The organism is Salinimicrobium maris (genome assembly GCF_049680855.1).
In the GTDB taxonomy this organism is placed as follows: domain Bacteria; phylum Bacteroidota; class Bacteroidia; order Flavobacteriales; family Flavobacteriaceae; genus Salinimicrobium.
In genome coordinates this window covers 574,391-632,061 of record NZ_JBMPGS010000001.1, presented here as the reverse complement: position 1 = coordinate 632,061, position 57,671 = coordinate 574,391, and the positions used below count along the sequence as shown (strand labels likewise).

The 57,671-nt window shown below is 41.3% G+C and carries 35 protein-coding genes and 1 tRNA gene (2 of these 36 running past the window's edge); 25 read left to right on the top strand and 11 right to left on the bottom strand.

Annotated elements, in window-relative coordinates; all coding sequences use genetic code 11:
- Positions 1 to 1,291 carry the 3' portion of a S41 family peptidase gene (locus ACOV1Q_RS02990; protein WP_424492953.1) on the top strand. It extends 314 nt beyond the left edge of the window, so the window shows 1,291 of its 1,605 coding nt (coding positions 315-1,605); its start codon lies beyond the left edge, outside the window; it ends in the stop codon at positions 1,289 to 1,291.
- 100 nt (positions 1,292 to 1,391) lie between these two features.
- On the opposite strand, the gene ACOV1Q_RS02985 is transcribed toward ACOV1Q_RS02990, so the two are convergent.
- Genes ACOV1Q_RS02985 through ACOV1Q_RS02975 form a run of 3 tightly spaced genes read right to left on the bottom strand, consistent with a single transcriptional unit; the run spans position 1,392 to position 2,767 of the window.
- Positions 1,392 to 1,997, bottom strand: coding sequence for an FAD-dependent oxidoreductase (locus tag ACOV1Q_RS02985; protein ID WP_424492952.1), 606 nt, complete (start codon positions 1,995 to 1,997; stop codon positions 1,392 to 1,394).
- Positions 1,998 to 2,195 (bottom strand): hypothetical protein, encoded by a 198-nt coding sequence (locus tag ACOV1Q_RS02980; protein ID WP_424492951.1) that lies wholly within the window; start codon positions 2,193 to 2,195, stop codon positions 1,998 to 2,000.
- Positions 2,192 to 2,767 (bottom strand): MarC family protein, encoded by a 576-nt coding sequence (locus ACOV1Q_RS02975; RefSeq protein ID WP_424492950.1) that lies wholly within the window; start codon positions 2,765 to 2,767, stop codon positions 2,192 to 2,194. Before ACOV1Q_RS02975 ends, ACOV1Q_RS02980 begins: the two co-directional genes overlap by 4 nt.
- Before the next feature lie 131 nt (positions 2,768 to 2,898).
- On the opposite strand from ACOV1Q_RS02975, the gene ACOV1Q_RS02970 reads away from it, so the two are divergent.
- From ACOV1Q_RS02970 to ACOV1Q_RS02935, 8 genes are all read left to right on the top strand, one after another.
- The gene (locus ACOV1Q_RS02970) at positions 2,899 to 3,468 is read left to right on the top strand and encodes a DUF3109 family protein (RefSeq protein WP_424492949.1); all 570 of its coding nucleotides are present in this window, start codon (positions 2,899 to 2,901) and stop codon (positions 3,466 to 3,468) included.
- A 254-nt stretch (positions 3,469 to 3,722) separates the two neighbouring features.
- Positions 3,723 to 4,544: a DUF4412 domain-containing protein gene (locus tag ACOV1Q_RS02965; RefSeq protein ID WP_424492948.1), complete on the top strand. Its 822-nt coding sequence runs from the start codon at positions 3,723 to 3,725 to the stop codon at positions 4,542 to 4,544.
- Between the two features lie 39 nt (positions 4,545 to 4,583).
- A complete protein-coding gene (locus ACOV1Q_RS02960; RefSeq protein WP_424492947.1) occupies positions 4,584 to 4,940 on the top strand; it encodes a DUF4870 domain-containing protein in 357 nt (118 codons plus the stop codon).
- 205 nt (positions 4,941 to 5,145) lie between these two features.
- Entirely contained in the window at positions 5,146 to 6,225 is a 1,080-nt protein-coding gene (locus ACOV1Q_RS02955) for a Gfo/Idh/MocA family protein (protein ID WP_424492946.1), read from the top strand.
- Between the two features lie 311 nt (positions 6,226 to 6,536).
- A complete protein-coding gene (locus ACOV1Q_RS02950) occupies positions 6,537 to 7,514 on the top strand; it encodes a ribonucleotide-diphosphate reductase subunit beta (RefSeq protein WP_424492945.1) in 978 nt (325 codons plus the stop codon).
- Between the two features lie 155 nt (positions 7,515 to 7,669).
- Positions 7,670 to 10,126, top strand: a complete 2,457-nt coding sequence (locus ACOV1Q_RS02945) for a ribonucleoside-diphosphate reductase subunit alpha (RefSeq protein ID WP_424492944.1) — start codon at positions 7,670 to 7,672, stop codon at positions 10,124 to 10,126.
- A 164-nt stretch (positions 10,127 to 10,290) separates the two neighbouring features.
- Positions 10,291 to 11,634 (top strand): deoxyguanosinetriphosphate triphosphohydrolase, encoded by a 1,344-nt coding sequence (locus ACOV1Q_RS02940; RefSeq protein ID WP_424493387.1) that lies wholly within the window; start codon positions 10,291 to 10,293, stop codon positions 11,632 to 11,634.
- A 60-nt stretch (positions 11,635 to 11,694) separates the two neighbouring features.
- Complete coding sequence (locus ACOV1Q_RS02935; RefSeq protein ID WP_424492943.1) at positions 11,695 to 14,496, top strand: T9SS type A sorting domain-containing protein; 2,802 nt, start codon at positions 11,695 to 11,697, stop codon at positions 14,494 to 14,496.
- A gap of 45 nt (positions 14,497 to 14,541) precedes the next feature.
- On the opposite strand, the gene ACOV1Q_RS02930 is transcribed toward ACOV1Q_RS02935, so the two are convergent.
- On the bottom strand, positions 14,542 to 15,513 hold the full coding sequence (locus ACOV1Q_RS02930) for a DUF3078 domain-containing protein (protein ID WP_424492942.1): 972 nt from the start codon (positions 15,511 to 15,513) through the stop codon (positions 14,542 to 14,544).
- Positions 15,514 to 15,536: 23 nt separating this feature from the next.
- Entirely contained in the window at positions 15,537 to 17,330 is a 1,794-nt protein-coding gene (locus tag ACOV1Q_RS02925; protein ID WP_424493386.1) for a 1-deoxy-D-xylulose-5-phosphate synthase, read from the bottom strand.
- A 38-nt stretch (positions 17,331 to 17,368) separates the two neighbouring features.
- Between ACOV1Q_RS02925 and ACOV1Q_RS02920 the strand changes: the two genes are divergently transcribed.
- The 4 genes from ACOV1Q_RS02920 (at position 17,369) to ACOV1Q_RS02905 (ending at position 23,927) form a co-directional block, all read left to right on the top strand.
- Positions 17,369 to 17,818 carry a nucleoside deaminase gene (locus ACOV1Q_RS02920; protein ID WP_424492941.1) on the top strand — a complete coding sequence of 150 codons (450 nt, stop codon included), beginning with the start codon at positions 17,369 to 17,371 and terminating at the stop codon, positions 17,816 to 17,818.
- Positions 17,819 to 18,085: 267 nt separating this feature from the next.
- Entirely contained in the window at positions 18,086 to 21,637 is a 3,552-nt protein-coding gene (locus ACOV1Q_RS02915; protein WP_424492940.1) for a bifunctional metallophosphoesterase/BamA family protein, read from the top strand.
- Positions 21,638 to 21,776: 139 nt separating this feature from the next.
- Entirely contained in the window at positions 21,777 to 22,553 is a 777-nt protein-coding gene (locus tag ACOV1Q_RS02910) for an SDR family NAD(P)-dependent oxidoreductase (protein WP_424492939.1), read from the top strand.
- 15 nt (positions 22,554 to 22,568) lie between these two features.
- Positions 22,569 to 23,927, top strand: coding sequence for a mercuric reductase (locus ACOV1Q_RS02905; RefSeq protein ID WP_424492938.1), 1,359 nt, complete (start codon positions 22,569 to 22,571; stop codon positions 23,925 to 23,927).
- 77 nt (positions 23,928 to 24,004) lie between these two features.
- On the opposite strand, the gene ACOV1Q_RS02900 is transcribed toward ACOV1Q_RS02905, so the two are convergent.
- From ACOV1Q_RS02900 to ACOV1Q_RS02885, 4 genes are all read right to left on the bottom strand, one after another.
- Positions 24,005 to 24,532, bottom strand: coding sequence for a lipid-binding SYLF domain-containing protein (locus ACOV1Q_RS02900; protein ID WP_424492937.1), 528 nt, complete (start codon positions 24,530 to 24,532; stop codon positions 24,005 to 24,007).
- A 62-nt stretch (positions 24,533 to 24,594) separates the two neighbouring features.
- Positions 24,595 to 25,164 (bottom strand): lipid-binding SYLF domain-containing protein, encoded by a 570-nt coding sequence (locus ACOV1Q_RS02895; RefSeq protein WP_424492936.1) that lies wholly within the window; start codon positions 25,162 to 25,164, stop codon positions 24,595 to 24,597.
- Positions 25,165 to 25,340: 176 nt separating this feature from the next.
- A complete protein-coding gene (locus ACOV1Q_RS02890) occupies positions 25,341 to 26,240 on the bottom strand; it encodes a carbohydrate kinase family protein (RefSeq protein WP_424492935.1) in 900 nt (299 codons plus the stop codon).
- A gap of 74 nt (positions 26,241 to 26,314) precedes the next feature.
- Complete coding sequence (locus tag ACOV1Q_RS02885; RefSeq protein ID WP_424492934.1) at positions 26,315 to 27,655, bottom strand: sugar porter family MFS transporter; 1,341 nt, start codon at positions 27,653 to 27,655, stop codon at positions 26,315 to 26,317.
- A gap of 304 nt (positions 27,656 to 27,959) precedes the next feature.
- Between ACOV1Q_RS02885 and ACOV1Q_RS02880 the strand changes: the two genes are divergently transcribed.
- Both ACOV1Q_RS02880 and ACOV1Q_RS02875 read left to right on the top strand, forming a co-directional pair.
- Entirely contained in the window at positions 27,960 to 29,168 is a 1,209-nt protein-coding gene (locus ACOV1Q_RS02880) for a PepSY-associated TM helix domain-containing protein (RefSeq protein ID WP_424492933.1), read from the top strand.
- Between the two features lie 19 nt (positions 29,169 to 29,187).
- Entirely contained in the window at positions 29,188 to 29,907 is a 720-nt protein-coding gene (locus ACOV1Q_RS02875; protein WP_424492932.1) for a hypothetical protein, read from the top strand.
- Positions 29,908 to 30,007: 100 nt separating this feature from the next.
- Here ACOV1Q_RS02875 and ACOV1Q_RS02870 read toward each other — a convergent pair whose 3' ends face one another.
- Complete coding sequence (locus tag ACOV1Q_RS02870; RefSeq protein ID WP_424492931.1) at positions 30,008 to 31,270, bottom strand: DUF418 domain-containing protein; 1,263 nt, start codon at positions 31,268 to 31,270, stop codon at positions 30,008 to 30,010.
- 587 nt (positions 31,271 to 31,857) lie between these two features.
- On the opposite strand from ACOV1Q_RS02870, the gene ACOV1Q_RS02865 reads away from it, so the two are divergent.
- Together ACOV1Q_RS02865 and ACOV1Q_RS02860 are read left to right on the top strand one after the other, a co-directional pair.
- The gene (locus tag ACOV1Q_RS02865; RefSeq protein WP_424492930.1) at positions 31,858 to 41,097 is read left to right on the top strand and encodes an MBG domain-containing protein; all 9,240 of its coding nucleotides are present in this window, start codon (positions 31,858 to 31,860) and stop codon (positions 41,095 to 41,097) included.
- A 50-nt stretch (positions 41,098 to 41,147) separates the two neighbouring features.
- Positions 41,148 to 42,035: an outer membrane beta-barrel protein gene (locus ACOV1Q_RS02860; RefSeq protein WP_424492929.1), complete on the top strand. Its 888-nt coding sequence runs from the start codon at positions 41,148 to 41,150 to the stop codon at positions 42,033 to 42,035.
- Between the two features lie 81 nt (positions 42,036 to 42,116).
- Here ACOV1Q_RS02860 and ACOV1Q_RS02855 read toward each other — a convergent pair.
- Positions 42,117 to 42,188 (bottom strand) — tRNA-Arg (locus ACOV1Q_RS02855).
- A gap of 140 nt (positions 42,189 to 42,328) precedes the next feature.
- On the opposite strand from ACOV1Q_RS02855, the gene ACOV1Q_RS02850 reads away from it, so the two are divergent.
- The 8 genes from ACOV1Q_RS02850 to ACOV1Q_RS02815 all read left to right on the top strand — a co-directional run.
- Positions 42,329 to 43,021 carry a DUF2490 domain-containing protein gene (locus ACOV1Q_RS02850; RefSeq protein WP_424492928.1) on the top strand — a complete coding sequence of 231 codons (693 nt, stop codon included), beginning with the start codon at positions 42,329 to 42,331 and terminating at the stop codon, positions 43,019 to 43,021.
- A gap of 167 nt (positions 43,022 to 43,188) precedes the next feature.
- Positions 43,189 to 45,972, top strand: a complete 2,784-nt coding sequence (locus ACOV1Q_RS02845; RefSeq protein WP_424492927.1) for a triple tyrosine motif-containing protein — start codon at positions 43,189 to 43,191, stop codon at positions 45,970 to 45,972.
- Between the two features lie 337 nt (positions 45,973 to 46,309).
- Positions 46,310 to 49,417, top strand: coding sequence for a SusC/RagA family TonB-linked outer membrane protein (locus ACOV1Q_RS02840; protein WP_424492926.1), 3,108 nt, complete (start codon positions 46,310 to 46,312; stop codon positions 49,415 to 49,417).
- 27 nt (positions 49,418 to 49,444) lie between these two features.
- On the top strand, positions 49,445 to 50,980 hold the full coding sequence (locus ACOV1Q_RS02835; RefSeq protein WP_424492925.1) for a RagB/SusD family nutrient uptake outer membrane protein: 1,536 nt from the start codon (positions 49,445 to 49,447) through the stop codon (positions 50,978 to 50,980).
- A gap of 29 nt (positions 50,981 to 51,009) precedes the next feature.
- Entirely contained in the window at positions 51,010 to 53,061 is a 2,052-nt protein-coding gene (locus ACOV1Q_RS02830) for a PKD domain-containing protein (RefSeq protein WP_424492924.1), read from the top strand.
- Between the two features lie 11 nt (positions 53,062 to 53,072).
- Entirely contained in the window at positions 53,073 to 54,725 is a 1,653-nt protein-coding gene (locus tag ACOV1Q_RS02825; RefSeq protein WP_424492923.1) for a family 16 glycosylhydrolase, read from the top strand.
- Between the two features lie 65 nt (positions 54,726 to 54,790).
- Complete coding sequence (gene bglX / locus ACOV1Q_RS02820; RefSeq protein WP_424492922.1) at positions 54,791 to 57,067, top strand: beta-glucosidase BglX; 2,277 nt, start codon at positions 54,791 to 54,793, stop codon at positions 57,065 to 57,067.
- Positions 57,068 to 57,070: 3 nt separating this feature from the next.
- On the top strand, positions 57,071 to 57,671 hold the 5' portion of the coding sequence (locus ACOV1Q_RS02815; RefSeq protein WP_424492921.1) for a glycoside hydrolase family 16 protein. It continues 176 nt past the right edge of the window; the window shows 601 of its 777 coding nt (coding positions 1-601); its start codon is at positions 57,071 to 57,073; the stop codon falls past the right edge of the window.

Here is a 57,671-nt window from a genome sequence, read left to right as displayed (position 1 = left end):
AGTTAGTTTTTACAACATCAATGACACGATTGCGGTCATCCAGGCTCTCGAAGGTGGTCCCAGCGAAAAAGCAGGCATACGTGGTGGCGATCGTATTCTTTACGCCAACGGCACTCCCTTGTTCAACAAGAATGTTAGTGAAGATTCCCTTACTTCTCATTTAAAAGGGGAAGAAAACAGCACCGTAGAATTAAAAGTCCTTCGAAAAGGAATACCTCAATTACTTCAATTTGATATCCGGAGAGGAAAAGTACCGCTTAAGAGTGTAGATGCCGCATATATGTTATCCGAATCCCTTGGTTACATCAAGGTAAACAGGTTTGCAGAATCCACTTATGAAGAATTCAGGGAGAGTCTTATCGCCTTGAAAAAATTGGGCGCCACCCAAATTGCGCTCGATCTTCGGAACAATCCTGGAGGATATCTTGGAGAAGCCACAAAAATGGTGGACGAATTTCTTAAAGATGATCAGCTCATTCTTCTCACCAAGAACCGGAAAGGCACTATGGAAAAGACCTTTTCTACCGAAAAAGGTAATTTTGAAGAGGGTGAAATATATGTTCTTATCAATGAAAATTCTGCTTCTGCCAGTGAAATTGTAGCAGGGGCACTTCAGGATAATGACAAAGGCTTAATCGTAGGACGCCGTTCCTACGGAAAAGGCCTTGTACAACGCGAAATGGCACTGGGAGATGGCAGTGCAGTTAGGCTTACTATTGCGAGGTACTATACTCCTACAGGAAGATCGATTCAGAAGCCGTATGACCATGGAAATAAAGCTTATTTTAATGATTATCTTGACCGCTATAAAAATGGAGAGCTGGTTAGCGCCGACAGCATTACGGTAGTAGACTCTTTAAAATACACGACCCCCGGCGGAAGAACAGTCTACGGCGGTGGTGGCATCATCCCCGATGTTTTCGTCCCCAAGGACACCGATTATGAAAAGGAAAGTCTTAGTTTTATTTTGCGCAGCCCTTTTATGAACAGGTTCATTTTTGAAGTGCTCGAAAGGAACCGGGAATACTACAATAATCTTAGCCTGCAGGAATTTAATGACACTACTCTAGTGGACGGTCAAATGGTGCAGGATTTTATTGATTACATAGCAATACAAGGCTACGAACTGCAGGTGGAGGAATATACTCCGTTACTGAAGCAGTACCTGCGGGCCACCATTGCTCAACAATTATATGGCACCAATGTTTTTGAACAAATCGTGAACCAGGGTGATTCCATGATTGAAAAAGTAGTGGAAATTTCCCGGGAACGGAAATCCTCTTTAGATTAATCATCCAAATTTCCCATAACGCGGGTTTTACAACACCCGCACCTCCTGGGCTTTCAAAAATGCCATTTTAGCAATCATTTCTGAAAAGTTACAGAGGAAACTATAGCTTATCGTGCACCTTGGTATGTTCTCCACAATTCCATGCCGTAAGAATGTCTGTTCCTACTGAGGCACCACTTCCGCAGGCGATGGAAAACTGAGAACGCCAGCCGGCTAAAGTTCCGGCTACATAAAGTCCCGATGCTACTAAATGATCTTCATTTTGAAGCTGAATTCTCTCTTTTTCGGCTTTTGTTTTTTCATGCGGAACCACATAAGGCTCAAGACCTTTGATGTTCACCAGGTTTGTGTAACCAACAGCGATAACTACCTTTGCAGCGGTATAAACATTCTTATTGGTTTTCACCTCAAACCCCTGCTCCAAAAATGTAATTTCCAGCACCTTTTCCTTATGAAGCTGAACCACCTCGGGATAAAGTTGCTGCAGTTGCTCCTGCCCTGCTTTCAGTATCTCCTTTCCTGATGTTCCGGGGGAAACTCCTAGGGCATTATTAAAAATGGCACTTTGCAGGTGTGAGGTCTTCTGATGCATGATAATTCCTGCTTTTTTACCTTCAGCATAGGGTTTGGACATACCCGAACCAATGACCAGCGCACAGGACATCCCTGCAGCACCACCGCCAACGATTAAAACATCAAAATCCACTTAATTCTTTGCTTTTTTGGCAATCGCCTTAGACATTAGCAAAATGATCATTAATACGATCACAATGCTGGAACAAAGAATGCCAATTAATGCAGTACCACTGTCATTATGCATGAGGTTATCAAAATCAAGAAAGGTCATATTGTATGCAATAAGGCCTATGGCCAATGCAATTAAGGTGTAGATGAGGATTTTCATATAAATAAGTTCTTGATATTTGCAGCAAAGAGCTTCACAGCAATAGCAAGCAAGATCACTCCAAATATTTTTCGAATAACATTAATTCCCTGTTTTCCGAGGAAACCTTCTATTCTTTTAGAAGATTTTAAAACAAGGTAGACAAAAATACTATTTATTACGATGGCTGCCATAATATTAACAGCTTCATATTCTGCTCTTAAAGAAAGAATAGAAGTCATGGTTCCTGCACCTGCAATTAGCGGAAACGCAAGTGGAACAACCGCAGCGGTTTCGGGCGCTTCATCCTTGTAAAGTGTAACTCCCAGGATCATTTCCAAAGCAAGGAAGAACAGGATAAGGGCACCGGCAACGGCAAAAGAATTTACATCTATTCCAATAAGGTTTAGGATCTCTTTTCCAAGGAAAAGGAAGATGATCATCAAAGCGCCCGCAACGATTGTTGCCTTTTCACTTTGAATATGTCCTGCTTTTTTCCGAAGATCAATAATGATAGGAATGCTACCAATAATATCAATCACCGCAAAAAGAATCATGCTGGCAGATGCTATTTCCCGAAAATCTAGTTTCATAAGCCTTTATTTTACGCCGCAAAAGTACTGTGAAAAACAACAATGAAATAACCCGAAGAAAAATTTATTTTGACCAAATATAGAACCACAATTTCTTGTGCTTAAACATTTAGAACATTTATCTTTGCGGCATGTTTCAATTAGGAAAAACCATCATTTCAGAAGAGATCCTCGAAAAGGATTTTGTGTGCAATCTTTCTGCCTGCAAAGGTGCCTGCTGCATCGCAGGAGATGCCGGTGCACCATTAGATAAAGAGGAAACAAAGATTCTAGAAGAAATTTACCCCAAAGTCAAGCCTTTTCTTCGAAAGGAAGGAATTGAGGTGATTGAAGCCCAGGGGACCTCGGTGATAGGGGAAGATGGTGAATTTGAAACCCCACTTATTGACGGCGCCGACTGTGCTTATGTTACTATCGATAAATTTGGAACGGCGCTCTGCGGAATTGAGGAAGCTTACAACCAGGGCGAAATCTCCTGGAAAAAGCCGGTTTCCTGCCATATGTATCCTGTGCGTGTGCAGGATTATTCCGAGTTTTCTGCTGTAAATTATCACCACTGGTATATTTGCGATGACGCGTGTACGCTTGGAAAAGAACTACAAGTTCCTGTATATAAGTTCGTCAAAGAAGCCCTTATCAGGAAGTTTGGTGAAGATTGGTATGAAGAACTTGAGAAGGTTGCTCAAAAAATGAAGAAATAAAGCTTATTTTTAAAACTTTAGCTTTTTCACATCTTCCTTCCAGCAAACCTTAAGCTTCAAAGGAACTGGTTTTCAATATTTTGACTTTCGATTTTCTACGCGAGAAATTTCTTTATCTGTTTTAATTTGGTATCTTTAGTCTGAAATTTTTGGAATAAACTCTTCCAAAAATGCCATTTTTGATCCCCACACCTTAGCTTATTCTACTGCGCTTCCCCGCCGGCTTTAGATAGTATCACTTAAAATCAAAGCTTATGAAAAAGTTAATTGCTTTAATTATCATCTTTACATTAGCAGCTCCCAATGTGCAGGCCCAGTTCTTCAAAAAATTAAAGAAAAAAGTTGAAGAAAAAGTTGAAAATACTGTGACTGAAAATGTCTCAGACAAGGCTGCGGGCGAAACAGAAAAATCCCTAAACAATATGTGGGAGAAAAGCCTGAGCAATTCAGCGATCTCTTTTGGAGCCGAAAGAGTGGATCCCGCATTAATCCCGGAATCCTACGACTTTAATTGGGAATACACCATGGAAATGTCTACTCGTGAAGGCGCTATGGAAATGGTTTACCTTTTACAAGAAGACGCGCCTTATGTCGGATTTAAAATTCCGCAGGCACAAAGTATGGTAACGGTGCTGGATAACGCTAATGATCTCACGGTAATTTTTATGAACTCTGGCCAAAACAACATGGTTATGGCCTCCAAAATTGATGTCTCTAATGCAGAATCTGAAGAAATGCAAAACCAATACAAGGACATCAAAATGGAAGAGATTGGGACCAAAGAGATCCTGGGCTATACATGCCAGGGTTACCGGGCCGAAAATGAGGGTTATATCTACGAATTTTATGTCACCGATGAAGCCGGATTAAGTTTTACAGACCTCTTCCAAACCAACCAAAAAAAATTTCCGAGGGGTTTTGATGCCGAGTGGTTAAAATTGAGCGAGGGATTGATGATGGAAATGCAAATGAACGACAAGAACAATCCTCAAAAAAGCGTCTCCATGACCTGCACCAATATCCAGAAAAAAGATTTTGTTATAAAGAAGGCAAATTACACAGCCATAGGCGGATAATTCCCAACCTGATTTTACAACTCCAATAGTTTCACAAAAATGGAAAAGGATACGCACAGTTCCAATCAAGCAGGTAGCGGTAGCTTTGATGCGAAAACAATAGCAGTGATCGCTTATCTCACCGTCATAGGTTTAATTATCGCCTTTATCATGAATAACGACAAGAAGAATGAATTTAGCACTTACCATATAAAACAGTCCCTGGGGCTTACATTATTTGGCTTTGGACTGGGCATCATTGGAATGATCCCATTCCTGGGTTGGCTAATTAGTTTTTTAGGTTCCATTTTTCTACTGGTCTTGTGGATCATGGGACTCGTAAATGCCCTTAACAATAAGAAAGAACCGATACCATTGGTGGGAGATTACTTTGAGGAATGGTTTAGGAACATTTAGAATTATTGCTGAAAAAGGTCTTTTTGACACGGTGCTTCGGGGAGCCTTTAATGCTTCGGAATTAATTTATATCCCCACCTCAATGAATAACCGCATGATGAGGATGGAAAGCTATAATTAAAAGCTAATTTTTCGAGAGAAAGTTATTTCCTCTGTTTCAATGTTTTTAAATGATTAATTTTAAGCTTCTTATAAAAAAGATGCTATGGAAAACCGAAGAAATTTCATCAAAAAATCTGGTTTAGTATTAACTGCATTTAGTCTTCCGTTTCCCAGATTTCTAATTCCGAAGCCGCAGAAAAAACTGGGTGTGGCTTTGGTTGGGCTTGGATATTACAGCACAAACTTGCTGGCGCCTGCACTTCAGCAAACCCAGCATTGCGAACTCCGCGGCATTGTAACCGGGAGTCCTGAGAAAATTCCGCAGTGGCAGAAAAAATATGGTATTAAAGACAGCAATGTGTATAATTATGAAAATATGCACCAGGTGGCGAATAACGATGACATTGATATAATTTACATCGTCCTGCCAAATTCCATGCATCCTAAATATTCTATAATTGCAGCAAATGCCGGTAAGCACGTGTGGTGTGAAAAACCTATGGCGCCTACTGCTAAAGAATGCCGCCGAATTATAGAGGCCTGCAATAAAAACGGGATCAAACTTTCCATTGGTTACCGCATGCAGCACGAGAAAAATACTCAAACCATTATGAAATGGGCCGAAACAAAACCTTTTGGAGATATCCAAAAAGTGGATTCTGCCGCGGGATTCTACGGAAATGACCTGGGCTGGAGGCTGGAAGAAGAAATGGGCGGTGGCGCCATGTACGACATGGGCGTTTACTGTCTCAATGCTGCCCGCTATTCCACCGGGATGGAACCGGTCTCTGTAAGTGCAACTCACACCACTAACAGGCCACAGCTATTTGATGAAGTAGATGAAACCACCATTTTTACACTTCAATTTCCAAACGGGATTACTGCGAACTGCCGTACCAGCTTTGGAGAAAATTTGAACAATCTCGAGATCAATTGCGAAAACGGCAGCTATTATCTGCGACCTTTTCAGGCATATTCCGGGGTGAAAGGAAAAGCGAGTGACGGGACAGTACTCGAGCCTTTCGGGAAAAACCAACAGGCAGTACAAATGGATGACGATGCGCTTGCAATCCTTCAGAATAGACCGGTTTTAGTCCCGGGAGAAGAAGGACTTCGAGACATAGAAATTGTAGAAAAAATCTATGAATCTGCCGCAAAAAATGGACAAACTCTTTCCCTCTAGATATCCAAAATTGACAATTTTCATCTGGTTTTTTCAACCTTTCGTCCTTCGGAAAAATTGTAGGAAAAACAAGGCTTTGAGCACTATCTAAGAGGAAATTCAGGGCTGTTCTTAAATTTGTTAACACCTTTTAATTAACTGTATATCAAATGATTAAATAAACACCTTAACAAAATATCAATAACAACGTTATTTTTTGGTGTTGAAAACTTTGTTGAAAAGCTTTAGCCATCCTGCTTATATCCTGTCCTACAATTTGCAATCTTTGTTAGACCGACTTCAATAAAATTAACCCAATCAATTAAAAGGATATGGCTCAGCTGGAACCCATTTTACAAGAAAACAAAGACCGATTCGTAATTTTTCCTATTAAACATCACGACATCTGGGATTGGTACAAGAAAATGGAAGCCAGTTTCTGGACTGCTGAAGAAATTGACCTCCACCAGGATCTTTCTGACTGGAATGACAAATTAAATTCAGATGAGCGCTATTTCATAAAGCATATTCTTGCATTCTTTGCAGCATCAGACGGGATCGTAAATGAAAATCTGGCCGAGAATTTTGTGAATGAAGTACAGTATGCCGAGGCGAAATTCTTCTATGGTTTCCAGATCATGATGGAAAATATTCATTCAGAAACCTATTCCCTACTCATAGATACTTATGTGAAGGATGAAAAGGAAAAAGATCAGCTTTTTAGAGCGCTGGAAGTATTCCCCGCGATAAAGAAAAAGGCAGAGTGGGCTCTAAAATGGATAGAATCTGATTCTTTTGCTGAAAGATTAATTGCGTTTGCCGCAGTAGAAGGGATCTTCTTTTCCGGAGCATTTTGTTCCATTTTCTGGCTTAAAAAACGTGGTTTGATGCCCGGTCTTACTTTCTCCAATGAGTTGATCTCAAGAGATGAAGGTGTACATTGCGATTTTGCCGTTCACCTGCACAACAATCACCTTGTGAACAAAGTATCGAAAGAACGCATTCGTGAGATCATCGTAGATGCGTTAAATATCGAGAGGGAATTCATCACCGAATCACTTCCTGTGAGCCTTATAGGGATGAATGCCAAATTGATGACGCAATACCTGGAATTTGTAACCGACAGATTGCTTGTGGAGCTGGAATGCGAAAAAGAATACGGCACTGCAAATCCGTTTGATTTTATGGATATGATCAACCTCCAGGGAAAAACCAACTTCTTTGAGAAACGTGTGGGTGAATATCAAAAAGCCGGCGTTATGAACAAAGACAAGGAGTCTGACAAAATTAGTTTCGACGCCGATTTCTAGAATATTCCAAAAATAACGAGTAGCATCGCGGAGCCCCCAACGCGGTGTTATTCGTACTTATATTAAAAATAGTTTTAAAACGGTTTTTTTTGAACCCCAGGGATTCTATTTCCCTTATTGTAAAATTTCAAGTACCTGAATTAAAACCAATAATTATGTATGTAGAGAAACGAGATGGCCGCAAAGAGCCGATTATGTTTGACAAGATCACGGCCAGAGTAAGAAAACTTTGTTATGGATTGAACGATCTCGTCGATCCGGTAAAGGTCGCGATGCGGGTAATTGAAGGTTTATATGATGGGGTTACCACCAGCGAACTCGATAATCTTGCCGCAGAAATCGCCGCAACCATGACCACGGCACATCCCGATTATGCCAAGCTCGCCGCGAGAATCTCGGTTTCAAATCTTCACAAGAACACGAAAAAGACTTTTTCTGAAGTGATGACAGATTTATATGAATATGTGAATCCGCGCACAGGAAAGAAAGCACCTCTTCTGGCCGATGATGTGTATGAAGTTGTTCAGAATAATAAAGAGAAACTGGATTCGCTTATTATATACAATCGCGATTTCCAGTACGATTACTTCGGATTTAAAACCCTGGAGCGTTCTTATCTCCTCAAGCTGAATGGAAGAATTGCCGAAAGGCCGCAACACATGTTGATGCGGGTTTCCATAGGAATTCATCTTAATAATCTTGACGCAGCCATAGAAACCTATGAGCTTATGTCAAAAAAATATTTCACGCACGCCACTCCTACGCTGTTCAATTCGGGAACACCAAAACCACAAATGTCGTCCTGCTTCTTGTTAACTATGAAAGACGACAGTATTGACGGCATTTACGACACCCTGAAACAAACCGCAAAAATTTCACAATCGGCAGGGGGAATTGGCCTTTCTATTCACAACGTTAGAGCCACCGGTTCTTATATTTCGGGCACGAACGGCACCTCCAATGGAATTGTTCCCATGCTCCGCGTCTTCAACGACACCGCCAGGTATGTAGACCAGGGCGGCGGAAAAAGAAAAGGTTCTTTTGCCATGTACGTAGAGCCATGGCACGCAGATATCTTTGATTTCCTTGATCTTAAGAAGAACCATGGAAAAGAAGAAATGCGCGCCCGTGACCTCTTCTACGCAATGTGGGTGCCAGATCTTTTTATGAAAAGAGTCGAAGAAGATGCTCACTGGACGCTTATGTGTCCAAATGAATGCCCAGATCTTTACAATCGTCACGGCGAAGAATTTGAAAAATTATATCTGCAATACGAAGCTGAGAAAAAAGGCCGTAAGACGATCAAGGCGCGGGAGCTTTGGGAAAAGATCCTGGAATCTCAAATTGAAACCGGAACGCCTTATATGCTGTACAAAGATTCGGCTAACCGCAAATCGAATCAGCAGAATTTGGGAACAATTCGTTCTTCAAACCTTTGTACCGAAATTCTGGAATACACCAGCGAAGATGAGGTGGCTGTTTGCAACCTTGCTTCTATTGCCCTGCCAATGTTCATCAAAGGAAATGAATTTGACCATAAAGAGCTTTTCAAGATCACAAAACGAGTGACCAAGAACCTCAACAAGGTGATCGACAGGAATTATTACCCGGTCAAGGAGGCCGAAAATTCAAACTTCAGGCACCGCCCTGTGGGACTGGGCGTACAGGGGCTTGCAGATACTTTTATAAAACTGCGGCTTCCGTTTACCAGCGATGAAGCCAAGAAGCTGAATCAGGAAATCTTTGAAACATTATATTTTGCGGCGGTTACCGCCTCTATGGAAATGGCAAAAGAAGAAGGACCTTATTCCACTTATGAAGGCTCTCCAATAAGCCAGGGAAAATTTCAATACAACCTATGGGGATTGAATGACGACGATCTTAGCGGAAGATGGAATTGGGAAAAACTTCGGAAAGAGGTACTCAAAAATGGCGTTAGAAACTCACTTTTAGTAGCACCAATGCCAACCGCCTCCACTTCGCAAATTCTGGGGAATAACGAAGCTTTTGAACCTTACACTTCAAACATCTACACCCGAAGGGTACTTTCCGGAGAATTTATTGTCGTGAACAAGCATTTACTGGAAGACCTGGTAGCGCGAAATCTTTGGAACGATGATGTGAAGAATGCCATTATGCGTTCTAACGGTTCGGTTCAGAATATTGACGTAATTCCCGATGATCTTAAAGAATTATACAAAACCGTTTGGGAGTTGAGCATGAAAGATATCATTGATATGTCCCGCCACCGCGGCTATTTCATCGACCAGTCGCAGTCGCTCAACCTGTTCATGGAAAATGCCAACTTCGGAAAATTAACCTCCATGCACTTCTACGCCTGGAAAAGCGGACTCAAAACAGGAATGTATTATTTAAGAACAAAGTCGGCTGTAGATGCCATAAAATTCACACTTTCAAAAGAGACAAAAAAACAGGACGTTCCGCAGGAGCAAAGCGCTGCACCTCAAAGAGCCGCAGAAACCATGAAGGCTTCAGAAGAAAAACCGGTAACTGTTTCTGAGGAAGGAAGTCTCTCTCCGGATGAATTGCGCGCATTGATCGCCCAATCTAAAGAATCTGAAGGCGATGACTGTTTGATGTGCGGAAGTTAAACCTAAAGTTAGATCTCAATAGTAAATATCGAACAGTTTATAGGAGAACCAAAAGAAAAGGGAAGTAAGCCGTGGCTAACTTCCCTTTTTTGCTATTTTTGAACCTCAACTGAAACTCCAAAAAGGGCATTTTCAGCACAATTTATTTTTAGACGACTGCCATGATGAACTGGGAACAACTCCTCTCTCTTAGAAGGGCGGGAGACACAAACAAAAGACTTCGAAAAGAGCAAAATGAAACGAGATTAGGTTTTGAAGTAGATTATGACAGGATCATTTTCTCTTCGGCTTTTAGAAGTCTGCAGGATAAGACCCAGGTCATTCCACTTTCAAAAACAGATTTTGTTCACACGAGACTTACCCACAGCCTGGAAGTTTCAGTCGTAGGAAGATCGCTTGGAAGACTGGCAGGACAAAAGATCCTGGAAAAGCATCCGCATCTTAAAACCATTCATGGCTACCAAATGAACGATTTTGGAGCAATTGTGGCAGCGGCCGCTTTGGCTCACGACATTGGGAATCCGCCGTTTGGGCATTCCGGAGAAAAAGCGATTGGAGCTTACTTCAGCAATGGCAAGGGGAAACGTTTTAAAGAACAATTGTCTGCAGAGGAATATCAGGATCTTATAAAATTTGAAGGAAACGCTAATGGTTTTAAGATCCTTACGCAGGACAGACCGGGAATTCCCGGCGGAATAAGGCTTTCTTACGCCACTCTTGGCGCATTTATGAAATACCCGAAGGAGTCGCTCCCGCATAAACCCAGCAATCGCATTGCAGATAAAAAATTCGGAATATTCCAGAGCGAAAAAGCCTTTTTTGAAGAGGTAGCAGATGAACTGGGACTCATTTCCACGGCAACAGGAAAGAACAAGAGCTTTTCACGACATCCGCTGGCGTTCCTCGTGGAAGCTGCAGATGATATTTGCTATACCATTATAGATTTTGAAGACGGAATTAATCTCGGCCTCATTGATGAAGAATATGCCCTGGAATACCTGATCAAACTCGTTAAAGATACCATCAATACCGCTAAATACCACAGCCTGAAAACCCGCGCCGACAGGTTGAGCTACTTACGGGCACTTGCTATTAACACCCTCATTACCGAAGCTGTTGAAATTTTCCTGAAAAATGAAGATGCTATTCTTGCAGGAGATTTCCATGAAGCGCTTTTTGACAAAAGCAGGTATGAAGCTCAAATTACCGATATCATTAAGATTAGCGTTGAAAATATCTATGAAAGTGAAGAAGTTATAAGTAAGGAAATTGCCGGGTATCAAATGCTGTCACACCTGCTGGATACTTATTCAAAAGCATTGCTACCTCAGGAAGATGAAGGAGAATCTACTTTTGACAAACTGGTTTTAAAATTAATTCCGAATGTCACAGAGTTCGAAAATCTTTCCACCTATGGAAAACTTATTAATATATGCTCTTACGTTTCCTCTCTCACAGACAGTAACATTGTAAGTTCCTTTAAAAAGTTCAAGGGCCTCAGAATTTAAGAAAGTGCTTAAAAAAGCCTATTTTGCAGGGATTACTATTCATTTCCTTTAAAATTTTCGATGAAAAAAAGAATTTTCTTTCCTGTTCTCCTGTTCCTTGCAACTCTTATTTTTTTCATCTTTCAATTTGGAAATGAAAAGGGTGTTTCAACAAAAGTAGCTGAACTGCGTCATAAGCATCGAGATTTTCTTCAGGATAAAAAACCGTCAAAAAGAAATACCGCACTTTCCAGAAAAGAAAAGATCAAAAAAGGTCTTCCGCCAAATGAAAATTACGAGCAGCTTGCTTATTTAACCATGAATCCTGCCCTGGGATATCCAGAGCCTTATAAAATTCAGGAACTTCAGAAGGAACTTCTAGCAAAACGTGCGTTTAAAGCGCCGGGTGAAGATGGCGACAATCCTTGGGTAGAAAGAGGCCCTACCAATGTGGGCGGAAGAACGCGCGTCCTGCTTTTTGATCCTAATGACGAAGCTGGACAAAGGGTATTTGCAGGTGCCATTAGCGGCGGACTTTGGGTAAATGAGAACATCACTTCTGCAACTTCTCCATGGCGAAGAGTCGATGGACTTTCTGCGAACCTCAATATTTCCTGTATCACCGTAGACCCACGAGATTCCAACACCTGGTACGTGGGAACCGGTGAACAATACACGGCCGGAGACGTCATGGGAACAGGAGTTTACAAAACCACAGATGGGGGAAATACGTGGAATAAAGTACTGGATGTGGAGGATTACGCTACGAACCAGGTTGGAAACAGCCAGATAGTTGTTGGTGGAATCCACTTTATCAATGACATTGTCGCTTGGGATAATGGCACCTCTACAGAATTATTTATAGGCGTCACGACACATATTTATTCAAACGCGGCCAATCCTACCAACTTTATGGGCTTTTTCGATAAAGGGCTGTACCAAAGCACCGATGACGGGATTTCGTGGAACAGGATTATTGACGGAGATTCTTTTAATGATTTTGAGGTAGATGCGAATGGCAACCTGTGGGTGGCAACTACCAATTCTCCCGGTGCCGGTGAAGAAGATGGCGGCGGAAAGATCTTCAAAAGAGAAAAAGGAGAGAACACCCAATTTTCCCAGATCAATAATATTCCTGATGTAATGCGGACGGAGATCGAAGCCTCGGCCACGAATCCCGAAAAATTTTACATTCTGGCAGAAGCCGACAATAATGAGGCAGAATTATTCATCACCAGGAATGCCTTCAGCTCCATTGAAAAACTGAATGAACCCAACGATGCAGATAATAGTATTCCACCGGATGATTTTGCCAGAAACCAGGCTTTTTATAACCTCATGATCCAATCAGATCCGGAAGATGATGACATTGTATACTTGGGCGGCATCGACCTTTTTAGATCTGTAAACGGTGGAAATGACTGGGAACAAATCTCCAAATGGGCAAATAATAACAATCTGCAGGATTTACCGGTTTCCCTTGTACATGCAGATCATCACGTTATGCAATTCAGGCCCGGGAATACAAACCAGGCAATATTTGGCCATGACGGTGGTGTTTCATATGCTAGTAATCTTTCATTAGCTTCCACTTCAGAAGTTTTTATAACTCCCGAAAGAGATTATATCACCACCCAATTTTATTCTGTCGCAGCCGCTCCCACCACCTTTGCAACCGGCGATTATTTTCTTGGTGGTACGCAGGACAATGGTACTTTATTAATTGAAAATGGAGATCCCATTTCTATTGGAGTTTTGGGTGGTGACGGCGCTCATGCTTTCTTCGACCAGGTGGACACTGAATATTTCATTGCCAATCTCGTCTACAACAATCTTATTGTTGCTTACGATTATGAAGAAGAAGCCTGGAAATTCATTGCAGATAATGAGGATAATGACGGCTTCTTCATTAATCCGCAGGCATTGGATTCCAATCTCGACAAACTCTACTCAAATGGACCTGAAGGCATTCTGTATCGCTATGACAACATAGCGAATTTACCACCTTCCAGCCGCGATGAAGACATCGTAGCTCCCAGGGAATCCCTGAAAAATGACTTATTGGATGCCGCCATCTCTGCATTGGAAGTATCGCCATATACTACTTCAGAATCTAAGCTACTCGCCGGACTTGTTACTGGCCGTTTGCTACGTATAGAAAACGCGCATGAAAATCCTGACGCTGCTGTGTGGACCGACATTACCGGAAATGGTTTTATAGGAAGTATTTCTGATATCCGGTACGGGATTTCCGAAAATGAGGTTTTCGTGACCTTTTATAACTACGGTGTGGAAAATATCTGGTATACCGAAAATGCTATGGCCGAAAATCCAACCTGGGTCAACAAAGAAGGAAACCTGCCCGATCTTCCTGTGCTCACCATTCTGAATAACCCCCTTAATCCTGAAGAAGTTATTGTGGGAACAGAACTGGGAATTTGGGTAACCAACAATTTCACCGACAGCAGCCCAAACTGGGAGCAGGCATATAACGGAATGAGCGACGTAAAAGTAACCGATCTGGACCTTAGAACCGGTGATAATACCATATTTGCAGCCTCTTACGGAAGGGGATTGTTTTCGGGGAAGTTTACGGGGGGAGAAGCACCGGAAATTCCTGAGGAGGTTCCACTTAAAGAAGATGAAATCCTTATAATTCCAACAGTTTCTAAGGGAGATTTCAGCATTGTTTCAGGACAAAACTGGAATGAAACACGTATAGATGTTTATAGCACTATTGGGCAACGTATGGCTACCTTTAATTACGATCTTACTGAAACTATACCCACTCAACTCGATCTTGGCTTTTTAAGACCCGGAATTTACCTTGTGAGGCTGGATAATTCAAATAAATCGGTAACCCAGAAAATAATAGTGCAGTAGGAAATAAAAAGATAAGAATCTAAAGCTCCAAAAAGGGCATTTCTGCTAAAAGTTATAGATCAGCCCAATTCCCAGTAATTGTTTAAACTGAACCCTGGGACCGCCGGTTTCAAGTTCTCCATCGCCATTAACGTCCTCCTTGAATTTTACATCATCATCATATCTAAGATGGGATCCAACATTGGCTCGTACGTGATCATTGACCTTTAAGTTCACGTTTAGCTCCCAGTCTACATCAATATTTCCGAATTTATTTAAATAATCTGAATATAGTCTTATTTGGTTCTCAACTCCTACGTTCTCGAAAACTTCCTTGGCAAAACTGCTGCTTAGCAAAAACCCGAATTCTGTCCGTATTTTTTCCCCTTCCTCAATAATGTTTCCTTCTTCATCCCGCACGGCTTTTTGAACTCCAAACATTCCTTCATTTGCCAGTCTTTGGTCCAGTACAAAAGTAGATTTTTCGGTCACCGGTGAAATATATGCTGTAAAATTCTCTGTAGGATGAGAGAATTCTGTCCCAACCCCAAGGAAAGCGTAGCCTGGCGCCATAAATTTAGAAATTGGATTGCTCGTGTTGGGATAACGATAACCGTAAGTAAATTGAGTGCTAAAGTTAAATTTTGCCGAGTAGTACCAATTTGAAACCGAATCTCGCCTGTATCCAAAATTAGAATTGATCTCCAGCTGGTCTTCCGTTTTTCTCAGTTCCCGTCCCTCCTGGGCATTTACACCGTATTTTATTCCCAGGGTGGTGTTCCAGTTAAGTAGTTTCTTTTGATATTTTCTTCCTAAGGCTGCATGTAATAAGGCCGAAAATGAATTATTCCCACCGGCACTCCAGTTTACAAAGGCAACTTCACTCAAATCTAGCCCCACTTTATTCACCTTCGCCCAGTACTGGACCTTTTCCTTTACCACCATTGTGGTATCTACAGAAATAGTATCGGTGGCAGTGGCTCCAAAAAGCTTTACAGAAAGAAAAAATAAGACAAAAGGAAGGTAACGAACAAGCATGCAGGGTCTTTGAAAATTGGTTTTTAGTCTCTTCTTGATATTTGGTTTAACTGAAATTTCAAGGTCTTCACTATGTCTTCAACGCCAATTTCAGCAATTTCTTGTAATTCTTTTATATTTCCGTGTTCAATGAACTCATCGGGGATTCCCATTAACTTTACCGGAATCTGCTTTCCGTGCTTTGCTGAAAATTCCAGGACGGCAGATCCAAATCCTCCTGTAACCACGCCATCTTCTATAGTCACGATGCTTTCGTATTTCTGAAAGATATCATTCAGAAGTTCTTCATCCAAAGGTTTGACAAAACCGAAATGATAGTGTGAAACCTTTTCCCTTTCCGGAAAAATTTTCAAGGCCGCCTTTACGTTATTTCCTATATGACCGGTGCTTAAAATGGCAATTTCTGATCCCTTTCTTAGACATTTGCCTTTCCTGATTGCCACTTTTTCGAACGGCTGCTGCCAGTCTACCGTAACACCTCTTCCTCTTGGATATCTTATCGCCAGCGGATTTTCTAATTCTAGTTGTGCTGTGTAAAGGATATTCCGCAGTTCAATTTCGTCTATTGGTGCAAAAATAAGCATGTTTGGAACGCATCTCAAATAAGCCAGGTCAAAAACCCCATGGTGTGTAGCCCCATCTTCTCCTACGAGTCCGGCCCTGTCAAGGCAAAAGATGAGCGGTAAATTCTGCAGTGCAACATCATGTATTACCTGGTCGTACGCTCTTTGCAGGAAAGTTGAATAAATGTTACAGAATACAATAGAACCTCTCGTCGCCATTCCTGCAGCAAGAGTAACAGCATGCTGCTCTGCAATCCCAACATCGAAGGCCCTTTCGGGAAATTCTTCCATCATATATCGCAACGAACTTCCTGTAGGCATTGCCGGGGTAATTCCTGCTATTTTATCATTTTTTCGCGCTAGCTCCAGTAAGGTGAGTCCAAAAACATCCTGGTATTTGGGCGGCAATCCATTAGAATCTTTTGCTAAGATCTCTCCCGTGCTGCGATCAAATTTTCCTGGTGCGTGGTATTTCACCTGGTCTTCTTCGGCTTTCTTTAGTCCTTTCCCTTTGGTAGTGATTACATGAAGGAATTTAGGACCCTTTAGTTTTTTCAATCGTTCCAGCGCTTCCACTACGGCAGGCAGGTTGTGCCCGTCCACCGGACCGTGATATTGAAAATTCAACGCCTCGATCATATTCATCTGCCGGGGCTTATGACCTACTTTAGCCTTTGCAAAATATTGCTTTAGTGCTCCCACACTGGGATCAATTCCAATGGCATTATCGTTTAAAACAACCAATAGATTCACATCTGTTACACCGGCGTGATTGAGGCCTTCAAAAGCCATCCCGCTGGCGATGGAGGCATCTCCCACCACAGCGATATGCTGTCGTTCCATTTCTCCTGAAAGTTTTGAAGCAATGGCCATTCCCAAAGCAGCCGAAATCGCCGTAGAGCTATGCCCAACTCCAAAGGTATCATATCTACTTTCGCTTCTTTTGGGAAACCCGCTAATGCCGTTGAGTTGCCGGTTGGTATGAAAAACGTCACGCCGGCCGGTAAGGATCTTGTGGCCGTAGGCCTGGTGCCCCACATCCCAAACAAGATCATCTTCAGGAGTATCAAAAACGTAATGTAAAGCAATAGTGAGTTCAACTACCCCAAGACTGGCTCCCAAATGTCCTTCTTTGGTAGCAACAATATCAATGATGAATTCGCGCAGCGCAGCAGCAACTTCCGTTAATTTTTCCGGGGGAAGTTGACGCAGATCTGCAGGTGAATTGATGCTATTTAAGATACTTTTTACCACAAGAAGCAAAGGTACATTTTGAAATCGTATTTTTGAATATGCAAATGATTTTTGACGACAGTTATTTTATGCGAAAAGCCCTTGAGGAGGCGGAACGTGCTTACGAAAAAGGTGAAATTCCTGTAGGTGTGGTAGTGGTCATTGACCAGCAGATCATTGCCCGAAGCCATAACCTCACCGAACTTTTGAACGACGTCACGGCCCACGCCGAGATGCAGGCCATCACATCCGCCGCAAATTTTCTCGGCGGAAAATACTTAAAAGGCTGCACGATGTATATCACGCTGGAGCCCTGCCAAATGTGCGCGGGAGCCTTGTACTGGAGCCAACTTTCAAAGGTCGTTTTCGCCGCCACAGATCATGAACGCGGCTTTAGAAAAATGGGCGGGAAACTGCATCCAAAAACTGCGGTAGCTTCTGGAATCATGGCTGAAGAAGCTTCGGCTCTTTTAAAAAAATTCTTCATTGAAAGACGAAATCTCAATTAAAATCTCCTTACCTGAATATTCAAAAAGAGCATTCTGAGATCGGTTTTTATCCAAGAAATCACCTATTGCTTCTCTCTTCTTTAACCTTTTAAAATAAGAAAATCGTGCCTGGTTATTAACTAAAAATAGCACAAAAACATCTGTAAAATGTTATAATCAGTTAAAAATTCTCTCCAGCTCTTCATTTTTTTTGAACTTGAGACTTAATCAAATTTCATTCATATAAAAAGAATCACATTTACCCCTAACTTGGACCGTTTCAAATTTATGCAACCGCTAAAAACCTGTTTTTTAATAGTAGTTTTCCTTCTCTGCTGCCCCGCATTTTCCCAGGAGCAAGTTTCGCATACGTTCTACATTTCCGCAAATACCGGAGTTTCTAAAAAGAACAATTCCGAAGCAGTTTTAAAAGCCATAAGTGAAGCCTCCCAAAACGATACTGCTGCAAGCCTTATATTAGTCGGCAACAGCACCACTAAAGATGGTTTTCCTGCAGGTGAGGAAGCACGAGAAGCTGCAAAGGAATATCTTCGAAAAAACCTCCTGGAACAAATCAAAAACTTCAACGGAAAGACAATTTTTACTCCCGGAGTTTTTGAATGGAATAAAGCAGCGCCCCAAAGTATTGATGACCTGGAATCTTTTCTACAGGACAACAGCAATTCCTATTTTTGGCCAAATGACGGTTGCCCGCTCGAAAGTGAAGAGATCAATGATGAAATCGTTTTGATCACGGTAGATTCTCAATGGTTCCTGGAAAACTGGGACGATCACCCACAAATGAATGTAGAGTGCGAAATAAGGGACCGCGAAGAACTTTTTATTCAATTCAAAGACGATCTCAAAGACAACTTCGGAAAAACCAAAATCGTCGCCATTCACCATCCTGTTCTAAGCAACAGCAGCACAGGATTTGTAGATAAAATTGGCGGATTTACCCCGCAATCCTTTCAGCATACTCAATTAAAAAGTCTGCGGAAACGCCTTGAAACGCTCGCTAGCCTATATGACGACGTAATTTTTGTTTCGGGAAATCACCCCAATCTTCAGTTCTTAAACAATGACCGCAACGCACAGATCATTAGTGGCGCAGCTGCGGAAACTCTTGGCGCGAGAGCCAGTGGAGATGCTGAATTCGCATCGGACAAAGCAGGATTTGCAAAGCTGGAAGTTTTCAAAGACGGAAAATCAAAAGTGTCATTTTTTGAAGTGAATCCAAATGGAACCAGCCTGCTCTTCAGTAAAAGTATTGAACGCCAAAGACCACGACTGGAAGACATTTCCTTTGAGCCTGAAAAGATAGGCCCCACCAAATTATCTTCGATCTACACCCCTGAAGAAACAAATAAAAGTGGCCTGCATAAATGGATTTGGGGTAATAACTACCGCGATCTTTACAGCACTCAAATTGAAGCTCCTGTTCTTAATATTGATACAATTGCAGGGAACCTTCGCCCCCTTAAAGAAGGCGGAGGCCAGCAATCTCGTTCCCTTCGGTTTATTGGGGAAAACGATCATGAGTATACCATCAGGGCATTAAGAAAGAGCCCCATAAGGTTTCTGCAGGCGAACGTGGCAAAAGAGAATTATATTGGTGATTTCCTGGAGAACACTACCATAGAACGATCTCTTGCAGATTTTTATACCACGGCACATCCTTATGCTCCTTTTGCCATTTCACCCCTGTCAGACGAAATTGATCTTTATCATGTAAAACCACAGATCTACTATATCCAAAAACAGGAAAGCTTGGGGATACACAACCTCGATTATGGTGATGAACTGTACATGCTCGAACCGCACGTAGGTGATGAAAATAAAAATGTTGCGTCCTTCGGAAAACCAGATGATATTATTAGCACAAAAGACATGCTGCTTGAAATAAGAGAAGACAAGGATGCACGCGTTGACGAAAAGGCATATATAAAAGCGAGACTTTTTGATATGATGGTAGGCGATTGGGACCGTCACCAGGACCAGTGGCGCTGGTCTATGTTCGAACAGGAAAATGGGAACGAAGTATATTATCCCATTGCACGTGACCGTGACCAGGCTTTTTCAAAATATGACGGTGCACTTATCGCACTGGTAAAATTATCCATGCCCAACCTGCGAAAAATGCAGTCGTACAAGAAGAACATTAAAAACCTGAAAAGGTTTAACTGGAGCGGGTATCCTTTAGACCAGAGTTTTATTCGAACCGCAACCTGGGAAGACTGGAAAGGGCAGGTTGAATATTTACAACGAAATCTTACTGATGAAGTAATTGAATCTTCTTTTGCTGAACTGCCTGATGAAATTAAAGGTCAAAATATTGAAAACATTAAATCGACTTTAAAATACCGCCGGGATCACCTTTTGGAAACCGCAGAGGCATATTATGAATACCTCAACGAATTCGACGTAGTCATTGGAACCGATGAAGATGATGTTTTTGAGATCACACGAAGCGCTGCCGGTAAAACGAGCTTGCGAATTACGACCGAAGGAGAAGAAATCTTCAGCCGGCAATATGATGAAGATGAGACTGATGAGATCTGGCTTTATGGACTTTCAGGAGAAGACAAATTTATCACTTCCGGGGAAGGAGAAGACCTGGTAAAGATTAAAGTACTTGGTGGTCCGGGAGAGGATTTGTATGACTTCAGTAATCCGAAGAAAATTAAGCTCTACGATTACAAAAGCACCAAAAGTACGATCACCAATTCCCGAAGTAACAAACTTCTGGTAGATTCCTATGACATCAACCGTTTTGATTATGAAAAGAGAAAATACCAGGAAAATAAAATTTTGCCCTACGTAGATTTTGTTCCCGATGCAGGTTTTTCCATGGGGTTAAGAAACGTCTTCACCACTTATGGCATCAAGAGGAATCCCTTTACCACGCAGCATCGTGCGGGAGCCAATTATTATTTCTCTACCAATGGATACGAGCTTGATTATTCGGCGGAATTTGCGCATGTTTTCTACAACTGGAACTTTGGTATTGAAGGACGTTACACCAGTCCCAATTATTTTCTGAATTACTTTGGAACCGGAAATAATACGACCTATGACCGTGATGCGGTTGAAAAAGATTACAACCGGGTAAAACTTCAGCAGTGGCGGCTCGCACCTTCCCTTATTTGGCACAACAAAGCAGGAAGCAGTTTTTATCTTAAACCTATGATCGAAGCCAAAGAAGTTAGTTCCAATCAGGATGATTTTATTGAGCAGGTTTTCTCTTCTGAAAATGACATTTTTGACAACCAGCTTTACGCCGGGGCCGAGGTGAATTATAACTTTCTTAATAAGAACAATTCCTCCTACCCCAGCCTGGGAATGGAATTTGACGCCACCACCGGTTACAAGCGGAATATTGACGAACATCACAATAAATTCGGCTATGTGGAATCTTCTTTTTCATTTGACTACCCACTAATCCCCAGCGGATTTGCAGTAATAGCTTCAAAAATTGGCGGAGAGGCTATATTCGGTGATGACTATGAATTTTATCACGCAGCCACTATAGGCGGTAACGAAAATTTGCGCGGCTACCGTAACCATCGCTTTAACGGCAAGCAGGCTTTCTATCACAGCACCGATGTGCGTAGCGCATTTGCACTGGTGGAAAACGAATTCATCCCAATCATTCTTGGCGTGAGCGCAGGTTTTGATTATGGCCGGGTTTGGAGCGAATTAGATACTTCAAATCGCTGGCACCACAATTACGGCGGTTCCTTTTGGATCAATGCCATGTATGCAGTTACCGGCCAGGTAGGTCTTTATAATGGCGAAGACGGCACCCGACTTACATTCGCACTTAATTTTAAATACTAGCGCAAAATGCCATTTTGCGATGCTTAGTTGAGTGGGTTCTACAAACTGTGCCTACTTTATTATCTTTTCATTAACAGCGAAATTCATGAATAGTTGCTAGCTTCTTAGGCTCATAGAATCAGAAAATTAAGTAGGAAAAATGGGCAAATTAGACAACAAAACGGCATTGATCACGGGATCAGATTCCGGGATAGGACAGGCTGCGGCCATTGCATTCGCAAAAGAAGGCGCTAACATCGTCATTACTTATCATTCAGATAAAGAAGGTGCCGAAGAAACTCTACAACAGGTACAGCAGGCAGGACAAAAAGGATTGATAGTGCAACTTGATGTTTCAGAAGAAGAAAATGTGGAAAAAATGTTTGACCGGGCGGTGGAGGAATTCGGAACGGTGGACATTCTCGTGAACAATGCTGCCATAAACGGCCAGGGAATTCGTATTGAAGATCTTCCTACAGAAAAATGGGACAAGGCCATAAAAACCAATCTCTACGGATATTTTTTCTGCGTAAGAAGGTTTATAAATCTTCGGAAGGAAAAAGGCGGAAAAGGAAAGATCATCAACGTTTCTTCTGTGCATGAAGATATTGCGGCACCGGGAACAGGCGATTACTGTTCTACCAAAGGCGCCATAAGAATGTTAACACGCACCCTTGCTCTGGAACTTGCAGAATACCAGATCAACGTCAACAATATTGCGCCGGGAATGATCCTCACGCCATTCAACCAGGAAGCACAGGACGACAAAGAAGTGAGAAAGGAAAAAGCTTCTCATATCCCGTTAAAACGTGCGGGAACTCCCGAAGAAATAGGTTTACTGGCAGTGTTTCTTGCCTCGGCAGATTCAGATTATGTTACAGGTTCCACCTACGTCATGGACGGCGGATTAATGCAGAATGTGGGCCAGGGAGCCTAAAAAAATTTTCTATACATGGAATATGATGCTATCATTATTGGTACCGGCCAGGCAGGGCCGCCTTTAGCTATGAGCCTTGCTAAAAATGGTAAGAAAGTAGCCATTATTGAAAAATCTCATTTGGGAGGCACCTGTGTAAATACCGGTTGCACTCCTACAAAAGCCTATGTCGCCAGCGCCAGAAGGGCTTACGAACTGCAGCACAGCAGCGAACTGGGCGTGGATATCAAAGGTTCGGTAAAAGTTGACCTGAAAAAAATTAAGAAGAGAAAGGATGAACTGGTGAATAGCTCCAGGGAAAGCTGGGAAAAGAGCTTTTCTGAAGAAGAAAACGTTCAGCTTTTTCGAGGGAAAGCCAAGTTTCAGGATTCCAAAACAGTACAAGTAAATGAGGAAGTCATTTCCGGAAAAAGCATATATATCAATGTAGGCGCAAGTCCGTTCATCCCTGAAGTGTTTCAAAAAGTGCCATTTTTGACAAATGAGAGCATTTTGGAACTGGAAGAAATTCCGGAGCACCTCATGATCGTTGGCGGCGGTTATGTGGGGTTAGAATTTGCACAAATGTTCAGGCGTTTTGGCAGCAAAGTCAGCATCATTGAACGTGGTGACCGATTGATGAAACAGGAAGATCCTGACATTTCTAAAGCAATTGCAGAGATCCTTCAAAAAGAGGAAATTTCTATCTTATTTAATACAGATTGTACCGGGGCCAAAGAAGTGGACGACGGGATAGAACTTCAGCTAAATGAGGATCAAGTTCTTACAGGTTCACACTTACTGGTTGCTACCGGCCGAAAACCAAATACTAAAGATCTTGGCCTGGAGAAAACCGGTGTAGAAATAGACGAAAAAGGCTATATTAAGGTAAATGATGTTCTACAAACAAATGTTTCTCATATTTATGCTTTGGGTGATTGCAACGGCGAAGGAGCTTTCACTCACACTTCCTACAATGATTTTCAAATTGTGAATTCCCAGCTGTTTGGAGACAAAAAACTGAAGCTTTCCGGCCGCATTCCCTGTTATGCCGCATATATTGATCCGCCGCTGGCGCGGGTGGGGCTTAATGAAACTCAGATAAAAGAAAAAAGACTTAAGGCAAAAATGGCATTTCTGGAAATGAATAAGGTAGCCAGGGCCAAAGAAATGGGAGAAACCAACGGTCATTTGAAGATCTACATTGAAGAGAAAAATGAAAAGATCCTGGGAGCTTCCTTCCTGGGGGTGCGGGCAGATGAATTTATTCACCTCATTATAGACAGCATGTATGCCGGCGCAAAATATGAAGTGATTAGGGACGCCGTGCACATTCACCCAACGGTAAGCGAACTTATTCCCACCATGCTCCAGGAGCTGAAACCGATGGAATAATTCTTCTTAATTAAAACGTAAGAACTAACAAGAAGAGGCGTTTTCAAACGCCTCATTAAAATCCTATTTTTGGAACGCTACAGTTCCTGAAATCCGAATTTTTGTCCTCCAACAGAAACTTCTATCATAGCCCCGGCCTTGGGCATAGTAACGACGCCTATTCCGTCGCGAAACTGGATGCTTTCTGCTTTTCCTTTATCTAAAGCCACCGCCGAAACTTTCCCCGAGAGTTTAAAATTCCCTTCCTTGAACCTGTCAAGAGTTTCCTGGCTTTTAAAGAACAATGCCTGTATAAAAGCCTGTCCGCCAAGTTGCAAACCTACATCCAGTTGTTTAAGATCGGCCATTCCAATGAGTTTCCCGTTTTCGTAAACAGCGCCATTTCCAGAGGCTCCTCCTACTATATAGGCTCCTTTTCTTACATTCGGGAAAATTACATAACCGGTAGACTGATCTAAAAGCTGCTGTACCCCGGCATCTTTTTGCACCAGTGTTTGCAGCGCTCTTTCGGCATCATTAATAATTTCCTGTTGTTTTGAATTCTGTGAACTTACCGTAGTTGCGAGAAGCAATAGAATTATCGAAGTAAAAGCATATTTTTTCATTCTTTTATCTTTAAAGATTAAAATCCCCGGAAATAATTTCCGGGGATTAGCTTTCTAATTAATTAATCTAAAGGACGATAATTAAATTCCTGTCCTCCTACAGAAACACCAATCATAGCACCGGCTTTTGGAATAATAGCTACTCCAATTCCGTCACGAAACTGAAGGGCCTCTGTTGCTCCTTCATCCCAAATCACTGCAGAAGCGGCGCCTTCAAATTCGAAATTACCAGATTTAAATCTATTCAAGGCTTCCTGCGTTTGGAATACAATAAGTTCCCGAAAGGCTTTACCACCAATCTGGAAACCTATGTCTATCTGCCTGAGTTCAGAATAACCGGCTACCTGCCCGTTTTGATAAAGCACACCATTACCGGCGGCTCCCCCAAGAATGTAAGCTCCTTTACCCACATTTGGAAAAATAGCATATCCTTCGGCATTATCTAATATTTGTTCCAATTTCGGGTTATTCATTTTGAATACTTCTAAGGCATCTTTGGAATCACTTCTTATGACTTCTCTTTTTTGGTCATCCATTAATTGATCTTCATTTTGAGCCTCAAGGTTTCCTGCTATAAAGAATAACATAAAGCTCATCACACCTGCGTATAGCTTACTTGAAAGAAATTTCATATCATTTGCATTTTTTTAGTTAGTATCTTCAAATTAATAATTACAAAAAGCAAAACATGTTAATATCACGTTATTTCACTAAACCTTAAGCTTTTATGAAACAGCTGTACTTCGGAATATTTTTTCAAAAATGATGATTTCAGAAGCTATTCTGAAAAAGAAATTCAAGGCGAATTTTAAGAAGAAGTACCCTTAAGAAATTCGTCAAGCATTTGTGGATCAAGCGCCGGATTCGCCCCTTTTTTGGAGGCTACCAATGCACCCACAGCGCATGCATAATCCAGCGAATCCTGTTCCCTTTCACCTTTTAGTATTTTGGAAAGCAGTGCTGCAAGGAAAGAATCCCCGGCACCAACTGTGTCCTCCACAGTTATTTTAAACCCGCTATTATAGAAAAGTTTTCTATTTGAATAAAGAACTGCTCCATGGCTTCCTTTGGTGACACATATGGTTTTCGCCGCAGAATTTTTGGCGATATAAAGAAGATTCTGATCCAGGGAATGGTACGGAGAATTCATCATATGGGCAATTTCATAAAGTTCGTCGTCATTCAGTTTTATAAAATCGGCTTTCTGCAGCAATTTCAGTAGTAATTCTTTTGTGTAGTGAGGAGGGCGAAGGTTAAAATCAAGTACTTTATAGGACGCATTTTCCAGGAGCGAAAATAAGGTTTCCCGGCTCACTTCGTCTATGCAGGCGAGACTTCCAAAAATAAAAGCATCAGCATTCTGAACGATTTCAACCTGCTCATGCTGAAGCTTAATTTTATCCCAGGCGGCAGGAAATGCAATTTCATAAGTTGCACCACCACTTTTGGAAAGGCTTACATTTACCACTCCCGTGGGAAATTGATCGTGAATGTATACACAGGCCGTTCCCACCCGGTTTTCTTTTAAATAATCCAGTAATTGCCGGCCTTTTTCATCTTTTCCCACTTGGCTTATCAATTCAGTCTGAATTCCAAGACTGCTAAGCCGCGACGCCACATTTAAAGGTGCACCGCCAATTCTTTCTTTATCTGGGAAGACATCAAAAAGTACTTCCCCAAAACAAACTGCTTTTAACTGCTTTTCCATTCTTCTGATTAGATTCGGTTTAGAAACTGATTATAAAATGCCTTTTTCGATACTTATTTGCCGAAAACTTATGATTATGGTGAATTTCCTCCTTTGCGGGAAATATTTTCAGATAAGAACTCCAGCTCCTGCCCTTTTGTTTCAGGCATGTAAAATTTCACCCATAGCAACTGGAATACCATCATCAAAGTAAATATTCCGAAAACTACAGGAGCACCAATAGAATCAAATAAATATGGAATAAATGACGGTATAAGAGCCGCGAGAATCCAGTGAACCGAAGAACCAAAAGATTGTCCGTTTGCACGCAAGTGGTTCGGGAAGATTTCAGAAATAAATACCCAGATCACTGCACCCTGACCTACGGCATGAGCCGCGATAAAGACAAAAAAGAAAACAGGCACATAGAAGCCCGGCCAGTTAAGCTGAAAAGCCAGCGTGACTAGACCCAGCGAAAAAATATATCCTACAGAACCAATATACATGAGCTTCTTCCTTCCAGATTTATCGATCAAAGCTACTCCAATGAGGGTAAAGATAAGGTTGATGAGTCCAATCCCGATGCTGCTCAAAAAAGCCGAAGATTCTTCTAAACCTGACATTTCAAAAATACGCGGTGCATAATACAGAAATGCATTTATCCCCGAAAATTGATTGAAAAAAGCGATAAAAAAGGCAAGTAACAGCGGATATTTATATTTTGATTGGAAAATACTTTCACTACTATCCTCCTTTTCATGGTTTGCAACAATGATGGATAGTTCTCTTTCGGAGTCTCTTTCTGGATAGATCCGGGCTAATACTTCTTTGGCTTTGGAAAAGTTATTCCTGTAAATTACCAGCCATCTTGGGCTTTTTGGAACTGTTAGTACCAGCAAAGTATAAAGCAATGCAGGAAAAGCCTCTACACCAATCATCCACCGCCAAGCGGCTTCACCAATGTCTCGCAGGAAATAATTCGAGATGTAAGCCATTAATATTCCGAAGACAATGTTAAATTGATAAAGTGCTACCAGGCGTCCCCTTTTTGAGGCGGGTGAAATTTCAGAAACGTAAGAAGGTGCGGCAATGGTAGAAACTCCCACTCCTATTCCACCCAAAAACCGGAAGATCGCGAAAACAATTGGATCATTTGCTAACGCAGAACCTATGGCAGAAGTAACGTACAAAACACCTATCCAGAAAAGGGTATTTTTGCGTCCCAATTTATTGGTGGGAATAGAACCAAAAATTGCTCCCAGAACAGTTCCCCATAGCGCCATGGACATCACCACGAGCCCGTGAAAGAGATCACTTGTTCCCCATAAAAGCTGAAGCTGTTTGTCGGCTCCGGAAATTACTACCGTATCAAAGCCAAAAAGAAATCCGGCTAAAGCCACTACAATAGACCAGAAATATAATTTTGATGTGTTCATTGAAGTCAGAGTTTTACAGAAATCCGGAATTTGAAGCTTAATTCTTGAGAATGACTTCTTACTCCAATAGCCAATATCGTTAAAAATTATCAACCATACCGTAGCTACTACTGCTTTTCCTGCAGAAATTCTTTATTGAACAAAATGAATTAACCAACTAAAATTAACGCTTGAGGAAAAATGTTCTAAAAAAAAGCCACTTTTCACTCTTTTGGCATTGAAAAAAATATTTACATTTGCTTTTATTTAGATTTAGTCTTAATAAATAATAACCTCAAGAACATCAGCTTTAATTAAAATTAACATGATCCCCGCTACTCAAGCACCACTAAAGAAGAAAAAGCTGAAGAAAAAAAAGAAAGGTAGATCCTACTTCTATAAAGTTTCAGCCTGGCTCCACTTATGGCTGGGCCTTATTTCGGGAATTGTGGTGGTTTTGGTGAGCTTTACCGCAGCTATCCTCACTTTTGAACAGGAAATAAAATTATTGATAGAACCTTATCAAACCGTTGAATATACTGAAGGTGCCGAATTTCTTCCACCCTCTATACTCAGCGAAAAGGTAAAAGAGGAGTACGGATTTCCTTCAGTCTACGCTGTTTATTATCGCGGAGAGGGACGCAGTGCCATGGTTCCATATTATGCCGACAGTTCAAATTACCAGGAGGTTTACGTAAATCCCTATACCGGAGAAAGCCTTCACAACCGAAGATTAAATAGCGATTTTTGGCGCCTCATGATTATTGGCCATTACCAACTCTGGCTTCCAAGAAACATAGGAAAACCTATTGTTGCTTATGGCACACTCATGTTTGTCATAGCTTTACTCACAGGCCTTGTACTATGGTGGCCAAAGAGATGGAACAAGAATACGAAAGACGCAAGCTTTAAAATAAAATGGACCGCAAAGTTTAAAAGACTTAATTATGATCTTCATAATGTACTTGGATTTTATTCCCTTCTTGTGGCTCTAATTCTGGGTCTGACCGGAATGGTGTACGGGATGAAATGGTTTTCAGATGCTGCTTATTATGCAGCTTCGGGAGGTAAAGAACAAAATACTGAAATTACCGTATCTGATACCACCGCTGTAGGCAGCTTTGAAATGGCAGATGAAGATGTGCTTTTCCGGCAGGTGATGAATACGGGCATTGATCCTTCAGAAAACCAAATAACAATACAATATCCCCGCGGAAATGAAGGCACATGGAATGTCAATATCAATCCCAGTTTTCAAACAAGGTGGCAGGCCAGGAGCACCTTTTATGAACAAAAATCCTTAAAAGAACTTACGAAAGATCCCTCTTTTTCAGAAGCCAACGGTGGGGAACAATTGATGAAACTCAATTATGATCTTCACGTAGGGGCAATTGGAGGAATCTGGACAAAGATTATTGCCTTTCTGGTTTGTATTATTTCGGCCAGCCTTCCCATTACAGGTTTCATTGTGTGGTGGAAAAAGAACCCGAACAAAAGGATAGAAGGACTAAAATTTCCCAATTATAAATCATAAAACACCTAAAATTAATATTATGAAAAATATCAAAAATTCTTTCTTATTGCTCATGTTCCTGTTTTTATCGGCAGGAGCTGTAAACGCACATGCACTCTACATAGACACAAAGCCGCAAGGAGAAACTGGAAAAAATCATGAAGTTAAAATCTACTACAGTGAATTTGCAGAAGGTACGGTAGAAAAAGTAGCCGACTGGTACTCAAATGTGGCCGATTTTGATCTATGGCTCGTTCAACCCAATGGTAGCAGAACAAAATTACCTACTACAGCACATGAAGACCATTACAGCGCAAATTTCACTCCTGAAAAGAACGGAGCCTATCGCCTGGAAATCTCACATACTGCCGAAGACCCGGGTGATAAAACAGCTTATCAATTCAATGCATTCGCGCCGGTCTTAGTCGGGAAAAATGCTCTTGCATTGCCTGTAAATTCTGAAAGTCCGGAGTTGGTTTTAGCTGAAGAACTTTCGAATACTGATGCTTCAAAAAGGGTATTTAGAACCTACTTTAAAGGAGCGCTGAAAGAAGGAGTTACCGCCACTCTTTTTCTGCCATCAGGAGAAACAAAAGAGGTCAAGAGTAATTCCGAAGGTATTCTTGAAATAGAGCTGGATGAAAATGGCGTGTATTTTCTTGAGGCAACGACCTACCACGAAGATGAGTCGGGAAAAACAGGGAAAGCTTCATACAATTCGGTTTGGCGTTGTGCAACACAAAAAATAGAGAAGTCTTAGAAATGGCATTTTTGGCAGTAAATTGAAATCTCTTTCTATTTCAATAGATAAAGCCCTGGTAATGGTTCATTGCCGGGGCTCTTTTTATTCAGAAGGAAACTCAGGCTTCTTCAAAAGTCTCCTGTCTATTGCCAACTACAGCAGATGCTTCCTTCCTTTTTCTATTGGGATTAAACCGGAAATAGGTCAATGATTTCCAAAGCCATTCTACCGGCCCCTGCTTGTAGTGGGTTAACCACCATTTACTAAAATTCAACTGCAAAACCAGCACTCCAATAGCCAGCAATACATTTACTGCGGGCGATGTTCTATCAAATAAATTCAATCCGAATTCATAAAATAGTAGCAGACCAACAACTGTTTGCAGCAGGTAATTCGTAAGTGCCATTCTTCCCATTGCCGCCAGCGGTTTAAGAATTGAGTAAAAAAATGGCTTTCTAAAAAGTATTGTTATTAAGGTAATAAAGAATACGGTGAGACAGGCATTGTAAATGCTGAAAAGGAAATTTGCCAGCCATTTAAATTTTGGGATAATTTCAATTCTTGGGATTGTAACAATGTCATTTACAAGCATTATCAAACCGATTAAAAGCAGGAAAAGAGTCGCTTTTTCAGTGAATTTTTTCCACTTCAGCATTTTCGAAAAGTTCTTTTCTATGGAAGTGAATAAGTTAGCACGGCCGGCATACAAGCCAAGCAAAAAGTAACCGAAGGTCATCAAAAGTCTTCCGCTTTCCAATTGGTAGGAAAATTTATTGGGCCAGGACTGCCAATTATCTATTACTACACTCAAAAATCCGCCGTTTTGCACCAGATCGTAATATTTTGTTGCCGCTTCTTCCATAGGAAAATCTACAGCTGCCGTGATAGTTTCTGTCTTCAGAAGTTCATAAAGATGGGTGGGAAAATTAAGGATGAGCAACAAAGACAGAGTAAGAATTAACCTTAGAGGGAGACGCCGGAAAAACATTAAAACCGCTCCCAGCACAGCATAAATGGCGAGTATATCCCCACGCCAGATCACATGATGTACAATACCAATCATGAAAAGCAGCAACAAACGCCAGAGATATATCTTATTGAAGCTGGGTTTGACACTCCTGTTTCTGAAGTGAAGATGAAAACTTAGGCCGAAGAGGAAGGAAAAAACAGAAAAGAACTTTCCGAACACAAAGGCTCCAAAAATAGCCATGGCCAGGTTATCAATAGTGCTGTCATATTTAAAATAGACATTGGCCGGCAATGCAGCCCCTGTATACCAGATGATCATGTGAGCATACAGGATCCCTGCCAGGGCAAATCCCCGAAGAACATCTATGGTTTCAATTCTTCTTTCTGATTTTCTGAGATGCTTTAGGTTCATACAATGGTTATGCAGCTTCTCAAAATACGGAAGGAAATAAAAATACCGAAGACTTTCACACAAGTTTGGCAGGACTACCAAATATGCTGCATCTCAAAATCCTTCATGTTATAAAGAATAACCTTTAGGCTGTTCATGTAGGAATTTACTTTCGTTAATTTTTTAACTTTTATGAGTTATTTGTCACCAGCCCTTTAATATGGCAGATAATGTCTCTTACGAGTGATTTTCAGTTCGTTGAAAAACATAATTAAACACATAAACTTCAATAAAATATTTTTTTGTTATAGGAATAGTGTTAATTTCACCCCCAGTTTCTTAAAATGTGTTAATTTATAAAATCGAGCTCTTTAAATTGCCACATCTAAAAGCCTCAAAAAATTACTATATGAAGTAGAATTACTTATTCATTCCATCTTATGGCTTTAGCATTACTGAAGCCCAAAACCAGAATTTTTCACATCAGCAGTCTGGTGAGGAAGTCAATCCTTGCCTTTAAACCCATTATCCTAATCCAATTTATATAGGAAAGCCCATCGTACCGGGGAAATTAAGCTCAAAATCTTCTCTATCTTAATCAAATATTCATGAAACAAAAACTACTATTTTTAATTTTTCAAATTTTCTGTTTTACCTATGTGCTTTCGTCACATGCACAAACATTGCAAGCCGGAGATATAGCTTTTATAGGCTTTAATACGGATGCCCCGGATGGATTTTCATTTATAGCTTTAAAAGATCTTCCTGCAGGAGAAACCCTTTACTTCACAGAGGAAGGATGGGGCCAAGACCAATGGGGCAATGAAGTTGAACCACATCTTAAATGGGTTATCCCTTCAGGAATTACTGTTGGGACAGTAGTTTCGGTAGTAGAAACAAATACCTCCAATACCTTTACTGTTTCCGGCTCTTCTAATGGAGTAACACATTTATCGCCTAATGATAAAGCCTTTAGCCTTTTTGCAGGTGATCAGATATTAGCTTATCAAAGTACCAGTGGCCCCCGACCTAGCACACCCACTTTTATTGCTGCAGTAAATGGTGATTATAATTCTGAAAAATATGATGCTACCACTAAATGGAATAACTGGAATCCGACAAACGGAAGTGCCGAAAGCCTTCTTCCTCCAGGTCTTACCAATGGAGTGAATGCTGTTTCTCTTTTTCCTGCACCCGGTCCGGAAGTAGATAATGCAAAGTATAATGGACCTTTATCTGGAACTGCAGATGAAATCAGAACCTTAATAAACAATCCCTCCTCATGGATTTCGGATAATAATAATCCATATGATATTAGTCCTTCCTCATATGCAACTCCCAATATAACACCAGCTGCAACCAATACTCCTCCTTCCTTTAATAATGGAGCTTCCACCACATTAACTGTAAATGAAAATTCCGGCAGCACGGCAATTAACGACCTTTTAGCAGTTACAGATATTGACAGCGGCAATAATTTATCCTGGAGCGTTAGCAGCAGTCCTTCCCACGGAAACCTTAGCGGTTTTCCTGCCAGTGCAACGAGTAATGGTGGCTCTGTTACTCCTTCTAATTTGACCTATACTCCTACTTCCGGCTACAGCGGGAATGATAGTTTTACAATTAAAGTTGATGACGGAACAGATAGTGATGAGATTACAGTAAAGGTCTCTGTTAATCCAAAACAGGAGAGCATTACATCTGTCATAAAATGGACTGATGGTTCAAACGGGAACTCTGCAACAACCGGAGAAGATGGAATCCCTGCCGTTACTCTTGGAACTTTCAGGCTCGATGCAGGAGACACTGCTCCGTTTACTAATTATAACAATTTTGTTTACGAAAATAATCTTGAAAACACAGGACAAGATGCTACGGCGTCATTATCTGTAGTGTCGACTCATCAAAAAGGTGTAGGCTACTCTTTGGTAGAAATCTCAGGTGCAGAATTTAGTTTGGATTCATGGGTTTTTATTTCTCAAGCTGACAGGGATGCAGGTGGTAACTTCCGTATGCAAGGCTACCGGGATGGGGTAAAGGTTGTGGAATCGGATTTTCTAATTGGAGATATTGATCTCGCGGAAATTAGTACTATAAAACGTGGTATTGATTATACCGGTACTGAATGGCAAAATATTGATGAAGTGTATTTTATTCATTTAGGTACAAATGTTAATAAAGATAATGGAGATTCACGTTTTGCAATGGGCCATATAACCGTATCTTCTGCGGTCGGCACTCCGGCAACCAATACTCCCCCTATTGTTTCCACCACAGCCGCTTCAGGAATTACAGCTACCACAGCAACCCTTGGCGGTAATGTAACTGATAATGGTGGAGCCACTGTAACCGATCGAGGATTCGTATATGGAGTTAGCTCGCCCCCAACTATAGGCGATGGACGTGCCACCCGAGTACAGGATGGAAATGGCACCGGCACCTTTGAAGAAGCTATTACCAATCTTTCAGCAGAAACCACTTATTACGTACGGGCATATGCTATTAACAGTGAAGGCACGAGCTATGGTGCTGAGGAAGTTTTTAAGACAAACGCAGTGGCAGTTGATCCGCTTCAATTATTGTACTGGCCTAACGAAAATAAAGACAAAATAGAAGTAGCTTCATTGAATGGTGCGTCTCGTCAGGATGTTGTGACCATTGGAGCTTCAGGATCGATTATTGCCATAGACATAGATCAAGGCAATGAAAAAGCCTATTGGTTTGATCAGAACGCCTCAAAAATTTACAGATCTAATCTTGACGGAACTAACATTGAAGAATTTGTGTCGAATTCCGGTTATGCTACCTCTCTTTTTGTGGATCATGTGAATGAATATTTATATTGGCCCAATAATAATAGCTCTAAGATCGAGAGGATCAAGCTTGATGGGACTGGACGAGAAGATGTCATTAGTGCTACGGATCCAATTGGTATTAGCGTAGATGTTAGTGATTCAAAAGTTTACTGGTACGATCAAACTAATGGAAGTATATATAGAGGTAACCTGGACGGATCTGGCAGTGAGGAATTCATTTCCAATCCCGGGTATGCTACTACCCTATATATTGATCAAAAAAACAAATATCTGTACTGGCCGAATTACGAAAGTTCAAAAATTGAGCGTATCAAACTCGATAGAACCGGTAGAGCGGATGTGGTAAGCGCCAGCGATGCCATCGGTATCAGCATTGATGTAAATAATTCAAAGGTGTATTGGTACGATTCAGTAAAGGATAATATCAACAGAGCTAGCCTCGATGGAACCGGCAGTGAAGTGTTTATTTCCAATTCTGGTTATGCCACAACTCTTAGTATACCCTGGGAGATGCCGGAGAACAATATTCCACCCTCTTTTAATAATGGCGCTTCAACGGAATTAACTGTAAATGAAAATTCCGAAAACACGGCAATTAATGATCTTTTAGCCGTCACCAATAATGACAGCGGAGACAATTTAACCTGGAACGTTAGCAGCGGCCCAACCCATGGAAGTCTGGGTGGTTTCCCTGCCAGTGCAACAAGTAACGGCGGCTCTATCACACCTTCCGGTTTAACTTATAAACCGACAACAGGCTATAGCGGTGAAGATAGTTTTACCATAAAAGTTGATGATGGTACAAATAGTGACGAGATTACGGTAAATGTGGCTATCATGGCTGGTCCTGAAAGTAATTGTTTAATCAATTCCACAGAGGAAACTACAAGTTTCGATGTCAATAATTTGAATCTTAATGAAGGTTTTGGACATAGTTTTACATCTTGTGGAAATGGCATCTTGAAAACTTTAGAAATTTATGCTGCTGAGGCTTCAAATAATGTATCCATATCTATTTATTCAGGAGTTGGAAATTCAGGAAACCTTTTAGGCTCAAAAAGTTCAATTAATTTTTCCGCAGGAACTTCCTTTGAGGATAGGAACAAAATAGATTTCTCAGATCTAAATATAACATTACAGGAGGGCAATGTTTACTCTTGGGTGATTACAGCTGGAAAATTGAACACTCATTTTACATCACAAAATATCTATAACGGCGGAACCTTAACCTTGAATAATATTGAATACTCAACAAATGATTTATTATTTTCTGTAGAGATTGGCACGTCTATTCCCGATCCAGAAAAATCAGCAGCAATAATTACTGCGGATGCTACACAGACCTTTGCTTATGACGGAACAGTGAAAAATGTTTCAGCTAAACTGAATCATTCAGAAACAGCATTGACTTATGCTCCGGCACAAGGATTTACCAATGCAGGAACATATGAAATTACTGTGGCTTCCGAAGAAACCGACAATTATTTGTCAGCTTCTGAAAAAGTAATCCTGGTGATCAAAAAAGCAGAGATTGAAGGAGTTGCTTTTGAAGGTGATACTTTCACCTACAACGGTGAAACTCACAGCTTAGCCGTAAGCGGTCTTCCTGAAGGCGCTACAGTGATGTATGAAAACAATGATCAAATCAACGCGGGAACTTATAAGGTGTCTGCAACTGTTAGTCAGGAAAATTACAATGATAAAGTACTGACTGCAGATCTTGTTATCAAAAAAGCCGAAGCTGTGATCACTGCTAATGCTACTCAGACCTTTACTTATGACGGAACAGTGAAAAATGTTTCAGCTAAACTGAATCATTCAGAAACAGCATTGACTTATGCTCCGGCACAAGGATTTACCAATGCAGGAACATATGAAATTACTGTGGCTTCCGAAGAAACCGACAATTATTTGTCAGCTTCTGAAAAAGTAATCCTGGTGATCAAAAAAGCAGAGATTGAAGGAGTTGCTTTTGAAGGTGATACTTTCACCTACAACGGTGAAACTCACAGCTTAGCCGTAAGCGGTCTTCCTGAAGGCGCTACAGTGATGTATGAAAACAATGATCAAATCAACGCGGGAACTTATAAGGTGTCTGCAACTGTTAGTCAGGAAAATTACAATGATAAAGTACTGACTGCAGATCTTGTTATCAAAAAAGCCGAAGCTGTGATCACTGCTAATGCTACTCAGACCTTTACTTATGACGGAACAGTGAAAAATGTTTCAGCTAAACTGAATCATTCAGAAACAGCATTGACTTATGCTCCGGCACAAGGATTTACCAATGCAGGAACATATGAAATTACTGTGGCTTCCGAAGAAACCGACAATTATTTGTCAGCTTCTGAAAAAGTAAGCCTGGTGATCGAAAATGCAGAGATTGAAGGAGTTGTTTTTGAAGGGGATAGTTTTATTTATGACGGGACAGCGCACAGCATTTTTGTAGAAAATCTTCCTGAAGGTGCTACAGTGAAGTATGACAATAATGGGAAAACCAACGCGGGAATTTATAAAGTGACTGCAACGGTTAGCCAGGAAAACTATAATGATGAAGTGCTGACTGCAAATCTTGTCATTAAAAAAGCAGAAGCCGTAATCATTGCCGATGCTGTACAAACTTTCACTTATGATGGAACAGTGAAAAATGTTTCAGCGAGTCTGAACCATGAGGAAACTGAATTGACTTACACTCCGGCACAAGGATTTACCAATGCAGGAACATATTCCGTAACTGTTGCTTCAGCAGAAACCGACAATTACCTGTCTGCTTCTGAAAAAGTTAGCCTGGTGATCGAAAATGCAGAAATTGAAGGTCTAACTTTTAAAGGTGATACTTTCATTTATGATGGTGAAATTCACAACTTAGCAGTCACCGGTCTTCCTGAAGGTGCTACGGTGAAGTATGAAAACAACGACCAGATTAATGCAGGCACTTATAAAGTAACTGCCACGGTAAGCCAGGAAAATTATAATGATGAAGTACTGACTGCAAATCTTGTCATCAACAAAGCCGAAGCCGTAATCACTGCCGATGCTGTACAAACTTTCACTTATGATGGAACAGTTAAAAATGTTTCAGCGAGTCTGAACCATGAGGAAACCAAACTCACCTACGCTCCGGCACAAGGATTTACCAATGCAGGAAATTATCCGGTAACTATTTCTGCTGAAGAAACCGACAATTATTTGTCAGCTTCTGAAAAAGTAAGCCTAGTGATCGAAAAAGCCGAGATTGAAGGAGTAACTTTTAAAGGTGATACTTTCATTTACAATGGTGAAACCCACAGCTTAGCCGTAAGCGGTCTACCTGAAGGTGCTACAGTGAAGTACGAAAACAATGATCAGATCAACGCGGGAACTTATAAGGTGACTGCAACTGTTAGTCAAGAAAATTACAATGATAAGGTACTGACTGCAAACCTTGTGATCAACAAAGCTGAAGCTATAATTACTGCTGGAGCTGTACAAACCTTTACTTATGACGGAACGGTTAAAAATGTTTCAGTAAGCCTGAATCATTCAGAAACTGCTCTGACTTACACTCCGGCACAAGGGTTTACCAATGCAGGAATTTATGATGTAACTATTTCTGCCGAAGAAACCGATAATTACCTGTCTGCTTCTGAAGAAGTAAGCCTGGTGATCAAAAAAGCCGATATTGAAGGAGTTGTTTTTGAAGATGATAGTTTTGTTTATGACGGGACAGCGCACAGTATCTTCGTTGAAAATCTTCCTGAAGGCGCCAGCGTAAAATATGCCGATAATGGGCAAATTAACGCAGGCACTTATAAAGTAACTGCCACTGTTAGCCAGGAAAATTATAATGATGAAGTGCTGAGTGCAAATCTTGTGATCAACAAAGCCGAAGCCGTGATCACCGCGGAAGCTGTTCAGACCTTTACTTATGATGGAACAGTTAAAAATGTTTCAGCTAAGCTGAACCATGAGGAAATTGCTCTGACTTACGCTCCGGCACAAGGATTTACCAACGCAGGAACTTATGATGTAACTATTTCTGCCGAAGAAACCGACAATTACCTGTCCGCTTCTGAAGAAGTAAGCCTGGTGATCGAAAAAGCCGATATTGAAGGAGTTGTTTTTGAAGGTGATAGTTTTGTTTATGACGGAACAGCGCACAGTATTTTTGTAACCGGCCTTCCTGAAGGTGCTACAGTGAAGTATGGAAATAATGGGCAAATTAACGCTGGCACTTATAAAGTGACTGCTACTGTTAGTCAGGAAAATTATAATGATCAAGTACTGACTGCAGATCTTGTGATCAACAAAGCTGAAGCAATAATTACCGCTGAAGCTGTACAGACGTTCACTTATGACGGAACAGTAAAAAATGTTTCGGCTAAGCTGAACCATGCGGAAACCAAACTAACCTATGCTCCGGCACAAGGATTTACCAATGCAGGAACTTATGATGTAACTATTTCTGCTGAAGAAACCGACAATTATTTGTCTGCTTCCAAAGATGTTTCACTGGTGATTGAGAATGCCGAAATTGAAGGAGTAACTTTTAAAGATGATACTTTCATCTACAATGGTGAAACCCACAGCTTAGCCGTAAGCGGTCTACCTGAAGGTGCTACAGTGAAGTACGAAAACAATGATCAGATCAACGCGGGAACTTATAAGGTGACTGCAACTGTTAGTCAAGAAAATTACAATGATAAGGTACTGACTGCAAACCTTGTGATCAACAAAGCTGAAGCTATAATTACTGCTGGAGCTGTACAAACCTTTACTTATGACGGAACAGTGAAAAATGTTTCAGCAAGCCTGAATCATGAGGAAACTGCATTGACTTACACTCCGGCACAAGGGTTTACCAATGCAGGAACATATGAAGTAACTGTTTCTGCTGAAGAAACCGACAATTATCTGTCCGCTTCTGAAAAAGTAAGCCTGGTGATCGAAAATGCAGAAATTGAAGGAGTTGTTTTTGAAGGTAAAAGTTTTGTCTATGACGAGACAGCGCACAGTATTTATGTAACCGGTCTTCCTGAAGGCGCCAGCGTAAAATATGCCGATAATGGGCAAATTAACGCGGGAACTTATAAAGTGACCGCCACGGTTAGCCAGGAAAATTACAATGATGAAGCACTGACTGCAAATCTTGTCATCAACAAAGCCGAAGCTATAATCACTGCCGATGCTGTTCAGACCTTTACTTATGACGGAACGGTTAAAAATGTTTCAGCAAGCTTGAATCATTCAGAAACTGCTCTGACTTACACTCCGGCACAAGGATTTATCAACGCAGGAACATATGAAGTAACTGTTTCTGCTGAAGAAACTGACAATTATTTGTCAGCTTCTGAAAAAGTAAGCCTAGAAATCGAAAACGCCGAAATTGAAGGAGTTGTTTTTGAAGGTGAAAGTTTTGTTTATGACGGGACAGCGCACAGTATTTTCGTGGAAAATCTTCCTGAAGGCGCCAGTGTAAAATATGCCGATAATGAGCAAATTAACGCCGGCACTTATAAAGTAACCGCCACGGTAAGCCAGGAAAATTATAATGATGAAGTGCTCACTGCAGATCTTGTTATCAAAAAAGCTGTAGCAGTTATTACTGCAGAAGCTGTTCAGACGTTTACGTATGACGGAACAGTAAAAAATGTTTCAGCTAAGCTGAACCATGAAGAAACTGCATTGACTTACGCTTCGGAGCAAGGATATGTCAACTCAGGAACATATGATGTAACTATTTCTGCGGAAGAAACCGACAATTATCTCTCCGCTTCCGAAGAAGTAAGCCTGGTCATTGAAAATGCAGAAATTGAAGGAGTAACTCTTGAAAGTGAAGAGTTTACTTACAATGGTGATGTTCACAACTTAAACGTATCCGGTCTTCCCGAAGGCGCTACAGTGAAGTATGAGAATAACGACAAGACCAATGCAGGAACTTATAAAGTAACTGCAACAGTAAGTCAGGAGAACTTCAACGACCTTCAGTTGACTGCTGATCTGGTCATCAAAAAAGCAGATCAAAACATCATTTTTGACGCACTTGAAGATGTTGTCCTGCGAGATACAGATTACTTTATGTTGAATGCTACGGCTTCTTCAGGTTTACCGGTGTCCTACTCCTTTACGTATGACTCTGAAAATCCTGCCGCGACGGTTACCGAACGTGGATTTGTAAGACCATTGGAAGCCGGACAAATAACCATTACGGCAAATCAGGCTGGAAATGAGAATTACAAAGAAGCCACATCGGTTTCAAGAAGCCTCACAATTACAGGAAGCCACGCAAGACTGAAAAATGTGGTTATAAATGGCAGCACCTACTCCAATCCTTCAGAGGAGATCTACTATCTCATTAATTGCGGAAACAGTGAAAATGAAGTGAAAATCCAGTTAGAACCAATTACCGGTGCTTCGGTTGATGAAGAGGATGTGTTTGTTATTCCGACGCCTGCTCCGGGGATTTACACCAGAGATGTGACGGTAACTTCAGAAGATGGAAGCGATGCGAGATCCTACCGCATTAAAATTGAGAAAACCTTCAACTTTGAAGATGTTGTAATTCAGAAGTTCAACAATGTACTGCTGGTAAACAACAATCCTGAAACCAACGGCGGATATAAATTCGTAAAGTTTGACTGGTATAAAAATAACAGTTACGTAGGATCAGGGCAATATTTCTCTGAAGGACCAAATGCTGGTGATCGTCTAGATGCCAACAGCACATTCTATGTGGTCATGACCACAGAAGAAGGAGAAGTCTTGCAAACCTGCGCTACCTCAATAAAGATGAAAAGCACGTATGAGGTATTTCTAACTCCTAACCCTGTTGATGCAGGTGGTCAAATGGAATTGCATACAGATTTTCCTGAGGAAGAACTGGAAACTATGGAAATCTTCATACATACGTTAAACGGAGACCTGCTAGAACAAATGAAATCTAATAAGAAGGTTACCACCATTCAATTGTCTGGTAGAATGCAGGAGGGAGTTTACATTCTTACCTGTAAAACAGGTACACGAACAAAAACTTTAAAATTCATTGTAAAGTAAAAATGAACAAGCGCTACTTCACAGTAGCGCTTTAATTCAACGTAAAATATATGCAACCTATAAATACAACAAGAAAAAAAATAGCAGCCTTTAAGGTTCTAATGCTGGCAATTGTCGTAATAAGCGCCGGCAAAAGCTACGGCCAGTCAAGGAATGAGCTTTCATTTCATTTAAAAGGTCCTTTTTCAAGTCTTTCTTATGAGCATGAGCAGGATGAGCAAAACATGGGGAATGGCCTGGGTGCCGGAGTAAACTACAGCCGCTACCTGAATGAGAACTGGAGCCTTTCTACAGGAGCTGAAGTGCAATCCTTTCAGGGAAGTGCTAATTATAATTCCATTAATGATGCTTATCAGGCTACTGATATAGAAGGAGAGGAATTTGAATTTAGATACAGTTTGCAAAATTTTTCTGAAGAACAAGCTGCGTACTATCTAAATATTCCTTTAAAGATCCAGTATGAAACAACTGGTCAAATCCGCTTTTTTGCGGCAGGAGGAGCAAAGGTCGGATTTAACCTAAAATCTGAATACGAGTCTGAAGCGTCCTCTATAGTTACCAGTGGCTACTACCAGCAATATGATGCCGAACTGAGTGCGCCTGAATTTATGGGCTTCGGGGAATTTGAAGGTATTGACAACAGCAAAAAATCCCTGGATCTTAAAACCAGTTACATGATCAATCTGGAAACCGGAGTAAAATTCCTTCTGCAGGATGACCGCGCTTTTTACATGGGCTTGTTTGTGGATTATGGATTTAATGATTTAATGGAGAAAAATTCTCTTCAAAACCTTATTTCCTACAATACAGAAGATCCTACTTCCTTTCCATCTAATAGTGTTTTGAATTCTACCAATAAAACGGAGGGTAAGGAATACATTGACAAGGTGCAGAACATGGCAATGGGCTTAAAAATACGCTATGCGTTGGGGCTGTAGCCTTAGAATTTAAAGTCTTGTAATCTAAAGCCAGCTGAAAAATCAGCTGGCTTTTTCTTTGTATCGTATCAAAAACTAAAGTAGCCTCGCCAAGAATCGAACTTGGATCTAAAGTTTAGGAAACTTCTATTCTATCCATTGAACTACGAGGCCTTAAAACCGGATGCAAATTTAAAAAAACATTATTAAATGTTTGACGTGTATTTATAGAATCTGCGGCGTAAAAAAACAAACTGGTTGGAAATGGCATTTTCAGAAAATCCAAGAAATTTTATCTTTGCCAAAATTTGATCATGAAACGCTTCTATTTAATTCTCCTTATTGTTGCATCCTTTACTGTTCCAGCTTCGGCCCAGATCGATAAAGATGAAACAGGGGGCTGGTATATGTACTTCTGGAATACTAATTTTTCGAATGACAAATGGGGGCTTCAGGGGGACGTGCAATACCGAAACTGGGATTTATTAGGAGATCTAGAACAGTTACTCCTAAGAGGCGGACTCACATACAGCCCAGAAAATGCCAATATTAAATTTACCCTGGGATACGGCCACATTACTTCCGGGGCTTTTGGTGATAGTGATGATACAAGTAAAGAGCACCGGGTGTATCAGGAAGCGCTACTTCCACAAAAGCTAGGTTCAAGAATTTATTTAACCCATAGGTTTCGGTATGAACAACGTTGGGTAGAAAATCAGGATTTTCGAACCCGGTACCGCTATAACTTTTTTCTAAATATTCCTCTAAACCAGCAGGTTATATCCAAAAATGCCATTTATCTGGCATTTTATAACGAACTATTCATCAATGGAGAAAGAGCAATAGGAAACGGCAATAAAGTTGAATTTTTTGACCGAAACCGGTTCTATTCAGCTTTGGGATACTCCATTTCCAATCAATTAAGAATGCAGGCAGGCTATATGGAGCAAACTCTGGATACCCGATCTAAAGGACAAGTACAGCTTAGCCTTCATCATACTTTTTAATATTTTCTCATAACAGAAACAAAGGAAAATTCCTTCGGAAGCGACTCTTAAGTAAATAAAGACTATTTTTCAGAAGAGAATTTTGAAATGGTGAACTCTTGAAACAGAAAATTCATTCCTGGTTCTTATTTCACCATTTTAAGTTAAATTTACCCAAAAGAAACCCCTTGCGCATCCTTTTTCTTCTCCTTCTGCTTATTCCTTTAACTGCGGTGAGCCAGGAGCTGCCACCGGTGATAAACTTTGATGCAAATGCATACAAGGCCGGCAACCAGAATTGGATGATTACCCAGGCCCAAAATAAGAATATTTATGTGGCAAACGGCACAGGAGTTTTAGAGTACACCGGCGCAGAATGGAACCTGTATCCCATGGCGAACAAAACTGTTGTTCGCTCTGTAAAAGCCGTGGGGAACCGGATATATTCCGGAGCTTATATGGAAATGGGCTACTGGGAAGAAAATGGTTTTGGTTCTCTCACTTATACAAGCCTTTTACCGAAATTTCCTAATGGTGTTAGAGATGGAGAACAGTTCTGGAACATTGAAATTATTGATGAAACTGTCATTTTTCAAAGTTTTGAAGCTATTTACGCCTATAACATCGATCAAGCTGAAGTAAAAGAAGTCTTTTCCCAACCCAGTAACATAATTGGGATCTTTAAAGTAGATGATGAACTTTATTTCCAGGTTCTGGGAGATGGTCTTTATAAAATTGACAACGGCCAGCCGCAGCTGGTCATTGAAGATGAGAGGATCCAGTATTCTGAACTACCACTCATTTACAAGGAGGAGGGGAATTTACAACTTGTCACCCAATCTGGAAATTTTTACCGCTGGGATGGCGAGAACCTCGTGTCAATTTTTGGCGATTTTAGTGAAGCCATTAGCGATCTCAGTATTTTCTCTGCTTTACATCTTAACGGTGGTTCCCTGATGATTGGAACTGTTGAAAATGGCATTTTTCAGGTGAATTCCAGCGGAGAAATTGTACTTCATTTTAATCAGAAGAACGGACTTCTGAACAACACTGTCCTTAGTCTTTTTCAGGATATGGATCAAAATATATGGGCCGGCCTGGACAACGGCCTTAGCGTAATCAATCTTAATTCTCCTTTCAGGATCTTTGAAGATAGCCAGGGGAGCATAGGTTCGGTCTACACTTCATTTCAGGGCGAAAATTACCTGTATCTGGGTACCAACCAGGGATTGTACTATCGAAAAAATGGAGAAAAGGACTTCCACCTTATGGAAGATACGAACGGCCAGGTGTGGAGTCTTCAAATGCTTGATGGAGTACTATTTTGCGGCCACAACAGGGGAACTTACATCATAGAAGGAGAAAATGCACGCCGGATTGTGGACCGCGCCGGGACGTGGACTGTAAAAAAGTACAAAAAAAATCCCGATTATTATGTACAGGGGCACTACAACGGAATAGGTCTGCTTAAGAAAGAGGAAGACGGTTCCTTTTTGGCACTACCACAGCTAATCGGATTTCCACATTCTTCCAATTCTATTGTGACCGAAGAAGATGGAGATATCTGGATCTCCAACGAGCACCGGGGGATTTTTCGGGTTCGGATAAATGCTCCCGAAAATGCCATTTTTGAAACAGAAAATTATCAGTTTTCTGATGTTTCGGGAATTACCTCCGGTTTATTTCAGTTCCAGGATAGCCTGTATTATTCTACTCTTGAAGTCATCTTCAAGTATGACGAAAATGAAAATAAGTTCGTAGAAAATACACGTTTAGGAGAAGTTATTGAAGAAACAGCACGTATCTCGGGAAAAATAGTTAGTGAAGGGAATGAAAAAATTTGGGGTTTTTCGGCCAATAGCATCTTTTCTGTCACCCCGGCGCTTCTCAGTAATGACTACAAAGTAAATTCTGTTTATCTGCCACAGGATCTCCGGAATATTACCCTGGGCTACGAAAACATTTCTTCCCTTGGCAACGACACCTACCTGTTGGGAGTGGCCAACGGTTACCTGGAATTCCAGAAGACCGAACGTGAGAATGTTCAGAAAGAAGTGAGAATCGACCAGGTTTATAAAGCAGCTTTAGATCAACAACCTCAGCCCGTGCTGCTGCAAGGAGAAGCTGCCTTTCATTATAAAACCAATAATTTTATTTTTGACTTCAGCATTCCTGAATACAAGAAATTTCTCGTTCCGGTTTACAGTTACAGGCTCCTGGGTCTAAGTGAACAATGGAGCGAATGGAATACAAGACACACCGCGGCTTTCGAAAACCTGCCATATGGCTCTTATGAATTTCAGGTAAGAGGAAAAATTGGTGAAGAAACAACTGGAACGAAAAGTTATATTTTTGAAATAAACCGACCATGGTACTTGAGCAATCTTGCTCTAATTAGTTACCTGGTCATCTTTCTACTTCTGCTTTTTCTGGTTCATCAGGCCTATAAAAGGCACCACAATAAACAGATTGAGAAAAATCAAAAAGAGTTGCGCATGAGAAATCTCGAAGCGGAACAAAAGATTATTAAACTTCAAAATGAACAGCTGGAAAAGGATGTAAAAAGCAAGAACAAGGAACTTGCAGTTTCCACCATGAGCCTTATTAAGAAAAATGAGTTTCTTACGAGCATCAAGCAAAAGCTCCAGGATTCGGAAAATTCCAAAGAGGTTAAATTGGTTATTGATACCATTGACAGGGATATTAATGAAGAAGATAACTGGAACTTCTTCAAAGAGGCATTTAATAATGCGGATAAGGACTTTTTCAAAAAAGTTAAACAACTGCATCCACAACTTACTTCGAATGATTTAAAACTCTGCGCCTATCTGCGGCTTAATCTATCCTCTAAAGAAATTGCACCCCTCCTTAATATTTCGGTTAAAAGTGTAGAAATTAAACGATATCGATTAAGAAAGAAGATGGATTTGCCCCGGGAAACAAATTTAACAGACTATATTCTTCAGATTTAAGCTATACAAAGAGCTCAAAAAACTCTACATTCCCTCTACAAGAACCTGATTTGCCTCATCTACAATGGATTATGAAGTACCTAAATTTTAAGGTATTTTTTATCAAATCCTTAATTACAGTCATTTTACAACCATTTTTTATTGTCTATTGATAAAATCTACCTCTGTATATTTTTTGTAAAGGTGGAAATTCGAAATCACTTAACATTCTATTAATACATTGTTCTCAGGTAAACTTTGCACTCATTGATTATACACAATCCGCAAACGTTTTCAAAAATCTATTCTGAAATGAACCTGCTAACGAATTTTAAAACTTTAATCTAAATCTAATCGTATGAAAGTTAAAAATTACTTGATACTCCTATTCCTTCTCGTGATTAGTAGTAGCTGGGCTCAAACCCAAACAATTTACGGTACTGTAGTGGATGATGCCGGCATTCCTCTACCTGGTGCCAACGTCATCCTCCAGGGAACCTCGACCGGTACCACAACAGATTTTGATGGTAATTTCTCTATTGAGGCTTCTGCAGGTGATATCCTGGTGGTTTCATTCTTAGGGTATGAATCAAAGGAAGTAGAGGTAGGAGAAGCTGAAAATGTCAGGATTACATTGACTATGGATGCTGCATCCCTGGAGGAAGTGGTCGTTGTTGGATATGGAACACAAAAGAAAAGTGTGGTAACAGGAGCCATCTCCAGTGTAAATGCTTCAGATCTTGAAACGCTCCCTATAAATACTGTAGGAGAAGCTTTACAAGGTCGTACCTCAGGATTAACAGTTGCTGCATCCAGTGGGCAGCCCGGTTCCGGTGCTACCATAAGGGTGCGCGGGATTACTACTTTAAACAATAACGACCCTTTATGGATTGTTGACGGAGTGGTAGTCGACAACGGCGGGATTAACTATTTAAATCAATCTGATATAGCTTCCATAGAAGTCTTAAAAGATGCAGCTTCCCAGGCCATATATGGGGCAAGGGCAGCCAGTGGGGTGATACTTGTAACTACAAAATCTGGTAAAGAAGGTAGGATGAAGCTTACTTACAATACCTATTTGGGATTTTCGGAACCGGCAGAGCATATTGATTTAACTAATGCTACCGAGTATGCAGCCTTGCGTAACGAAGCCAGCCTAAATGATGGTGGAGATATAATTTTTTCTAATCTAAGCTCATTGGGTGCGGGCACAGACTGGCAGGATGTTATTTTTAATGATTCAGCCTTTCGACAAAATCATGAGGTTAGCCTTAGCGGAGGCAGCGATGTCTCCAGCTTTTATTTCTCTTTTGGTTATCTTGAGGAAGAAGGTATTGTGGCAACAGATATTTCAAACTATGAACGTACTAACATACGTTTAAACTCTACACACGACATCACCTCATGGTTAACCTTCGGGGAAAATTTTGGATATTCAAGAAATAAAAGTGTTGGAATTGGAAATACCAATAGTGAATATGGTGGGCCGCTGAGTTCAGCCATTAATTTAGACCCTCTTACACCTGTAATCGTGACCGATCCTGAGAGGCTTGGACAGTTCCCGTACAACCAGGACCTTCCCTTTATTCGTGATGCCAATGGAAACCCTTACGGTATTTCACAAAATGTTGCTCAGGAGATTATAAACCCCCTGGCATATATCCAAACCCGTCTTGGGAACTTTGGCTACAGTGACAATTTTGTTGGAAATGCTTTTGTGGAGGCCGAGCCCATTGAAGGATTAGTATTCCGTTCCAACCTTGGTGTTAAATTATCTTATTGGGGTGACGAGGCATTTACGCCCATCAACTATTTAAATGCTTCTACAAGTACCGCCCAAACTTCTTATATGAGAAGTAGCAATAATAAACTTGATTATAATTTAGAGAATACCGTCTCTTATTCAGATCAAATTGGAGAACATGATTTTACCGTACTTTTAGGTCAGGGAGCATATAAAGAAAATGAAGCCAGAGGTTTAAGTGTTACCAAATATGGAATTCCTGTCGATAACTTTGATGATGCTTCCTTAAATTTCGATGTGCCTGAAGACGACATCGTTGCGAATGGAAATGAAAATGTACCACATAAAGTTGCATCTCTTTTTGGAAGAATCAACTACAACTATGGTGAAAAATACCTTTTTAGTGGGATCATTCGTAGAGATGGATCCTCACGGTTTGGTGCGAATAACAAGTACGGTATCTTTCCCTCAGCATCTGTAGGTTGGGTAGCTTCCAGAGAAAATTTCTGGGGTACAAATAATCCCGTCAGATTCTTTAAATTGAGAGGTAGCTATGGAGTTGTGGGTAATGATAATGTTGGAGATCTGGCTTTTCTTTCTACAATTGGCTCCGGAAGAAATTATGCTTTTGGAGATCAGGTGGGCAGCTACGATGTTGGTTACAGTCCCGAGGCACCGGCTAACCCAGATCTCAAGTGGGAAGAAACCAGCCAGCTAAACATTGGCTTTGAATCCCGCTTTTTCAATGGTTTTTCCCTGGAAGTGGACTGGTACAGAAAAGAAACCACAGACATCTTACTGTATCCAAGAATTCCTGCATTTGCAGGGGTAATAGGTAATCCGGCCCGAAATGTTGGAAATATGGAGAATACAGGGGTCGAAGTGAACTTTGGATATTCATTAAACCGAGAAGATTTTGGCTTTTCTGCGAATGCAAATGCCTCTTATCTACAAAATGAGGTGACCTTTTTAGGCGACGGCCAGGAATACCTCGATGGGGGTGAAGCATTTCAATCCAGTACTTTCCCTATTACCAGGACCGCTGTAGGGGAAGCAGTAAATTCTTTCTACGGTTTTAAAACATTAGGCATTTTCCAGACTCAGGAAGAAATCAATAATTACACAAATGCCGAGGGGCAGTTAATTCAGCCAAACGCTGTGCCCGGGGACTTTAGGTGGCAGGATACTGATGGAAACGGTTCTATTAATGAACAAGACCGGGTTTTTATTGGTGATCCAACACCAGACTGGTCGTATGGTATTACGGTAAATGCCTACTACAAGAACTTTGATTTCACCGTTTTTGGACAGGGTGTGGCCGGAAACCAAATATTCCAGGGCCTTCGCAGGCTTGATATCGCCAACGCGAATTATCCTGCCAAAGCTCTTGACAGATGGACAGGCCCGGGAACTTCAGATTCTTTTCCAAGAATGACAAATGATGATCCTAATAATAACTATAGCAATCCTTCCGACTTTTACCTGGAAGACGGAGATTATTTCAGAATTAAAACAGCTCAAATAGGATATAGCCTACCTGAAAGTGCTCTTTCTACAGTAGGATTTGAAAAAGTGAGGGTTTATGTAATGAGCGAGAACCTTTTCACCTTTACAAAATATTCCGGTTTTGACCCCGAAATTGGAGGTGGTGTATTAAGTATAGACAGAGGTATATATCCGCAGGCAAGATCTTTTATGCTTGGGGCATCAATTGGTTTTTAATTGTAAAAAATTTAAAAAGGTATTATTATGAAAAAAGTAATGAAATATATAGCAGCCGTTGTTTCGGCAGCTACTTTGATTGCGTGTAGTGATGATTTTCTGGAAGTTGAACCAAGAGGACAAAGCCTGGAATCAAACTACTATCGTAATGCAGAGGAAGCATACAACGGGTTAGTAGCAGCATATGATCCCGTAGGATGGATAGCAGGCAATTATGTAGCAAAAGAATTTGCCCTAAATGTTGCCTCAGATGATTTTTATGCAGGAGGAGGAAATTCTCAGGATGTTCCGGCTATTCAGGCATGGTCCAGCTATAGCTTAGATCCTGCCACAGGACCACAGGAAGAGTTGTGGAGAAGAAGTTATTCCGGAATATACAGAACAAACGTTCTTCTTTCCAAATTGCCAAATACGGAAATGGACGAGGAGCTAAGAAGCAGATTTGAAGCAGAGATGAAGTTTCTTAGAGCTTATTACTATTTTGATTTGATCAGGTTATTTGAAAGTGTTCCTTTATTCACTGAACCTGTTCCGGTTAGCGAGCTGGGGAATGCAGTACAGGTAGATCGTTCCGAAGTTTTTGCCCTTATAGAACAGGATCTGGTAGCAGCTATTCCTAATTTGCCTGCACAAGTAGATTTGGCAACTGAAGCCGGAAGGGCCACACAAGGTGCCGGGAAAGCTTTACTTGGAAAGGTCTATCTACATCTTGAAAGATTTGGAGAGGCTGCACAACAACTTCAGGATGTTAATGGAACCCCTGGTGAAACCAGCCAGTATGGTTATCGTCTTCTTGATAATTTCGGCGACCTTTTCCAGAATGAGAATCAGTTCAATGATGAATCCATTTTTGAGGTTATTCACACTTCTGCTTCCAACTGGGGCGACTGGGGATGTATTGGATGTACAGAAGGAAACTTGTTAAATCAAATGTCAGCTCCCCGTGGATATAATGTTCTTGAACAAGGCAGGGGTGCACCAGACTTCATTGCAGGCTGGGGTTTTAATATACCTACAGAAAAATTGGCTGATGCTTTTATCTACAGTGATGGCAGCTATGATAATCGATATAAATACACCATTAGCAATCTTGACAGTCTTGCCCAGGCAGGAGTTGTATCTTATGAAGAAAGCTATCAGGGCACGGGCTATTTTCTGAAGAAATTCGCCGGGGAACAGGAAGACCGTTCTACAGGCGGTGGTAACTTTGAGCTCAACTGGCCTCAAAATTTCTATGATATAAGATTAGCTGATACTTACCTCTTGGAAGCAGAAGCTTTAGTGAGAGGTGGCGGTGATTCCAACAGGGCCCAGGCACTTTTAGACGCCGTAAGAGAAAGGGTTGGAGAGGAATCTATCCCTGCAACTTTTGAGAATATCCTTAGAGAAAGAAGGTTGGAACTTGCGGGTGAAGGGCATCGCTGGTTTGATCTTCAGAGAGCAGGTTTAGCTGCTGAATATCTAGAATTTAAAGGATATGTGGAAGCAAAGCACGATAAGCTGCCAATTCCTTTACAGGATTTAAATAACACCCAGTTAGAACAAGATCCTGCTTATCAATAAATGGAATTATTCAACAGTAAATAAACAGTATGAAAAATATCTTTAGAATAATGATAGCCGTTTTTATTAGTACTGCTATAGTAAGCTGCGATAAGGACGATGATAGTTTGGGAGTAGATCTTGAAGGTTTGGCCGCTCCGTCCAATTTAGGAGCTAATTTCCAGATCACTCAGGACAACTCCGGGTTAGTTACGGTTATTCCAACCGGGGAAGGTGCAAACCTTTACCAGATCGATTTTGGAGACGGTTCCCCTGTTTCGACAGAAATTAAAGTGGGAGAGCAAATTGAACACGTTTACGCCGAAGGAGAGTATGAAGTAACTGTAACGGGTAAGAACATTGCAGGAAAAACTGCGCAGGGAATTCAATCGCTGACCGTTTCATTTTTACCTCCTGAAAACCTTGAGGCAACAATCACAAGAGATCCTGACGACAATTACACCATTTCGGTTTCTGCAACTGCAGATTATGCTGCGATGTATGAAGTCTATTTTGGGGAAGGTGATGACGAAGAGGCAACGCCATTAATGGCTGGAGAAACTGTTTCCTATACCTATTCAAACGTTGGCACCTACAATGTACGGGTGGTAGCCTTGAGCGGTGGTGCGGCAACAACCGAAATCACAGAGGAAATTGTCATTTCTGATCCGCTATTCCTGCCAATAACATTTGAATCTCCAACTCTCAACTACACATTCATCAACTTTGGTGGTGGTGATGACGCAGGAGCTCCAATTGTGGAAAATCCCGATCCTAGCGGATTGAATACCAGTGCTATGGTGGCTTCCTACACAAAACCTGAAGCTTCTGAAACCTGGGCAGGTACGCAGATCGTACTTGACGAGCCAATAGATTTCTCTTCTACACAATTTGTAAGTGTAGATATTTGGTCTCCAATAGCCGGTGCAGATGTCATTTTGAAGGTAGAGAACCGCGACAATGCAGATATTGCTGCAGAATTTACCGCAACTACCACGGTGAGTGAAGAATGGGAAACCTTACATTTTGACCTTAGCAGCATAGATCCTTCCCAGGAATACGGCCGCATCGTGTTGTTCTTTAACTTTAATGTACCTGGAACAGGCGAAACCTATTATTTTGATAACATCCAGACGACTCAGTTAGAATTTACGGAACTGCCTCTCACTTTTGAGTCAGAAAACCTAACCTATACATGGGGTGGATTTGGCGGAACCGCCGGAGGAGTGGTAGCAAACCCCGATCCTTCCGGAATCAATCCAAGCGCCAATGTCATTGAACTTAACGAAAGCAGCGGAGCAGAAACCTGGGCAGGAATGTCACTTAATCTGGATCAACCGCTGGATTTTTCAGATGGTACAACAGTTAAAATGAAAGTATGGTCTCCCGAAGCAGGAGTACCGGTTTTACTGAAGTTTGAAAATTCAGCATCAGTTCCCGAAGGCGGTGGAAACCCAACCATTTTTGTAGAGGTTATCCAAAACACCACCACTTCACAGGAATGGGAGGAATTAAGCTTTAATTTAAGCAGTTTTGAAGCCTTTGATCCTGCAGTGAACTATGACAGGGTAATTATATTCTATGACTTCGGAAATCCCGGAGAGGGGACTACTTCCTACTACGACGATATCAGGATAGGTGATACAGATTATATATCCCTTTTCAGCGACGTGGAAGAAAATGTCGTGGTAGATTCCTGGAGAACAAACTGGTCTATTTCAGATTATGAAGAAGTGACCTTCGATGGCAGACTGGCAAAACGTTACTACAATCTCAATTATGTAGGAATAGAAACCATTTCCAACCCCATTGATGCTTCAGAAATGACATATTTTCATACAGATTTCTATACTGAAGATGCGACTTCCTTTAGGGTGAAACTGGTTGATCTAGGGCCTGACGGCGTATATGGTGGCGGTGATGATACAGAACACGAAGTCGCTATAGAAAATCCTGCGCAAAACGAATGGGTAAGCCTACAAATCCCTCTTAACCAGTTTGAAAATCTTGCTGAAAGAGCACAAATTGGGCAGCTCATTTATTCAGCTTCACCTTCGGGAGCAGCGAATATGTATGTCACCAACGTATATTTTCATAAATAAAAAGCAAACCCATGAAAAGCACAATAAATTTTAAAAATATATTTTTCCTCTTTTTACTAAGTATACTCAGTGTTAGCTGCGCAGAGGAAGAATATGAGCTGGGAGAAATCACCGCCCCCACAAATCTGGATGTAAATGCGCAGGTGGTTGGGCAAAGTGAAGAAATGCCAAATGGAGACGGAAGCGGAAATGTGAATTTCACAGTAACTGCCGAAAATGCTATGACCTACAAGTTTATGTATGGGGATGGCTCTGAAGAGGTTTCCTACGACGGCACCACTACCCACTCCTACAGCCAAAACGGGATAAATGACTATGTTGTTACTGTTGTTGCATATGGTACAGCAGGCGCTTCTGCAAATACCACAACAGAAGTAACTGTATTCAGTGATTTCAGCGATCCTGAGACAGAGATCCTCCTTACCGGTGGTGACAGCAAAACCTGGTACGTTGCTGCGTCACAACCTGCTCATTTGGGTGTGGGGCCGGCTTCCGGTAGTGACATGGGCACTCCATCATACTACGCAGCAGCACCTTTTGAAAAAGCCGGAGAAGATATTAGTTCCTGCTTATACACCGATGAGCTTACCTTCAGTATGAATGGTGATAACATCGTTTATAACTATAACAATAACGGCCAAACCTTCTTTAATGCATCTTATTCGCCAGATTTTGGCGGGACAGGTGCCGAAGATGAATGCCTTGATTATGACGGTGGAGGAACCATAAACGTTTCTCTATCGCCTTCCAGCTCAGGCTTAACAGAAGGACAAACTACCGGTACTGCAATAAACTTTTCAGATGGTGGTTTTATGAGCTACTATATTGGAGCAAGTTCTTATGAGATCCTTTCAATTACTGAAACTACAATGCATGTGCGAGCCGTTATGGGGAACGATCCTGCATTGGCATGGTACGTAAAATTCTCAACTACTCCCCCGGGTGAAGAACCGGAGCCTGAAGAATTTGAAACCGAGTACACAGAACTTGTTTGGGAACAGGATTTTGAAAGTGGCTCTCTTGATACTGCTATCTGGAATTTTGAAACAGGTAATGGCGAAAACGGCTGGGGAAATCAGGAAAAGCAGTACTATACTCAAGAAAATGTCACAGTTGAGGATGGGAATCTTGTTATCACTGCAAGAGCGGAAGAAACCAGCGGATTTGACTATTCTTCTTCAAGGATTACTACTAAGGACAATTTTGAATTCACCTATGGGAGAGTGGAAGCCCGTGCAAAACTTCCCGAAGGCGCAGGTACATGGCCTGCGATCTGGATGCTAGGTTCAAATTATGCTGAAGTTGGCTGGCCAGAAAGTGGTGAAATAGATATCATGGAGCACGTGGGCAATGACCAGAACACAATTCACGGCACACTTCACTACCCCGGTAGATCTGCCGGAAATGCAGATGGTGGTACAATTTCAATAGAAAATGTGAGCAGTGAATTCCATACCTACTCTATGGAGTGGTCACCGGAAAGAATCGTCTTCCTAGTAGACGGCGAGGTCTACCACACCTATGTAAACACACCAGACTCTTCCTTTAACCACGATTTCTTCTTGATCCTGAACGTGGCGATGGGCGGAACTTTTGGAGGTGAAATAGACCCGGATTTTGATGAATCTTCACTTGTTGTAGATTATATTAAAGTATTCCAGTAACAGTTTTGAATTAGCCAGAATAATCCGGAGGAAAAATTTTCCTCCGGATTTTAATTAATGAAAAAATGAAAAAAATTAGTCCAATCCTCCTGTTCCTTTTTGGAAGTTTTATAATTCAGGCACAGGAATCCACTATTCCCAGTTCAGTCAAAAATGTGGAAAAAAAGGTAGATTCTGTTTTGAGCCTTATGACGCTGGAAGAAAAAGTAGGACAAATGGTCCAGTACAACGGAAGCTGGGACCTCACAGGACCTGCCTCCAATGTGGACAGTAAATACAAAGAAGAAAGGCTTAAAAACGGGCTTGTAGGTTCCATGCTAAACGTACTTTCTGTAGAAGCTACTCAGGAAGCCCAAAAGCTGGTCATGGAAAATTCCAGGTTAAAGATTCCTTTGATGTTTGGGTACGATGTGATTCATGGTTATAAAACCATGTTCCCGGTGCCGTTGGGGGAAACTGCAAGCTGGGATCTTGAAGCCATGGAAAAATCTGCTCGTATCGCTGCTCTTGAAAGTGCCGCACATGGCGTTAACTGGACGTTTTCTCCTATGATCGATATTTCAAGAGACGCCCGCTGGGGTCGCATTATGGAAAGTTCTGGGGAAGATACTTACCTCACTTCCAAAGTGGCTGTGGCAAAAGTTAAAGGATATCAAGGGAATGACCTTTCAGACCCCCAATCTATAGCAGCCACTGCCAAGCATTTCGCAGGTTATGGTTTTGCTGAAGCCGGGCGTGATTACAACACAGTTCACGTTGGTGAAAATGAACTTCACAATACCATTTTACCTCCTTTTAAAGCCGCTGCCGAAGCCGGTGTGGCCACAGTCATGAATTCATTTAATGATCTCGACGGAACTCCCGCAACAGGACACAAGATCCTTCAGCGGGATATCCTGAAAGGTGACTGGAACTGGGACGGATTCATAGTTTCTGACTGGGGATCAATTCCTGAAATGATCTATCACGGTTTTGCCCGTGATAAAAAACATGCCGGGGAGATTGCCGTAAAAGCAGGTAGTGATATGGACATGGAAGGAGGCGCTTATGAATCTGGATTAATAGAATTGGTTGAGGAAGGAAAAGTTTCAGAAGAAATCATTGACGATGCTGTAAGACGTATCCTAAGAGTCAAGTTCAAATTAGGCCTTTTTGAAGATCCATACAGGTATTCAAACCCTGATTTACTCTCCCAGGTTCCCTTTGATGAGCACCGTGAAATTGCCAGGGATATTGCAAGAAAATCCATTGTTCTTCTAAAGAACGAGAAGGATCTTTTACCTGTTCAAAATGATGTGAAAAGTATTGCTGTCATTGGGCCACTGGCAAATGACAAAGATACACCCATAGGTAACTGGAGAGCGCAGGGAGAAACAAATTCTGCAGTGTCACTTCTTGAAGGTATTAAAAATGCAGTTGGAGATGATGTGAAAGTAAACTATGCCCTTGGAACAACTCTTGGCCAGGGCGAAAGAAGTTTCCTGGCACCGCTGGAGATCAACACTACCGACAGATCTGGCTTTGCTGAAGCGATCGCAGCAGCCAAAAAAGCCGATCTTGTAATCATGGCTCTTGGAGAAGACGCATTCCAGTCGGGAGAAGGTAGAAGTCAGGTGAATATTGGACTTGCAGGACTTCAGCAGGAATTGCTGGAGGAAATCTACGCTGTGAACAAGAATATCGTTTTGGTACTTCAGAATGGAAGACCTTTGGAAATTTCCTGGTCTGCAGAAAATATTCCTGCCATCGTGGAAGCATGGCAGCTGGGAACAGAAAGCGGAAATGCCATTGCAGATGTGCTTTTTGGAAAGTACAATCCTTCAGGAAAACTGCCGGTTTCCTTCCCCAGAGCAGTGGGACAGGAACCGCTTTATTATAACCAGAAGAACACCGGAAGACCTTACAGTCCAGATTCTGTGACTTATTCCGCTTATACAGATGAAGAAAAAACTGCATTGTACCCGTTTGGCTACGGATTAAGTTATACCACTTTTGAATATGGTGATCTCAAACTTTCTTCCGAAGAAATGACTCCGGAAGGAAGTATACAGGTGACCATTCCTGTTACAAATACTGGAAAAATGGCGGGAAAAGAAGTCGTGCAGCTTTATTTGCGCGACCTCGTTGCCAGCACCACGCGCCCTGTAAAAGAATTGAAAGGATTTCAACTGGTTACCCTCGCCCCCGGGGAAACCGGTGAAATCTCTTTCAAAATTGACGAAGAAATGCTTCAGTTCTACAATGCCAATAAAGAATGGGCTTCAGAAGAAGGAGAATTTGAGGTGTTAATTGGAGGAAATTCCAGAGATTTGAAAAAAGGGAGTTTTACTTTAAATGAGTAGTATATGAAAAGCTTTAAAAATGCCATTTTCGCCAATCTTTTTTTTCTCGCTTGCTCCTCACCGGTTCTTGCGCAAGAAGTCATCTTTGAAGAAAACTTCGATGGAGATCAACTCAACATGCAACACTGGAGTTATGAAGAAGGTGACGGTTGCCCCAATCTTTGCGGTTGGGGAAACAACGAGCGCCAGGTGTACAACCGTAACTACGTGGCCGTAGAAGATGGAAATCTCGTGATCACCGCTGTAAAAGAAGGAGATGAATATTTCTCCGGAAAAGTAAATTCAAAGGACAAGGTTGAATTTCAATATGGAGTTATAGAAGTGCGGGCAAAAGTTGCCGATGGCCATGGAATTTGGCCTGCAATATGGATGCTTGGGCATGATATTAATGAAGTAGGCTGGCCGGCTTCAGGCGAAATCGACTTAATGGAATACGTCGGCAGAGAACCAAATACACTCTACTCGACGCTGCATTATCCTGCGCATCATGGCGAAAATGCCAGTTCCAAAAAAACACATGTAGAAGATATTGAGGAAGGTTTCCATGTCTACAAAACTGTTTGGAGTGAAAAAAATATTGAATATTATTATGATGGAGAGCTTG

What these genes read in the sequence shown, in the direction of transcription:
- ACOV1Q_RS02950 (WP_424492945.1), top strand. Translation starts at nt 6,537, where the DNA reads ATGGCTCAGCTGGAACCCATTTTACAAGAAAACAAAGACCGATTCGTA.
- ACOV1Q_RS02935 (WP_424492943.1), top strand. Translation starts at nt 11,695, where the DNA reads ATGAAAAAAAGAATTTTCTTTCCTGTTCTCCTGTTCCTTGCAACTCTT.
- ACOV1Q_RS02860 (WP_424492929.1), top strand. Translation starts at nt 41,148, where the DNA reads ATGCAACCTATAAATACAACAAGAAAAAAAATAGCAGCCTTTAAGGTT.
- ACOV1Q_RS02915 (WP_424492940.1), top strand. Translation starts at nt 18,086, where the DNA reads ATGCAACCGCTAAAAACCTGTTTTTTAATAGTAGTTTTCCTTCTCTGC.
- ACOV1Q_RS02905 (WP_424492938.1), top strand. Translation starts at nt 22,569, where the DNA reads ATGGAATATGATGCTATCATTATTGGTACCGGCCAGGCAGGGCCGCCT.
- ACOV1Q_RS02930 (WP_424492942.1), bottom strand. Translation starts at nt 15,513, where the DNA reads ATGCTTGTTCGTTACCTTCCTTTTGTCTTATTTTTTCTTTCTGTAAAG.
- ACOV1Q_RS02840 (WP_424492926.1), top strand. Translation starts at nt 46,310, where the DNA reads ATGAAAGTTAAAAATTACTTGATACTCCTATTCCTTCTCGTGATTAGT.
- bglX (WP_424492922.1), top strand. Translation starts at nt 54,791, where the DNA reads ATGAAAAAAATTAGTCCAATCCTCCTGTTCCTTTTTGGAAGTTTTATA.
- ACOV1Q_RS02975 (WP_424492950.1), bottom strand. Translation starts at nt 2,767, where the DNA reads ATGAAACTAGATTTTCGGGAAATAGCATCTGCCAGCATGATTCTTTTT.
- ACOV1Q_RS02900 (WP_424492937.1), bottom strand. Translation starts at nt 24,532, where the DNA reads ATGAAAAAATATGCTTTTACTTCGATAATTCTATTGCTTCTCGCAACT.
- ACOV1Q_RS02965 (WP_424492948.1), top strand. Translation starts at nt 3,723, where the DNA reads ATGAAAAAGTTAATTGCTTTAATTATCATCTTTACATTAGCAGCTCCC.
- ACOV1Q_RS02955 (WP_424492946.1), top strand. Translation starts at nt 5,146, where the DNA reads ATGGAAAACCGAAGAAATTTCATCAAAAAATCTGGTTTAGTATTAACT.
- ACOV1Q_RS02880 (WP_424492933.1), top strand. Translation starts at nt 27,960, where the DNA reads ATGATCCCCGCTACTCAAGCACCACTAAAGAAGAAAAAGCTGAAGAAA.
- ACOV1Q_RS02970 (WP_424492949.1), top strand. Translation starts at nt 2,899, where the DNA reads ATGTTTCAATTAGGAAAAACCATCATTTCAGAAGAGATCCTCGAAAAG.
- ACOV1Q_RS02825 (WP_424492923.1), top strand. Translation starts at nt 53,073, where the DNA reads ATGAAAAGCACAATAAATTTTAAAAATATATTTTTCCTCTTTTTACTA.
- ACOV1Q_RS02960 (WP_424492947.1), top strand. Translation starts at nt 4,584, where the DNA reads ATGGAAAAGGATACGCACAGTTCCAATCAAGCAGGTAGCGGTAGCTTT.
- ACOV1Q_RS02885 (WP_424492934.1), bottom strand. Translation starts at nt 27,655, where the DNA reads ATGAACACATCAAAATTATATTTCTGGTCTATTGTAGTGGCTTTAGCC.
- ACOV1Q_RS02910 (WP_424492939.1), top strand. Translation starts at nt 21,777, where the DNA reads ATGGGCAAATTAGACAACAAAACGGCATTGATCACGGGATCAGATTCC.
- ACOV1Q_RS02870 (WP_424492931.1), bottom strand. Translation starts at nt 31,270, where the DNA reads ATGAACCTAAAGCATCTCAGAAAATCAGAAAGAAGAATTGAAACCATA.
- ACOV1Q_RS02830 (WP_424492924.1), top strand. Translation starts at nt 51,010, where the DNA reads ATGAAAAATATCTTTAGAATAATGATAGCCGTTTTTATTAGTACTGCT.
- ACOV1Q_RS02895 (WP_424492936.1), bottom strand. Translation starts at nt 25,164, where the DNA reads ATGAAATTTCTTTCAAGTAAGCTATACGCAGGTGTGATGAGCTTTATG.
- ACOV1Q_RS02850 (WP_424492928.1), top strand. Translation starts at nt 42,329, where the DNA reads ATGAAACGCTTCTATTTAATTCTCCTTATTGTTGCATCCTTTACTGTT.
- ACOV1Q_RS02875 (WP_424492932.1), top strand. Translation starts at nt 29,188, where the DNA reads ATGAAAAATATCAAAAATTCTTTCTTATTGCTCATGTTCCTGTTTTTA.
- ACOV1Q_RS02890 (WP_424492935.1), bottom strand. Translation starts at nt 26,240, where the DNA reads ATGGAAAAGCAGTTAAAAGCAGTTTGTTTTGGGGAAGTACTTTTTGAT.
- ACOV1Q_RS02940 (WP_424493387.1), top strand. Translation starts at nt 10,291, where the DNA reads ATGAACTGGGAACAACTCCTCTCTCTTAGAAGGGCGGGAGACACAAAC.
- ACOV1Q_RS02865 (WP_424492930.1), top strand. Translation starts at nt 31,858, where the DNA reads ATGAAACAAAAACTACTATTTTTAATTTTTCAAATTTTCTGTTTTACC.
- ACOV1Q_RS02980 (WP_424492951.1), bottom strand. Translation starts at nt 2,195, where the DNA reads ATGAAAATCCTCATCTACACCTTAATTGCATTGGCCATAGGCCTTATT.
- ACOV1Q_RS02835 (WP_424492925.1), top strand. Translation starts at nt 49,445, where the DNA reads ATGAAAAAAGTAATGAAATATATAGCAGCCGTTGTTTCGGCAGCTACT.
- ACOV1Q_RS02945 (WP_424492944.1), top strand. Translation starts at nt 7,670, where the DNA reads ATGTATGTAGAGAAACGAGATGGCCGCAAAGAGCCGATTATGTTTGAC.
- ACOV1Q_RS02920 (WP_424492941.1), top strand. Translation starts at nt 17,369, where the DNA reads ATGCAAATGATTTTTGACGACAGTTATTTTATGCGAAAAGCCCTTGAG.